Here is a 56,710-nt window from a genome sequence, read left to right on the forward strand (position 1 = left end):
AAGGAAAGTGAAATTTCTACTGACTCGCTAAAGCATGAGTATTTGTAAATAAATGATCTTGTATGATGTCTCATCACAAGTTAAAAATGGCGTCCCCATCTAACAATAAATAATGGAGACCCACCATGAGTTTTGCCCCTTCAGCCCCCTCGGCGGACAACAGCCGCAGGGTGTTTCTCAAGCGAACCCTGGCCGCATCGGCGACGGTCGCGCTACTGGGCAACCTGCCTCGGCTGGCCCAGGCCGAGCCGTTGACCCAACGCTATCCGGATCCACTGATCAAGGTGCTTGATGACAGCTTTCTGGACCTCAGGTTGTTCAATGCCAGCGTGGAAAGGCTCGCCACCGGCTTGCGCTGGGCAGAGGGCCCGGTCTGGGTGGGCGATGGGCGTTACCTGTTGGTCAGTGACATTCCCAATAACCGCATCATGCGCTGGGATGAAGTGACCGACAGCTTGTCGGTGTACCGGGAGAACTCGAACTTCTCCAACGGCATGTGCCGCGACCGTCAGGGCCGGTTATTGGTCTGTGAAGGTTCCACCACATCCAGTGAAGGGCGCCGTATTACCCGCACCGAACACAACGCCAGCATCACCGTGTTGGCAGACAGCTTTGACGGCAAGCCTTTCAATTCGCCCAACGACATCGTGTGCAAGCGCGATGGTTCAATATGGTTCAGCGACCCACCTTTCCAGACCGGCAACAACTATGAGGGGCACAAAGTCACGCCTACCCAGCCCCATGGCGTTTATCGCATCGACGGTGACAATGGCCAGGTCAGCCGTGTGATTGACGACCTCAATGGGCCCAATGGCCTGTGCTTTTCCCCGGATGAAAAGACCCTCTACGTGGTAGAAGGGCGCGCCAAACCCAACCGGATTATCTGGGCGATCAGTGTTAATGACGATGGCACCCTCGGCACACGCCGCAAGCACATCGAAGGCCTGGATTACGCTGCTATCGATGGCATGAAGTGTGACGAGAGTGGCAACCTCTGGTGTGGTTGGGGCGGTAACGGTGACCCCAAGGCCGACCTTGAAAAACTCGATGGCGTACGAGTGTTCAACCCCGAAGGCAAAGCCATCGGCCACATTTCATTGCCCGAGCGTTGCCCCAACCTGTGTTTTGGAGGCCGGGAAGGCAACCGCCTGTTCATGGCCGGCAGCCATTCTATTTATGGACTGTTTGTGAACACTCGGGGAGCCACCTTTACCTGAATTTGCACGAGGCGTATTTTGTGAGGGTATTAACGCTGACCCTCACAAGGTGCGTCTTCCTTCGCATTTGCAACGGGTGATCAGTGCTCAAGTTTGTGCCCGCTCCTTGCGGTAAGCCACGTCGCCCAAGACCTTGTGCAAACGCTCTACGGGCGTTGAGAATCTACTGATCTTCGCTGCATGGCACATCGAGCATGCCGCAAGCGGCACCAGCAACCTTGCAACCTTGGCTATGGCAACATTTCCGGATTCCAGGCCACTTCCCAAAGGTGCATGTCGAGATCCTGAAAGTAACCCGCATACCCACCCCAGAAGGTGTCTTTCGCTGGCTTGACGATAGTGCCACCCGCGGCTTTAACCTCAGCCATGACCAGGTCTACTTCAGCTTTGGACGCTACATTGTGTGCCAGGCAAACGCCTGTAGAAGATGCAACGCTAAGCGGCAACCCGGCGTCGGCAGCAAGGCTGGCCCGCGGCCAGAGGGCCAGTCGAAAACCCTGCTGCATCTCAAAGAAGGCTACAGCGCCATTTTCGAACGCTTCACCGATGATTCCCGCTGTCGGTAAACCGAGACCCTCCTGGTAAAAACGTACCGCTCGGTTGAGGTCATCGACGGCCAAGGTGATCAAACTAACTCTGGGGTTCATTGCATCAGTCCCGGGATTGAAGAGGGGGTATTCAGGTGCTTAGGGTCGCAAGCGGGTGCTGGTTGGGAGTGAACAGCGTGCCGGTCTGAGTTGGTCACCCCTGCCGGTTGGTGCTGTCAGACAGCACCTCCGATCGAGCAGCAGAAGCCTGACGCAGGGCATCACCGGGCGCGCCGTCAAAGCGGGCACGTGCGACATGAATGTCGCCATAGCAACGATCCGCCCAATCGATGAGGCTCGCCATCGGTTCCAGCAGCGATAGGCCCAGCGGGGCCAACCGATATTCAACTCCCGGCGGTTTGGTCGGAAAAACATGGCGGGTGATCAGTCCATCACGCTCCAAATCGCGCAAGGTCTGGGTGAGCATGCGCTTGGAAATATCATGGACAGCGCGGTGAAGCTCGCTGAAGCGGTGCGGTCGCATCGCGAGAGCCATGATCATGAGCATGCTCCATTTGTCGCCGATACGGTCGAGCACGTCTCGAACCGGGCAGTGCACGGATTGGGACTCGCCCAGTGGATATTGGCTGAATCTTTCGATCGCCCTCAATGCGTTGCTCATGCGCAATTCCTCGAAATCTGATGGTTACAAAAAACTGCCTCCTTACGGCACGTGGCAGCGGTCTCTATAGTAGACCTACCCCAAGAAATAAGCCTCACGTTCACGGAGTCTCCATGTTCCCATCTGTTTGCGCCCGGTTTCTCGTCACGGCCTCCGGCATACAGGCGGATCACGCTCGGAGCCGTTTCGCCGTCTGACGATTGAGTGGGGCGATGGCTTGGAATCACTTACTCCAACTAAAGCGTATCGGTAAGAGTTCCTGCGTGTTAGTTGGCCTTTACGTACAAAAACCCTAGAGATCAGGAGAGCGCTCATGTTTTTAGTCATGGGAATTACGGGAAAAGTTGGCGGCGCAACGGCAAAACATCTTTTAGCGCAAGGCAAAGAAGTACGCGCGCTCGTCCGCAATCCTGGAAAGGCGGCGAAATGGGCCGACGAAGGCGTGCAACTAGTAGACGGTGACTGGAGTGATCCGGCAGCCATTGAGATGGCGCTTAGAAATGTCGAAGGCGCGTTTGTCATGTTGCCAGCGCAATGGGCACCTTCGCCTGACTACAAAGAAGCGAAGGCTGTGATTGCCAACTACGTCGGTGCGCTTGCCCAGGCAGCACCGCCTCGGGTGGTAGCACTCTCATCAATGGGTGCGAACAGAACCAGCGGGTTGGGGATGATCACGGCCCTGTCGCTTCTGGAGGAAGGATTTCGCGACTTGAAACTACCGATAGCCTATGTGCGCGCCGGCGGTTTTTTCGAAAACTTCCTCTACGGCCTACAGGTTGCTCAGGGTGGCAGGTTTCCCGTCTATCACAACCCGACAGATCGGAAATCGACCATGGTCGCAACTGATGATATCGGCGCCAAGGTCGCAGCGCTTCTGACCGGGCCGGCATGGTTGAAGCATCGGGTCATCGAGCTTGGTTCGATGGTCAGCGCGGATGAAGTAGCGACACAATTGGGTGAAGTTCTGAAGGTCGACGTCAAAGCTTTTGCCATCCCTCGGGCCGGATGGTCGGCGGCGTTCGAGCAGTTTGGTATTCCGAAGGGCCAGACGGGGCCAGCCGAAGCGATGTTTGACGCCGTCAACTCAGGCTGGATGGACCTCGGGGTGGAGGGTTCGGAGCACGTCCCAGGCGCGACGTCCGCCCTTGATGTCTTCGCGGCGGCCCAGAAGGCCGCTACAGCGTAAATCCGCATCCCCATCACGATTCTGGCAGAGAGTCAGCCTGTCGGTCAGGCAGTCACACCATTCCTCGGCAGCAACTCATCATCTAAGGTAGGACAAATGTCTAAAGTTTCCTGGCGCCAAGTCTTACCCCTAGCTCTTGCCGCTTTCTTCGTTGTGGGTTCACTCAGTAACATCTTCGCCCTGGGATCTATCTACGAGGAATACCTGAAATGGGGGTACCCGCACTGGTTCCATTTCGTGACCGGAGTGCTGGAGCTCACTGCTGCCATTCTTCTTTTCCGGGCGCCGAGTCGCCTGTTAGGTTCGGTTCTGGGCTGCACTGTCATGTTTGCCGCCCTCGCGACCGTCATCATCCACGGCGAATACGGGCAGGCTGTGCCACCACTCGTCGTGGCAACATGGTCACTTGTGGTCGGCTGGATAAGTTGGCGTAAGCAGATGGTATTTGCCGAACCGAGCTGATGCAGGGATAGCAGCCACAAAACAAGCCTCCAAAGGCCACTATCGGGCAACTTGGTGGACATCCTGATCGGCAGCTTCTGGGCCGGTTTCTGCCTGTCACCAAGGGCACCAGTCGACAACGCAAAGCCGACGCTCACCAATGATCGATGGCATAAATCGATGGCCTGCCCGGTGTAAAAAATAGGTATCAGCATCACTTCATATTTTCCCCGAGTCAGTGCATATCTCTTCGCTGGACATTGCCATTCCTGCCTACCAAGTGCAGATAGGGTGGTGAGACGTCCAGTTACGATTGGCCGGGCAGGGTGCCCGTGCACGGCTGGCATCTGCTATCCCCATCAATTAGGCTGGCGCCGGGCAGCGGCCAAGACAGGCGGTTGCAGGTGTTTCAGGAGTAGAAGCGATGCCATTCAAACCTTCACCGTTACTGGCAGGATTACTGCTGGGTTTCGCGGGCGCCGCACAGGCACAACCATCCAGCTCACTTGAGGAGCAGGCGTATAGCCGCGCTGCAGCTGTTGAGCAGAAGTTGATTGAATGGCGTCGCGACATACACCAACACCCGGAACTCGGTGATCAAGAAACGCGCACGGCGGGGCTGGTGGCTGATCACCTGCGCAAACTCGGACTTGAGGTTCGCACCGGCATCGCGCATACCGGTGTGGTCGGCATTTTAGAAGGCGGCAAACCTGGTCCGACCGTGGCCCTGCGAGCAGACATGGATGCACTGCCCGTGAAGGAATCGGAGGGCCTCGCGTTTGCTTCCAAGGCTCGCAGCACCTACCGTGGCAAAGAGGTGGATGTCATGCACGCCTGTGGCCACGATGCCCACACTGCCATGCTGATGGCCACGGCCGAAGTGCTGGCCGGTATGCGTGAAAACCTGCCGGGTAAAGTGATGTTCATTTTCCAGCCCTCGGAAGAGGGATCAAGCCTGGTCATGCCCGGTCAGAATAAGCTCTGGGGCGCGCAGTTGATGTTAGAGGAAGGGCTGTTCAAGACACTTAAGCCCGACGCGATTTTCGCCGTGCACGTCATGCCCGGGCGCTCCGGTGAACTCAGCTGGCGCGCTGGCGCGACCACCGCCAGCAGCGATGATTTGAACATCACAGTCACCGGCAAGCAGGGCCATGGCGGTATGCCCTGGAACACCATCGATCCGGTGGTGACGGCTGCCCAGGTCATTAGCGGGCTGCAGACCGTGGTCAGCCGAAAGACTAACCTGACCCAATCGCCAGCGGTTGTCACCGTGGGCATGATTCAGGGCGGCAGTGCCCCTAACATTGTGCCGCAACAGGTAGAAATGGCAGGCACGATTCGTACCTACGACGAGAACGTCCGTGCGCAGGTTGGTCGCGACATAAAGCTCAGCGCACAGAAAATTGCCGAAAGCGCCGGGGCCAAGGCGGATGTTTCTGTGGTCCCGGCCTACGGCACCACGATAAACGACGAAAAACTCGTGGCACAAATGGCTCCAGTGCTTGGACGGGCGGCCTCAGGCAAAGTGGCGCCTGCCGCGCTGGTCGGAGCCTCGGAGGACTTCTCGTTTTTCGCCCGCCAAGTCCCTGGCCTGTATTTCTTCCTCGGCGTAACGCCGAATGGCCAGGATCCGGCAACCGTCGCGCCTAACCACAACCCGAGTTTTTTTGTCGATGAAAGCGCGCTAGTGACCGGGACCCGTGCCCTCTCAGGGATGACCGTTCAATTTCTGCAGAGCCGAGAGAAGAAGTCATAATCCGTCGCGTCCTCTAAAGGTCGGATTTTGGCCTGGTAGGCGGGTGAACGTACCCCTGCAACTGAACTGAATACCATTGAACCCATGTGTCGCTTCGATGAAATACGGCGTGGACTGGAGCTGAGGTGTGCGCCCAGCCGGGGAGTCCGCAAGGCGTGCCCTGCACCAAGTGCGGTTCAACCGTGAAGCGAAGCAGCTGTTCGATCAGATACTGGCAGGTCCCGCAAAGTAGGGAGACTGTCCGAAAGACTCGATCAGAAGTTCTGTGAGGATTCGTATCTTCCGTGCGGGATGCTGACCTGGCGGGCGTACGACATATGCGCCTGCCGAGGGGGGTGGATACCGAGTCATGATCGGCACAAGCGCCCCCGAAGTCACCTGTTCATAGGTAAGGCAATCTGGCAGGTACGCGATCCCGAGTCCTTCGGTTGCGGCAGCGACCAGAGCTGTGCCGTTGTCGGCCTTGAAGCGGCCCTGCGGACGAACCGTGATGGTCTTGTCGCCATCCATGAATTGCCAGGCTTCGGTGCCCTGCATAAGGGCCTCATGGGCGGCGAGCTCCTCCGGCGACTCGGGTGACCCGTGTGCCTTTACATAGTCCGGACTCGCGACGAGTGACACATAAATCGGGCCGATGCACCTTGCGATCAAGTTTGAGTCCTGAAGATAACCAACCCGTATCGCACAATCGAAACCCTCGGCAATCAGATCAACGAAGCGATCGCTATAGCAGGTCTGAATATGTAGCTGGGGGTGGCGCCGCGCCATTTCCGCGAGCATGGGAGCGAAGTGAGTCGGGCCGAAAGAAAGTGGCACGGCAATGCGCAAACGGCCGCGAAGGGCGCCAGCGGGCAGGATCGTTTCCCTGGCTACGTCAATCTCGGCGCAGACCCTGGCTGCATAGTCGCGGAACGTGGCCCCGGCTTCAGTGAGCGCTGCCCCGCGGGTGGTTCGTGCAAGCAGCTGGATGCCAAGGTCCGCTTCAAGCCTGGTGAGCCTGCGACTGACGATTGATTTCGATACCCCGAGCCGGAGCGCCGCAGGCGAAACTCCCCCTGCATCAGCAACTTCTACGAATGTCTGTAGCTCTTCGATATCCAAGTAGGTGTCCCCATTTAGCAACACAGCTAGTCTCAGAATGGTACTACTGCACCGAGTATGGGAACAGCACAATCCTGCTTCTTGGCAACGTCGTCGCTGGTGCACGTCTCCCGGAAAAACCAACCCCACTAACAATAAATAAGGGATCAGATTTGTTTTTCGTGAATGGGTCTACTTTTTTCGATCGATAAATAAATTTGGTCCCTTTTCCCCCTGAAAATACCCCGCATAGTCGATCCAGAAGGTGTCTTTCGCTGGCTTGAGGATAGTCTTCGACCTCTGTGGTTCCTCCCAGGCCCGTAGTGCCAGTGCCTTTAATCATTTCCATAAAGGTGAAAGGCTTGCCCCAGGCGGACTAATGCGTAAGGCTGGTGACCTTATACGTTTTATTTATAGGCTGACCAGAGACCAAGATGCCAGACACAGCGCTTCCTCACCTGATGCAGATTCGCGCGTTCATCCGCATTGCCGAACACGGCAGCGTGTCGCGAGCCTGCGAAGTCTTGCTGCGTGCGCAGTCGGTGGTGACTCGTGCGATCCGTGACCTTGAGGTAAGCCTTGACATGCCGCTCTTTGAGCGCCACGCCAGCGGCATGCTACTCACGCCCTATGGCAAAGCCATTTTGCCGAGGGCCCGTCGGGTGATGGCAGAGCTGGAGTCGATCCCGGCATTGCTCGGTCATGCGCCTCACGAGCCGCTTTATCTGTTGCAGACACGGCGTCTGCAGATTTTCGTCAAGCTGTGTGAAACCCAGCACATGCAGACCGCTGCCCGATCTTTCAACCTCACTCAGCCAGCCATCAGCGCCGCGTTGAAGGTGCTCGAAAACGGTGCCGGCAAGGTTTTGTTCGAAAGAACCGCAAGAGGCTTGCAGCCCACCCGGGCCAGCAATGAAATCCTCTATCCGGTGCGCCGTGCCTTGAACGAACTGCGCCATATTCGCGCCGATGCGGCACTGATCAAAGGTTCACTGCAAGGATTGGTCACCGTAGGTGCGCTGCCCCTGGGTCGAACGCGCATCCTGCCGGAAGCCTTCGTGCGCCTGCTGGCCGAACATCCCGGCGTGCGTGTGGCCACCAACGAAAGCCCATTCAACCTGCTGGCTTTGGAGTTGCGCGCCGGTGACGTGGACTTCGTGTTCGGTGCATTGCGGGCACAAGACTACGCCAGTGACCTGCACGGGGAAAAATTGCTCACCGAGGAGATGGTGATTCTTGGTGGGCGCGGTCACCCCTGGCTGGACCGGCCCGTCACGCTGGATGACTTGAGCAGTGCCCGTTGGGTGTTGCCGCGTGCCGACACGCCGGCTCGGTTGTTGCTTGAAGCGCATTTCGAGCAATTGGGTCGTAAGCCACCAGAGCCGGTTGTGGAAACCGGCGACATGGCGATCATTCGGGGCTTGCTGATGCGTTCGCACATGCTGGCGATCGTCTCCGAGCATCAACTGGAATACGAAATCGCCTCGGGTGAACTGCAGCGCCTGGATCTGCAGCTACAGGATACTCGCCGGGCAATCGGCCTGATTTACCGCACCAACGGCCTGCATTCCCCCGCCGCCGAAGCCCTCATCGAGAAGATTCGGCAGGTGGCGCAGGAGGTAGGCAGCGCTGACCAGGCTGCTCTGAAAGGCTGTTTGCCCGCCGCCGAATAGATCACTGGTCATGAGTCGGCTTATCTTCGGTGCTGTTTGGCTGGGTAAAGCGTGTCCACCAGTACCTGCCAATCGAAGGGTTCGCTGTAGATCACTCCTCGCTCGACCATGCTTTCCACCAATCCCCGTTGTGTGGCGACAATCGCCTGGCTCATGTTCGGCGTGATACCGACATCGGCGGCGGTCTTGGCGACTTCTTCCATTTCCTCGGCCCGTCTACGGCCGTGTTCAGCCACGCGACTAATCAGATAATGCGGTTGCCGCGCATTCCAGCCCATCTCGGGAAAGCTTTTGTGCAGTGAAGCCAGAACCAGTTCTTCGGCCCCATATTGCCGAGCCGTCGACAGACATTCGGTGGTGAGTGCTTCCAGACCTTTAATCATCACGCTGCGGCACATCTTGATCGCCGACGCGATGCCAATCCTGTCCGCTACCACCTTAACGTTGAAACCCAGCGGTTCAAGCAACTGCACCAATGCAAGCGCTTGAGCGCCGCCCAGCAAAATGGGCGTCTGTAAGCGTTGCGGCGGAACCGGAGCCATCACCGCCGCGTCGATGTAATTTGCCCCGCTGGGCAACAAGGCATCACGGGAAGCCTGCTTGGTGGTGGGTGCGACTGAGTTGATGTCCATGAAAAACTGGCCTGGCAACAGGCAGTCGGCCAGTTCCCAGGCGACCACCTGCGCCGACCCGGCAGTCACTGCCGATATCACCAGTTGCGCGCCCAGTATCGCTTCGGCCGCCGATTCATATACCTCAACCTTGGCGCTGGCAGCCTTGGCCAGGAGGGTGTCGCGCCGCGCCGGATCATCCAGCAGCCGGTCATAGACGCGCACCCTGACGCCTTGGGCGGCCAGGTCCTGGCCAATGATCCCGCCGGCCTCGCCGAAGCCGATCAGTGCAACACAGTTACATGGGTTGTTTGCAGTCATTTGGCTGTTTCCTCCAAGGCTTGGCGCGTTGTGCAGGCCTTCGGTTCAGTGGGGTTCAGATAAGCATCGAAGCGCGCGCGATCGAACAGGTTTTCCCAGCGGCAGATCACAAATACAGCGACGCTGTTGCCAATAACATTGGTGGTCGATGTGGCGATGGCCAGCACTCGATCAATACCAAATAACAGGCCCAGCGCGCCCAGTGGCAATACGCGTACTGACTCAAGAGTCGCCGCCAGCTTGATCACCGCGCCACCTGCCGCGCCCGCGCCGCCCTTGGAGGTCAGGAGCATTACCCCGAGCAGGCTCAACTGCTGCCCAAACGACAGGCTGGTATCCGTGGCCTGGGCGAGAAACCCCAAACCGCAGGCCATGTACAAACAGGCACCATCGATATTGAAGCTATATCCGGCCGGCAGAACGAACCCCACCACGGCTTCATCGCAGCCAGCCTGGGTGAGCTTGGTGACCAGTTTTGGAAACGCCGCCTCGCTGGACGCGGTGCCCATGGCGACAATCGCTTCCTCTTTGATGACGCGCAGAATCTTGATGATCGAAAAGCCGGCCAGCGCCGCTACGCTGCCCAGTATCAGGAAGATGAAAATCAGCACACTGGCGTAATACGTGAGGATATAGCGCAGCAGGTAAAGGAGCGTCTGGGACCCGAAGCCGCCCACCGCCGCCGCCATCGCGCCAAAGGCCCCAATAGGCGAAAGGCGCATGATGTAAGAAAGCAACTTGAACGTCACGGTCTGACCTTCGGTAAGCAGGCGCATGCCCACCCAGTCTGGCTTGGCACACTGAGCCAGCGCCAGGCCGACCAGTACCGAAACAAACAGCACCGGCAGGATGTCGCCCTCGACGAAGGCTGACGCCAGGGTCTTGGGGATGATCGACAGGAAGAAATGCTCAAGGCTGAAGCTGCCACCGGACATCGCCGCATTGACCGTCGCGGCCTGTCCGGCAGCCAATTCATCGCCCATCCGCGCATGCAGCCCGTCACCAGGTCGCACCAGGGACACCACGGTAAAACCCACCACCATCGCCAGGCTGCTGACCACTTCAAAGTAGATCAAGGTTTTAATGCCGATCCGTCCGAGGCGACGGAAATCGCCGATGTGGGCAATACCATGAACCACAGTGAAAAAAATGATGGGCCCCAGCAGCATCTTCAGCAATGCGATGAAGGCGGTGCCCAGAGGCTTCATTTTTATCGCGATGTCAGGGGCCAGTAGCCCGAGCGCTATTGCCAGCGCCATGGCGATGAGTACCTGGATGTATAGTTTTGCGAGTAGTTTCATGCGGTTCTCGGCATTATTTTTATTATCGGTGGCACGAACCTCCACCCCGGGATAATGCGTTCAGCCTGGAGTGCTATATCTTTCCTTCATCCCCACATCAGCCAACCCGACAGGTGTCGGCGCCGAAGCTTCGACAGCGGTCAGATCCACCCCGGTTGCTTCCGGCAGACACAATGCGGCCAGGAAGCCGATCAGATAGGAACCGATGGCAAAGGAACCCATGGCCACAGGCAGGCTTATGTGTATCGAGGCAAAACCAACTGCTGCCGGCATGATCGAACCGAAGCCACGACCAAAACTGGTACAGAACCCTGCGCCGTTGGCCCGGATACGAGTGGGGTAAAGTTCCGAAAACGTCAGGGGCAAACCCGAGGCCAGCCCGCCCTGAAAAGCGCCAAGCAACAGGCCCAATCCCAGGATCACATTCATGCTGATGTCGGCAAACATGTAGACCGAGACCACAAGCGCCTGACACACCAGAAACAACATGAACGCCCGGCCCCGGCCTATTCGGTCACTGATCAGGCCATAGATGAACGGCCCGAGCAGCGAGCCAACGATAGTCACCGCCAGATAACCCGAGGTGGATGCGATAGGCAGGTTCAGCACGGTGCGCATGTAGGTCGGTAGCCAGGTGATCATGATGTACGCGCCACCAAAAATTCCACTCGCCAGCACGGTACTGATAAGGGTGACGCGACGATGCTCGGTGGCAAAAATCGCCTTCAGGTCGATGCTCTTGCCCAGTTTGCGCGTCTGATTGAACGCGGCGGATTCCGGTACCAGGCGCCGGATAAACCAGATCAGCAACGCTGGCAACAAGCCGATCGCGAAAAATGCCCGCCAGGCGATGTCGTCTGGCAAGAAGCTGAACAGCACCGGCATGGTAGCCAACGAGATGGCATAACCTACCGCATACCCGCTCTGTACCGAGGCGGCCACCCGGCCGCGCAACGCGGGCTTGATGGCTTCGCTGATCAGTACTGCACCCACGACTGCTTCACCACCGTAACCGATGCCTTGCAGAAAACGCACCGGCAAAAAACTCCAGAAGCCGGTGCAAAACGCACCCATGCAAGTGAAGATCGCAACCCACAACACCGTGCCCTGCATCACTTTGATGCGGCCATAACGATCCGCCAGCATCCCGGCTCCCCAACCACCCAGGGCGCTGCCAATCAACGATACCGACCCCAGCAACCCGGCGTCGGACTTGCTCAGGCTCAGCGCCGTCAGCAACACTGGCATCATCAGGGCGAAGATGGTCGAATCCATCGAGTCGAGGGTAAATCCACCGAAACACGCCCAGTAGGTGCGTTTCTCGGTGGATGTCAGATCGGAATACCAACCCAGTCGCATCTGCTCATCCTTATTCTTATGGAAGTAAGTCAAGATGTTACCGGGATGGGCCGTGCAACTCGGCTCGAAAGCTTTATCGAGCCCACGCTATTGTTTATATCGGTCGTAAACCGTGGGTTGGGGAAGGTGAAGGACCTTCGGCAATCAAGGTCCAGGCGACTGCTGCGCAGCCGATCGCAGGCTGCGCCAGCGGCTACAGGAGATCGCTTGTGTAGCCGCTGGCGAGGCACGAGGTTGCGATAAAGGCCGCAGGACCTTCAGCAATCTCAAAGCCCCAAACGACTGCTGCGCAGCCGATCGCAGGCTACGCCAGCGGCTACAGGAGATCGTTTGTGTAGCCGCTGCCGAGGCACGAGGTTGCGATAAGGGCCGCAGGACCTTCGGCAATTTCAAACCCCAGGCGACTGCTGCGCAGCCGATCGCAGGCTACGCCAGCGGCGACAGGAGATCGCTTGTGTAGCCGCTGCCGAGGCACGAGGCTGCGATAAGGGCCGAAGGACCTTCGGCAATTTCAAACCCCAGGCGACTGCTGCGCAGCCAATCGCAGGCTACGCCAGCGGCGACAGGAGATCGCTTGTGTAGCCGCTGCCGAGGCACGAGGCTGCGATAAGGGCCGCAGGACCTTCGGCAATTTCATGAGTAAGCATGCCCGTGAACGCCAGTTGGGAGTTATCACGAAAGCAAAAATTCCAGGTTTGCCAAGTGGGTTCGAATTCGTCGTGGTAATGCCCCGGCGGTCACATCGGCTGCTCTACGGTTCGAGCGTGGGGGAGGGCAGGGGCTGCCCGCCAGTTGGCGGGCAGCCGGCAGGTTTCAGGAGACCTTTTGCAGCGGGTCGCTGATGCCCAGGAGATAGAAGCTAATCATGCCGATGATACCGGCCAGGATGATGTAGTACAGCGTTGGCAGTATGGTCTTGCGCAGGGTGATTCCTTCGCGACCCAGCAGGCCGACCGTCGCCGATGCTGCTACCACGTTGTGAATGGCGATCATGTTACCGGCCGCCGCACCCACCGATTGCAACGCTACCATCAACGCGCCGGAGAGGCCCAACAGTTCTGCGGTGTTGAACTGGAACTGCGCCAGCATCAGGTTGGACACGGTGTTGGAGCCGGCAATGAACGCACCCAGTGCTCCCACTGCCGGAGCGAAAAACGGATACACACCGCCGACACTGTCTGCGACCAGGCGCGCCATCGCCACCGGCATCGACACCAACTCCGACGCGTTAACCCCTGAGTTAATCAGGATACGCACCATGGGGATGGTGAAGATCAACACGAAACCCGCGCCCAGCAAGGTTTTGCTCGACTCGCTCACGGCTGCCACCAGCTCGCGGGCGCGCATGCGGTGAAGGAAGAAGGTCATCAGCGAAACCACGCAGAGCAGGCCGCCAGGCAGGTAGAGCACTTCCAGGCTGGCGGACACGCCCGTCTCACCCAGAATGTCTTTCGCGCCGAGGCTCAGCGACAGCAGCCAGGCCTTCAGTGGCGCAATGTTGCGTGACAGCACCAACAGCACGGCCAGCAGCACATAGGGTGCCCAGGCCATGGGTACGGAAATCGCCTTCTTGCCGGCCATATCGTCGAGTTTCATCTCGATCTTGCCCATCCACTCGACTGGCCACTCGCTGGCCGGGGCAAAATCCCAGGTGGTCTTAGGCAGCAGGAAGCCGGCTTTGGCAGCAGGGATCACAATGCTCAGGCCCACCAAGGCACCAATCATCGAGGGGAATTCCGGGCCGAGGAACACGCCGGCGGCCGCGTAAGGAATGACAAAGGCGAGCCCGGTGAAGATCGCAAACGGCGCCATTACCAGACCTTCGCGCCAGGATTGGTTCTTGCCGAAGAAGCGGGTCATGATGCTGATCATGATCAGCGGCATGAGAATCCCACAGAGGGCATGGATGATCGCCACCCGTGAGAAGATCAGATGGAAAAACACGTCCCAGTGGCTGCCGACTGCGGCCAGTTGCGCACCGATACCGGTCTGGTCAAGGCCACCTGCGACTCCGACCACCATGGGTGCGCCGACGGCACCAAAAGAGACCGGCGTGGACTGCACCAGCATGCCGAGTACAACCGCGGCCATGGCCGGGAAGCCCAAGGCAACCATTAGCGGAGCGACCACCGCGGCAGGTGTGCCGAAGCCGGAAGCGCCCTCGATGAAGCAGCCGAACAGCCAGGCTACGATCAGCGCCTGGACCCGACGGTCAGGACTGATATTGGCAAAGCCGCGGCGAATAGAGCTGATGCCGCCGGAATGCTTAAGCGTGTTGAGCAGCAGAATAGCCCCGAAGATGATCCACAGGATCGCCGCCGTGAGGATGAGGCCCTGCAGCGTGGAGGCCAGGACCCGATTGAACGTCATGCCCCAGGCCGCGAGGCCGATCAGTGCCGTAAGCACGAAGACCACCGGCATGGCGTATTTGGCTGGCCAGCGAAAGCCGATCAGTAACACGCCCGCCAGTACCAGCGGCACGAATGCCAAGATGGACAGCAGTGTTTGACTCATGGTTTGGTTCCTTTTTATTGTTGTGAACCACAGTTTTCCGGGGTGTCCGGTGCCACGTATCGAGAGCACATGTGCTCCGCGAGTCGCGTCGACAGGGATCACCCATCGCCGCGCTCATGCTCGAGAGTCCCTGGGCCTTGCTCAGGCCCGCTGCTTGAAACGTAAACGCCAGGCGTGCAGCAACGGCTCGGTATAGCCGCTGGGTTGCTCGCGGCCCTTGAACACCAAGTCGCAGGCGGCCTGGAACGCCATCGAGGCGGCATAATCGCGAGCCATCGCTCGGTACAACGGATCGCCCGCGTTTTGCTGGTCGACTACCTTGGCCATACGCTCAAGGCTCGCGCGCACCTGAGCCTCGCTGACCACCTTGTGGTGCAGCCAGTTAGCGATGTGTTGGCTGGAGATACGCAGGGTTGCGCGGTCTTCCATCAGGCCGACGTTGTGGATATCCGGCACTTTGGAGCAACCGACGCCTTGCTCGACCCAGCGCACCACATAACCGAGGATGCCCTGGCAGTTATTGTCCAGTTCTTCCTGGACCTGGCTGGCGCTCCAGTTCGGCTCGGCAGCCACCGGCACGCTGAGCAGGTCATTGAGCAGGTTGTCGCGCTGGCTGTTCAGGTCGATGGCTTCCAACTCGCGTTGCACCGCCTGCACATCCACCTGGTGGTAATGCAAGGCATGCAACGTGGCGGCGGTTGGCGAGGGTACCCAGGCCGTGTTGGCGCCGGCCTTGGGGTGAGCGATCTTCTGCTCGAGCATGGAGGCCATCAGGTCTGGCATGGCCCACATGCCCTTACCGATCTGCGCCCGGCCACGCAGGCCGCAGCTCAGGCCAACCAGCACGTTGTTGCGTTCATAGGCCTGGATCCAGGCGCTGCTCTTCATGTCGCCCTTGCGCAGCATGGCGCCGGCCTCCATGGCGCTGTGCATCTCATCACCGGTACGGTCGAGAAAGCCGGTGTTGATAAAGGCCACCCGCGCACCCGCGCTGGCAATGCACGCCTTGAGGTTGATACTGGTACGGCGCTCCTCGTCCATGATGCCCATCTTCAGGGTGTGAGGTGGCAGTTGCAGCAGGTCCTCGATGCGCGTGAACAGCAGATCGGCAAATGCCACTTCAGCCGGGCCGTGCATTTTCGGCTTGACGATATAGACGCTGGCGGTACGCGAGTTACCGTGGCGCTGGAGGTCATGCAGGGCGATCAGGCTGGTCAGCACGCCGTCGAGAATGCCTTCGGGGATTTCGCGGCCTTCGCTGTCGAGGATCGCCGGGTTGCCCATCAGATGGCCGACGTTACGCACAAACAGCAGCGAGCGGCCATGCAACTTCAACTCGCCACCGGCGGCAGCGGTGTACTCGCGGTCCGGGTTGAGACGGCGCACGATTTGCTTGCCGCCTTTTTCCAGCGCTTCACTGAGATCTCCCTTCATCAGGCCGAGCCAGTTACGATAGATCAGCACCTTATCGCCAGCATCGACCGCCGCAACGGAGTCTTCGCAGTCGAGAATGGTCGACAGCGCGGACTCAACCAGCAGGTCCTTGACCCCTGCAGTATCGGTGGCGCCAATCTGGCTGCTGGCATCGATCTGGATTTCCACATGCAGGCCGTTGTTCTTCAGCAGCACGGCTGTTGGCGCGCTGGCCTGGCCCTGGTAGCCGACAAACTTGCCGGCCTGGGCCAGGCCGGTTTGGGTGCCGTTGGCCAGGGTCACCTGGAGCTGACCTTCACTCACCCGGTAATTGACCGAGCCGGCATGCGAGCCACTGACCAGCGGCGCTGCCTGGTCGAGGAGGGCACGGGCGAAGGTGATGACCTTGTCGCCCCGCACTGGGTTGTAGCCTGGGCCCTTCTGTGCACCGCCTTCTTCAGGGATGGCATCGGTGCCGTACAACGCATCGTACAAAGAGCCCCAGCGCGCGTTGGCCGCGTTCAGCGCGTAGCGCGCATTCATCATCGGCACCACCAGTTGTGGACCGGCCTGGCGGGTGATCTCGCTGTCGACGTTGGCGGTGCTGGCCTGCACGCTGTCTGGCTGCGGTAACAGGTAGCCAATGGACTCGAGGAAGTCGCGGTAGGCCGGCATGTCGCTAACCGGGCCTGGATGCTCGCGGTGCCAGGTGTCCAGCTTTGCTTGCAGGGCATCACGTTCGGCCAGCAGTGCACGATTGTGCGGTGCCAGGTCATGCACCAGAGCGTCGAAACCGGCCCAGAACGCCTCGCGCTGAATACCGCTGCCGGGCAGCACTTCCTCGTCGACGAAACGTTGCAGGTTGGTAGCCACTTGCAGGCGCTGGCAGTTCACGCGGTCAGTCATTTTCACTCTCCAAAAAACACTACAGGTGCGGCGCTGGGCGCAAGCGCGGATCACGGCGGAACCGCCTCGTTATTGGAATCAGCTCAGTGCGGCGACGCCGGCTTTGGCCACTTGTGCGTCTTGATCGGCCTTGACCCCGGAAACGCCCACTGCGCCGATCACCTGGCCATCAACAATCACCGGCACCCCCCCTTCCAACGAGGTCAGCAGCGGAGCGGACAGGAACGCGCTACGCCCGCCATTGACCATGTCTTCATAGCCTTTGGTTTCGCGACGCCCGATGGCGGCGCTGCGTGCCTTCTCGCTGGCAATGTAGGCCGCGATCGGTGCGCAGCCGTCGAGGCGCTCCAGGGCCAGCGGGTGACCGCCGTCGTCGACCACGCTGATGGTCACAGCCCAGTGGTTTTTCTCGGCTTCGCTGCGGGCTGCGGCGAGCATTTTGCTGACGTCGGTCTGGCTCAATACGGCTTTGCTAAGCATGGTGTTCTCCGGTTAGTTCAGGGCTTCTTCGACGAGTTCGATCCAGTGCCGCACAGGGGTGCGACCGGCGCCGTTGAGGTGTGTTTGGCAGCCGATGTTGGCGGTGACAATCACCTGCGGCTTACCGCTTTCCAGGGCATTGAGTTTGTTGTCTCGCAGCTGCTTGGACAGCTCCGGCTGGGTTAACGAATAGGTCCCGGCCGAGCCGCAACACAGGTGGCTGTCGGGCACAGCAGTCAAGCCAAAACCGAGGCGCGCGAGCACGCTCTCTACTGCGCCCCCGAGCTTCTGTGCATGCTGCAGAGTGCAGGGGCAATGGAAAGCCAAGCGTTTGTCGGCGTGCACGCCGAGCTGCTCCAGAGGTTCGGCGTTGAACACCTCAACCAGGTCTTTGGCCAGCGTACTGACGCGCCTGGCCTTCTCGGCATAGGCTGGGTCCTGCGCCAGCAGGTGGCCGTAATCCTTGACGAAGGCGCCGCAACCGCTGGCAGTCTGCACGATGGCCTCGGCGCCCTGTTCGATGGCGGGCCACCAGGCATCAATGTTCTGTCGCGCACGCTGCAAGCCTTGCTCTTGGGCGTTGAGGTGGTAGTCCACCGCACCGCAACAACCGGCTTCATGGATCGGGGTGACGCTGATCCCGAGGCGGTCGAGCACCCGTGCCGTGGCGGCGTTGGTGTTGGGTGCCAGGCCAGGCTGCACGCAGCCCTCAAGCATCAGCACACGGCGTGCATGATGTGGTTCGGGGCGTGGCTTGGCGGCACTTGCAGTGCGCGGTAATTTGGTCTTGAGGCTGGCTGGCAACAGCGGGCGGAAAACCTGGCCGATTTGGGCCAATCCTTTGAACAGACTCGCGTGCGGCACCACCGCCCGCAGGCTTTCACGCAATACGCGTTGAGCCAGCGGGCGCGGCACGGCGGCGTCGACGACAGCGCGGCCGATATCCAATAAATTGTGGTACTGCACGCCCGACGGGCAGGTGGTTTCACAGTTACGGCAGCTCAGGCAACGGTCCAGGTGCAGTTGGGTCTTGGCCGTGACTTCGTTACCTTCCAGCACTTGCTTGATCAGGTAAATACGCCCGCGCGGGCCGTCCAACTCGTCGCCAATGAGTTGGTAGGTCGGGCAGGTAGCGTTGCAGAAGCCGCAATGCACACAGCTGCGCAAGATGCGTTCGGCTTCCTCGGCGCGCGGCAGTTGCTTGGCCTGTTCGCTCAGGTTGGTCTGCACGGCTACACCTCACAATACATACGGCCAGGGTTGAAAATGCCCTGGGGGTCGAGCTGGGTTTTCAGCTGTCGGTGGTAGCGCAGCAACGGCGCGGCCAGCGGATGGAACGGGCTGTCGCAGTGGCCGGCAGTGAAGCAGGTGGCGTGGCCTGCGGCTTCGGCGGCGACCTGGCGGATCAGCGCGACATCGGCATCGGACTTCAGCCAGCGCTGGGCGCCACCCCAATCGATCAGTTGTACGCCGGGCAGCGCCAGCACGCCGGTGTTGGTCGGCACCGACAACCGCCATAGTGGTCGCGGGTCCGCGAAGAAACCCAGGCGCTGCTCACGCAGGTCAGCCCAGTACGTGCTCTCAAGCAGCTCACCACCGAGGCGCTCGCGGGCCGCCGCCACCGAGCCTTCACCGCCTTCCAAGCGCAGGTGCAAAGACTGGCCATCATGGCTGGCGGCGCTCAGCGGAATGGGCTGCTGGCCCCACTCGGCGAGTTTGCGCAGGGCCAAGGCGGCGTCCATCTCCAGGCGCAGACTGAGGCACTGGCGCGGCTTGGGCAGCACTTTGAGCGATACCTCGGTAATCACCCCCAGGCAGCCAAAACTACCGGCCAACAGGCGCGACAGGTCGTAGCCGGCAACGTTCTTCATCACCTCGCCACCAAAACGCAGGTGCTTGCCCGTACCCGTGATCAAGCGAGTGCCCAGGACCAGGTCACGAACCGCGCCAGACCAGGGCCGGCGCGGGCCCGACAGGCCAGCAGCAACCATTCCGCCGAGGGTCGCGGCGCCACCGGATTGTGCAGGTTCACAGGTGAGCATCTGCCCGGCCGCGTCCAGCGCCGCCTCTAACTCCGAGAGCGGCGTGCCGGCGCGGGCGGTGATCACCAGCTCGGTCGGGTCGTAGCTGACGATGCCGCGATGAGTACGGGTATCGAGCACTTCGCCTTCGACCTTGCGGCCCAGAAAAGTCTTGCTGTTGCCACCTTGAATGCGCAATGCAGTTGAACTGTTGAGGGCGTGATTGACTTGTTCCAGCAGTGCCGCACTGGCGTCGCAGTCATGCTGCATAAGCATTAGAAACGCTCCAGTTCAGGAAAAGGCAGCTTGCCGTGGTGCACATGCATGGCACCGAATTCGGCGCAGCGGTGCAGGGTCGGAATGTTCTTGCCAGGGTTGAGCAAGCCCCTCGGATCGAAGGCTGCTTTCACTGCGTGGAACAGGGTCAGCTCGTCGCTGTTGAACTGAGCACACATTTGATTGATCTTTTCGCGACCCACGCCGTGTTCGCCAGTGATGCTGCCGCCAACCTTGACGCAAAGTTCGAGGATCTTGCCGCCCAGCGACTCGGCACGTTCCAGCTCTCCGGGCTGGTTGGCATCAAACAAAATCAGGGGGTGCATGTTGCCGTCACCGGCATGGAACACGTTGGCCACACGCAAGCCGAACTCCTCGGACAACTCACTGATGCCCCTGAGCACACCGGGCAGTGCGCGACGCGGGATGGTGCCATCCATGCAGTAGTAGTCCGGCGAGATACGCCCTACGGCCGGGAAGGCGTTCTTGCGTCCAGCCCAAAACTTGACGCGCTCAACCTCATCGCGGGCCATGCGCACTTCGGTGGCACCGGCCTTGCCCAGCACCGCGCTGACACGCTCGCACTCGTCATGCACGTCAGCTTCCACACCGTCCAGCTCGCACAGCAGGATGGCCTCGGCGTCCACCGGGTAGCCAGCGTGAATAAAGTCTTCGGCGGCGCGAATGGCCAGGTTGTCCATCATCTCCAGGCCGCCCGGGATGATGCCGGCCGCAATGATTTCACCGACCGCCCGCCCGGCTTTCTCCACCGAGTCAAAGCTGGCCAGCAACACCTTGGCCACCTGCGGTTTGGGCAGCAGCTTGACCGTGACTTCGGTAATGATCCCAAGCATGCCTTCGGAACCAGTGAACAAGGCGAGCAGGTCGAAGCCGGGTGAGTCCAGGGCATCGCTGCCCAGCGTCATGCGCTCGCCTTCAACAGTAAGGATTTCTACCTTAAGCAGGTTGTGCACGGTCAGGCCATATTTCAGGCAGTGCACGCCACCGGCATTCTCGGCGACATTACCGCCGATCGAACAGGCGATCTGCGAGGACGGGTCCGGTGCGTAATACAGGTCATAAGGGGCGGCCGCCTGAGAGATGGCCAGGTTGCGAACCCCAGGTTGGACTCGGGCAAAACGCCCCTCTGGATTGACCTCAAGGATGTGCTTGAAACGCGCCATCACCAGCAAAATGCCCTGGACCAGCGGCAACGCACCGCCTGACAAGCCGGTCCCGGCCCCACGTGCTACCACTGGCACACTGCGTTGATAACAGAGCTTGAGCAGCCGCTCGACTTGCTCAATGCGCTCAGGCAATACCACCAGCATCGGTGTGGTGGTGTAGGCGCTAAGCCCGTCGCACTCGTAGGGTTTGAGGTCTTCCTGGGTGTGCAGCACTTCCATGTCAGCAAGCTGCTCACGCAACTCAGCCAGCAGGGCTGCCTTATCGACCTTGGGCAGCGGCCCATCAACGCGCTCGTCGTACAGAATACTCATGGCAGGCTTTCTCGCTGACGTTGTTGTTTTGTGCAGCACCGGTAGCGAGCCGGTCCGCTTGTTATGGGTTATATGTAGAGCTTTGGACGACTGCCGTCTATCGACTTGCAAACTGGTATGACCAGTTTGTTTTGGCCGGTACTCAGTCAGTATCTGACAAGAGCCTTACAAATAAAGGAGTTGGTAGCTATATTGAGAGGGCCATGACCCACCAGTTAAAACTGGTACTACCAGTTACCCGAGGCGCTTAGCATGCTCGAAAAGACACTCGGCGTTCGCCGCCAGGTCAGTGATGTAGTTGCCGAACGGATTGAGCAATTGATCGTCGATGGCGTGCTCAAGGTCGGCCAGGCACTGCCTTCGGAGCGCCGCCTGTGCGAGAAGCTGGGGATATCCCGCTCGGCCCTGCGCGAAGGGCTGAAGGTGCTACGTGGGCGCGGTATTATCGAGACCACTCAGGGTCGCGACTCGCGGGTTGCCACGCTGAACGGGACCCGCGATGCCAGCCCGCTGATGCACCTGTTCAATTCGCAGCCCCGTACCCTCTTTGACCTGCTGGAGGTGCGCGCGCTGCTGGAAGCCGAATCCGCACGCTTGGCCGCCTTGCGCGGAACCGATGCCGACTTCGTCCTGCTGACGCGACGCTACGAAGAAATGCTCGCCGCCCACAGCCAGGCAGTGCCTGTTGAGCCACGCGAGCATGCCCGTCTTGACCACGCCTTCCACCTGGCGGTCTGCGAGGCCTCGCACAATCCTGTGTTGCTGCATACCCTGCAGTCGTTGACCGATTTGATGCTTAGCACGGTGTTCGCCTCGGTCAACAATCTCTACCATCGGCCCCTGCAAAAACGCCAGATCGACCGCCAGCACACACGGCTCTATCACGCGGTCATCGAACGCCTGCCAGAACAAGCTCAGCGCGCTGCGCGCGAACACATTCACAGCATTCGCGACAACCTCAAGGAGATCGAACAGGAGGAGCAACGCCTGGTGCGCGCGACCATGCGCCTTGAGGGCTGGGTGTAGGCGTTTGCGCACCGGTCTGCAGCCGCGCTATCTACCCTTCACGGTGCATGCGTGTATCGATTGACGTCAGGATGATACGAACAGCCATAACCACTCCTGTGAGAACGGCAGCAAGACCTGACGCTTCTAACAATGTTGGCAGCCGGCCGTGAAACAATAAACCGAGCAGGGTGGCGAACAGCGACTCAAGGGCGATCAGTTGCCCGCAAAGTACCATGGGAAGGCGACGGGACGCTGCGTTCCATGCCCAGGCCCCTACGAATGAAGACATCAGCGCAATAACGAAGCTCCAGAGGTACAAATGCCCTGCAAGGGAAACACTGAGGCCAAGAGTGGGCAGCGTGAGAAGGTCGAGCGCTTGTACAACCGGTAGCAAGCACAAGGTGCCTATTCCGGCACCCGTCATCATGAGGCCAGTCCAGATACCTGACGCATTGAGCGGGAGTTTCCCCAGGGCATTCTGGTTCAGCAAACTGAACACCAGCCACAAGGCAACGGCACTGATCGAAAAAACCAACCCTGCCAGCCATGAACTGCCGCCTGTGGTGGGTTGCTGGAGACTGCTGATGTTTGACAGTAAAAGCCCACCAGTCAAAAAAGTCAGCGGTATGCTCAGTCTGCGCCATTGAATGGTTTTTTTTGTAGCGTTGCTGAGTAGCGCCAGCAAGACCGGCACCATGCCAATAAACGCTGGCGTCAGTACTGGCCCGCCAAAAAACACACCTGCGGCAATGCAGGTGCTGTACCCAAGGTATCCAATGACACCCAGGCTTGCGGCGAGGAGCTGCTGGTTGCGACGCAGGAGCCGAAGGTGAGATCGGTAGAGCACCACTACTCCCGCACCCAGCGTGCCGGCCATCAGGAACCGAACGATCAGCAAATCGTAGAGGGAGTAGGCGCCGGTGACGTAGGGTGCCACGAAGTTCAGGGCCCAGCTCAGTGTCGCGACTACGGCAAGGGCCACTCCTGCGATGATGTTTGAGTGAAGAGTGGGCATCAGGGATATCCGCGAGGTATTCAGCCCATGTTGCACAGCGTCAGAGGTATGCTACAAACGAGTTCTCGGTCTTGGATACATAACCGCTGATTATGAATATGCTAGGGAAGACATTGCCGCCGCTTGCCAGTTTGCTGCCCTTTGAAGCGGCTGCTCGACTGGAAAGCTTTTCCAGGGCCGCTGATGAATTGCACATCACGCAAGCCGCGATCAGCCGCCAGATCCGCGGGCTTGAAGATAACCTTGGATTGAAGCTTTTTTGTCGCCGCAACCGCGCAGTCTTCCTGACACAGGAGGGCCGCGAGCTAGGACGCGTGGTAAGCAGCGCATTGCAAAGTATCAGCGACAGCGCCGCCACGCTTCGTCAATCACCTCGCAAGAACCGTGTGGTTTTACTGTGTCAGTTATGCGAAGCGTTCTATTGGCTAATGCCGCGCCTTTCGACGTTCCATCAGCAACACCCGGAAATCGAGATCCAAGTCGCGACATCCACCCGGCCATTGACTGAGTTTAATGAGCATTTTGATGTGGCCTTACAAAGCACTGGGCGTCCCAGCGGTTTGCATGTCCTGGCGTTCACCGCCACTGATGAGGTGTTTCCAGTGTGCAGCCCCGATTACCTGGCTGGGTCACCGTTACTTAGTCTCAGTGATCTTCGTCTCCACACGCTCTTGCACCATTACGCCACGCCACCTCACTTGATGGAGTGGGACAGCTGGCTGCAGGCGTGTGGGCAGACATTGGATGGTTATCCTGAGGGCCCTGTGTTTGATAGTTACCCCTTGATGCTCCAGGCCGCCGTTGAAGGGTACGGGATTGCATTGGGGTGGCGCCGAACCGCCGGGAGGCTTATTGAAAACGGTGCGCTGGTGAGACCTTGCGCGGAAAGTGTCCCCTTATCTGATGCGATATCAGTATTTAGACAGCAGGGCGGGGACGATCGGATGGAGGTGCGCTTGCTGGTTGAGTGGCTTAAAGAGGAATTGCGCAGTGAAGGCTGATAGGTCGACTCACCTTGGCAAGTGCCCCCGCAGACCCTGCAGGACGGTATGCCGGGGGCGCTTGGTCAGTCTCGCTCTGGCACTTGCGCGATAGAAGGCTTCCCGTCGGTGATGGGCTTGCCCGGCGCACGGTTGGTCTTGCGATAGGTCAGTAGCACAATCCCCGCAACGACGATTACCCCGCCAAACACCTGCCCGGCGCTGAGCATCTGATCCAGCACGATCCAGCCCATCAACAACGTCGCCAGCGGCTCAATGTTCATGACTGGCGCATTACGCGGCATGTCCAGGCGTGGTACTGAAATAAATAGCACGATAAACCCCGTCCCATAGAGCACCACCAACGTGGCGAGTGCCAGCCAGCCAGTGCTGGTTGCCGGTAGATTCAGGCCTCCCGGAAGGGCGCCGGTCAGGCCTGCGAGGTTGATGCTGCTGAAGACGATGAAGATCGTCAGCAAGCTGCGGACCGAACCGCGTACCTGGGATAATTTGTGGTCGGTGATCCATAGCGCGCCGGCGAATACCGTGGCGGCACAGAAGGCCAGGGCGACGCCCAGCAGCCATTGCGGACCGATGCTGGTGTTGGATGACAGGCGTCCTGGCACGTCCAGCACAAACACCAGCCCAACCAGAATCAGCCCCATCAGCATGGCGGTGCGCAGGGTCGGCCGCGGCCCGCCCAATGCCCAGGTGAGCAGCGCCAGCAGGATGGGGAAAACGTTGGCCACCAGCAACGCCAGCGCTACCGGCACCCGAGCGACCGCGGAATACAGGCATAGGCTTTGGGTGGCGATCAGCAACCCCAGCAGCAACTGCCAACGCCATGCGCCCTGTGGCAGGCGCAGGTTCTGGCGTTGCCACAGCACCAGCGCGGCCAGCACCAACAAGGTGCCTCCCGAGCGCATCAGAATCGCCAGCAACACTCCGGCGCCATCATCGAACGCCACGCGAGCGGCGACATGGTTGCCAGCGAAGGCGCAGCCCATGCACAGCAGAATCAACACGGCGAAGTGGCGAGGGAATGGAGGAAGGGAGGCTGGTGTGGCGGTCGGGCGAGTCATGGCAGGGTCTCAGACAGTGGGTGCCACCGTCAGGAATGAAATTATGTTTTTGTTATGTTGTCGTACGACATGAGTAGGATTTGTATCGTGTTTGACTTAAAGGGGCAAGCGCTTGTTTTTCCATGAATGGCTTTTTTTGTTTATTTTTAAGGGGGTTGTTGCATGCGGTGGCTAGTGATAGGCCGGGCGCAGATTTTGCTATCAAGAAGTTTATTCGCAAGAGATCGTATGACTTGCTTGTTTTTGAAGAACGATTAGAGCCTCATCAGGGATCGGCCTCTGTAGCCGCTGTCGAGGCACGAGGCTGCGATAAGGGCCGCAGGACCTTCAGCAATTTCAGGACCCACACGACTGCTGTGCAGCCGATCGCAGGGTTTTTCGGCCGGTTCATCACTAATGCGACGAGACATAGATAGAAGGCGTGGACGGCGCAGGCAATGCATAGGTCGCCTTCATCCATTCGATCTCTGCCTGGGGCGTTCGGCCAAAGAAACGCTTGAACTCGCGGCTGAATTGCGAGGCGCTTTCATAGCCTACGTTGAACGCTGCCGTCGAAGCCGTCATGGCGTTGCGCAGCATCAATAATCGAGCCTGGTGCAAGCGCGTCGACTTCAAGTACTGCATTGGAGAGGAGTCCGTCACGTTACGAAAGTGCAGGTGAAAGTTGGGCACGCTCATGCTTGCTTCGTGGGCAAGTGACTCGACATCCAAACGCTGCTGGTAGCAACTATGGATCTTGCGGATCGCGCGCGTCACCTTGGCGAAATGTCCCTGGCGATTGAGCGCTGCGCGCATCGAGCCACCTTGCTCACCGGCCAGGATGCGGTAATAGATTTCCCGCACCAGCGACGGCCCGAGTATTTGCGCTTCGCCCGCATTGCTCATCGTTTCGAGAAAACGCAGTGTCGAGGCGCGCAGCAAATCGTCCATCGGCGAGGCATACATGCCCTTGGGCCGGGCATCACTCGGCCCGAGCGTTTCATCCATTTGCAGCATCAACTCGCTGGCCAGTTGCATGTCGAGGCGCATGTAGACCGCCAGCATGGGCCGCGCCTCGCTGGCGTCGGTCTCCATGGTGAAAGGAACGGGGACGGACACCACCAGGTAGTGCTGGGCGTCGTAAACGTAGACCTCATCACCCAGGTAGCCACGCTTGCGCCCTTGGCACAGGATCACGATACCCGGGTCATACAGCACCGGCGTGCGCGTCAGTGGCCGGTTCGAACGCAAAAAACGGATGTCCTCCAGTGCGCTGAGGTTGTAGCCCTCCAGCGGTGCGAGTTTTTCCATCAAATGCACCATGCGCGAGGTGCGTGGATCGGCCTGAGTCATTGACGTCCCTTTTGCTTGCCGCTCAACCGTCGGTTGAGCGGGTCAACGCTTCCCACTGATCAATCTCACTGGCCGCGCGGTTCAGTTTGTCACGTACCAGGCTCAGGGCATCACTGCCCAATAACAAGTGGGCCGGTGGTGTCGGGCTGGCAATAACCTGCAGCATCGCCTGCGCTGCCTTCTGCGGGTTGCCAAGCTGTTTGCCGTTCTTCTCTTCGCGCGCCTTGCGCACGGGGTCGAAGCTGGCGTCATAGTCGGCGATGCTGCGTGGGGTGCGCTGCATCGAACGACCGGCCCAGTCAGTGCGAAACGAGCCAGGGGCCACGGCGGTCACGAAGATGTTGAAAGGCCGCAGTTCTTGGCTCAGCGTATCGGAAATACCTTCGAGAGCAAACTTGCTCGCGCAGTAGTACGCGATACCCGGCATCGTGATGGTGCCCCCCATGGAGGTAATATTGAGGATGTGACCGGCACGGCGCTTGCGAAAATAAGGCACGAAAGCTTTGGTCACCGCTACCGCACCGAACACATTGACCTCCAATTGGTGACGCATCTGTGCCAGCGGCGACTCTTCGAAGATGCCCTCATGGCCGTAGCCTGCGTTGTTGACCAACACATCGACCGGGCCGTGGCTGGCTTCAATAGCCGCTACTACGCTATCGATCCGGGTGAAGTCAGTGACATCCAGAATCACTCCATGGGCCCGATCCGCGCTGAGCGCCTGAAAGGCCTGCAAGGCGGCTTCACTGCGCACGGTGCCGATGACACGATGGCCAGCGGCAAGCGCTTCTTGCGCCAGTGCATTGCCCAAGCCACTGCTCACTCCTGTGATGAATAAGGTTTTTCTGCTGTTCATGGCGAGTTCCAATAAGTGGGTACGCGGCCATGTTATCTATCGAAAAATCGCTCACCTATGCCGGTTTGTCTTCGAGCATTGCCTATTCCTATCAGGACCAATAGTTAAAGGCCCGTCTCCCCTGGCACGGTGTGCCGAGATCAACGTCGCCCGGTCCGAGTGCTCACATCCACCCATACGGCCAGTACCAGAATGCTGCCTTTGACAATCATCTGCCAGTAGCTGTCGACGTCGAGCATGGACATGCCGTTGTCCAGGCTGGTGATGACCAGTGCGCCGAGGAGGGCGCCGTAAACCGTACCGGAGCCACCGCGCATGGAGGTACCGCCGATGAAGCAGGCGGCGATGGCGTCGAGTTCGCCCATGCTTCCGGCCGAGGGCGAGCCTGCGGCCAGGCGCGCGGTGTTGACCACGCCGGCGAGGGCGCACATCACACCCATGATGCCGAAGATCCACAGCTTCACCGCCTGCACGTTGATGCCGGACAGCCGCGTGGCTTCCATGTTGCTGCCCACGGAGTATATCCGTCGTCCAAACACGGTCTGGCTGGTCACGTAGCTGAACACGCCGAGCAGGACCAGCAGAAGCAGCACCGGAACCGGGATGCCATCGTAGCTGTTGAGGGTATAGACGAACCCGGCCAGCACTGCGCCGATCAATACCACGCGCAATGCGTCACGACCCAATGAGTGTGCCGCCAGGCCATGAAGTGCACGATTGCGGCGCTGCTTCCAGGTCAGGAACAGTGTCAAGGCGAACAGCAGTACGCCAAGCCCTGTCCCAACCGTGTGCGGCAAATAACCCTGGCCGACGTAGACCAACTCCGTTGATACCGGGGCAATGGTGGTGCCGCCGGTAACCCCCAACAAAATGCCGCGAAATGCCAGCATGCCGCCCAGGCCGACAATGAACGAGGGGATGCGCAGGTAGGCCGTCATGTAGCCGTTGCCCAAACCAATCAACAAGCCGCACAAGGCCACCAGGCTCAGGTTCGCCAGCAGCGGGATGTGATAGACCACGTCGAGAATCGCCGCCAGGCCACCCAGCAGGCCAAGCAATGAACCCACCGACAAATCGATCTCGCCGCTGATGATCACCAGCACCATGCCGCAGGCGAGAATCCCGGTGATGGACATCTGCCGCAGCAGGTTGGAGAGGTTGCGCGGGGTCAGGAACCCGCCGTCGGTTTGCCAACTGAAGAACAGCCAGATCATCGCCACGGCGATCACCAGCGCGAGCATTTTGTAGCGGCTGAAGAATTGTTTGACCTGATTCATCTACGCGGTCTTCCGATCATTATGGTTATGGCCATCGGGATGGCTGAGCGCGGCGGCGAGCACCTGTTCCTGGGTGAGTCCCTGGTTGACGAAGTCGCCGCACAACTGGCCTTCGCCAATCACCAGTACGCGGTCGGAAACCCCCAGCACTTCGGCCAGCTCCGAGGACACCATGATGATCGATACACCTTCGGCCGCCAGCGCCCCCATCAGCTTGTAGATCTCGTACTTGGCGCCGACATCTACACCGCGGGTGGGCTCATCGAGAATCAGCACCCGGGGTTGGGTCAGCAGCATCTTAGCCAGCACGGCTTTTTGCTGATTACCGCCGGAGAGGCTGGTGATCGGCAGGAACGGGCTCGCGGTCTTGAGGTGCATGCGCGAGATCTCCCGGTCGATGCTGCCCAGTTCGGCTTCGGCGTCGATGCGGGTCATCTTCGAGTAGTTGTCCAGCACCGCCAGGGTGATGTTCTGGCCGACCCCAAGGTCTGGGATGATGCCCTGGCGCTTGCGGTCTTCAGGAACCATGCACAGGCCGGCACGGATCGACTTGAGGGGCGTGCGTGTGTCGATCGGTTGGCCGTCCAGCCACACTTCACCTTCGTAGCGGCCGGGGTAGGCGCCGAACAGCGCCGATACCAGCTCCGTGCGACCGGCGCCAACCAGCCCCGCGATGCCAAGGATTTCCCCTCGCTTGAGGACGAACGAAATATCGTCGACCCGTTTGCGCTTGGGGTTGTCGACGTCATAGCAGGTGATGTGGCGCGCTTCGAAAATCACCTCGCCGATGTCGTGGGGTTCGGTGGGGTAGAGGTTGCTCATTTCCCGGCCGACCATTTGAGTGATGATCTTTGGAATGTCCATGTCCGCCATGGCAGTCGTGGCGATGTGTTTGCCATCGCGGATCACTGAAATGGTGTCGCACACGGCGGCCACTTCATCGAGCTTGTGGGAGATATACACGCAGGCAACGCCCTTGGCCTTGAGGTCGCGAATGATGTCCAGCAGCACCTCGATTTCCGAGCGGGTCAGGGCCGAGGAGGGCTCATCGAGGATCAGCAGGCGCGCTTGCTTGTTCAGCGCCTTGGCGATTTCCACCAGTTGCTGGTAGCCACCGCCGTACTGTGAAACCGGTAGCGATACGTTCATGTCCGGCACTTTGAGTTCACGCATCAGGGTTTCGGCGCGGTGGATCATCGCCGGGTAATTCATGCGCCCGCCGGGCAACGTCAACTCGTGGCCCATGAAGATGTTTTCGGCCACCGACAGGTCGGGGACCAGGGTCAATTCCTGGTGAATGATCACGATCCCGGCGGCTTCGGTTTCGCTGATCGAATGCGCCTTGAGCGGCTGGCCGTCCCAGAGCACTTCACCGTCCCAGGTGCCGTAGGGATAGACCGCCGACAGGACTTTCATCAGCGTGGATTTACCCGCGCCGTTCTCGCCGCACAGGCCGACGCATTCGCCAGGCTTGACCTTGATGTCGATACCATTCAGGGCTTTGACACCACCGAAGGTTTTGACGATACCGTTCATTTGCAGCAGGTAGTCGGGCATGGCAGGCGCTCACAACAGGCTGGACGGGCCACCCCCCTGTAGGAGCGAGCTTGCTCGCGAAGAACTCATAGACTACGCGTTTATCCAGGATGCACGCGTTATCGTTGAGGTTCTTCGCGAGCAAGCTCGCTCCTACAGGGGTGGACACGGAGATTTATCGAAGGATTACTTCCCGGCCATCTGTTCCTTGGTATAAAACCCGTCCTTTTCCAGCAGGTCGATGTTGTCCTTGGTCAGTGGGGTCGGGGTGAGCAGGATGGTGTCGACTTTTTTGCTGCCATTGTCGTATTGCGAGCTGTAGGTGGGTTTCTCGTTACGCGCCAGTTGCACCGAGAGCTTGGCGGCTTCGGTAGCGATCAGTTTCAGTGGTTTGTAGACGGTCATGGTCTGGGTGCCATCGATCACCCGCTTGACCGCCGCCAGGTCTGCATCCTGACCCGAGACCGGCACTTTGCCGGCCATTTTCTGCGCGGCCAGCGCCTGGATGGCACCGCCTGCGGTGGCGTCGTTGGAGGCAACGATGCCATCGATCTTGTTGTCGTTCCGGGTCAGGGCATTTTCAACGATGCTCAGGGCTTCGGTGGGGTTCCATTCCTTCACCCACTGCTGGCCGACAATCTTGATATCACCCTTGTCGATGGCCGGTTGCAGCACTTTCATCTGACCTTCGCGCAGGACCTTGGCGTTGTTGTCCGTGGGGGCGCCACCGAGCAAAAAGTAGTTGCCCTTGGGCGCCGCTTGTAGCACGCCAGTTGCCTGCATCTCGCCGACCTTTTCGTTATCGAAGGAAATGTAGGCGTCGATATCGGCGTTCAGGATCAGTCGGTCATAAGACACCACCTTGATCCCGGCCTTCTTGGCTTCGGCGACGGCGTTGGTCAGTACGGTGGCATTGAATGGCACGATGACGATCACATCGACACCACGGGAGATGAGGTTTTCGATCTGCGAAATTTGCTTCTGCTCGTTGGCGTCGGCTGACTGTACGTAGACTTTGGCGTCCAGCTTTTCCGCCGCCGCAACGAAGTAATCACGGTCGCGTGACCAGCGTTCCAGGCGCAGGTCATCGATGGAAAAACCGATTTTCGGGTGGGCGGAATCGGCCATGACCGGAAGCGCCAGCAGGGCCAGGGCACTGGCGAGTAGCGTGCGTTTTAGTGTGTTCATGGTGGTGCGTCCTTTTATTGTTGTTTGAGAGACACTGCCTGACGATGAGCATGATGCCGGTAGAACTGTAGAGGGTCCCAAGGCGCCGCGCGCATGGATTTGTCGCGAGAATGTCACCGCGCCGCCGAGGCTTGCCTACTGTCAGGAGAAGATAAACCGGTTGACCACACCCTCGAGCATTTCCTGTCTCCCGCTGACGGCCAGGGGGTTCAACTCGTTGGCGAAGGCATGCTCGGCCAGGGATCCGAGGCTGAACTCACCCGCCAACACTGCCTGGCCGAACGGCTGCTGCCATCCGGCGTAGCGTTGATCCTTGAACTGCTGCAGTCGATCGGTCTGCACCATTAATGCTGCGCGCTCCAGGGCCAGGGCGAGGACGTCCATTGCAGCGACATGGCCGTGAAACAGATCGACGTCGTCCAGGCTCTGGCGGCGCACCTTGGAGTCGAAGTTGAAGCCGCCGTTGTTGAACCCCCCGGCCTTGAGGATTTCATAGGTGGCCAGGGTCATCTCCTCGACGCTATTGGGGAACTGGTCGGTGTCCCAGCCGTTCTGCGGATCGCCGCGGTTGGCGTCGATGCTGCCGAAGATCCCCAACGATACGGCCGTAGCGATCTCGTGATGAAAGCTGTGCCCGGCCAGGGTTGCATGATTGGCCTCGATGTTGACCTTGATTTCGTTCTCCAGGCCGAACTGATGCAGGAAGCCGAAGACCGTGGCGCTGTCGTAATCGTATTGGTGTTTGGTTGGCTCCTGGGGCTTGGGTTCGATCAGCAGGTCGCCTTTGAAACCGATCTTGTGCTTGTGCTCGACCACCATGCCCATGAAGCGGCCCAGTTGTTCGCGTTCGCGCTTCAGGTCGGTATTGAGTAGGGTTTCGTAGCCTTCACGACCGCCCCACAGTACGTAGTTGGCGCCCTTGAGGCGTTGGGTGGCGTTCATGGCGCTGAACACTTGGGCGGCGGCATACGCAAACACTTCCGGGTCCGGGTTGCTGGCGGCTCCTGCGGCAAAGCGTGGGTTGCTGAAGCAGTTGGCGGTGCCCCACAGCAGCTTGATCCCGGTCTGCTCCTGATGACGTTCCAGGTGGTCGATCATCTGCGCGAAGTGGTTGCGGTACTCCTTCAGCGAGTTGCCTTCCGGGGCCACATCCGTGTCGTGGAAACTGTAGTAGTCGATGCCCAGTTTGGAGAAGAACTCGAAGGCTGCTTCGGCCTTGCCAATGGCCAGCTCCATCGGGTCCCCGGCGAGTTGCCACGGGCGCTTGAAGGTACCGACTCCGAACATGTCAGCCCCTGGCCAGACGAAGGTGTGCCAATAGCAGGCAGCCATGCGCAGGTGCTCGCGCATCGGTTTGCCAAGAATGAGCTTATTGGCGTCGTAGTGGCGGAAGGCGAGGGGCGAGTCGCTGGCGGGGCCTTCGTAGAGAATCTTGTCGACAGCGGGGAAGTACGGCATTGACGATTTCCTTGTTGTTCTTGGCGGTGTCCCGATACTAGCAACGGCCCTGAGGCTGTTGATTATGAAAATCACCAACGCGCAGTTCGTTTTTGAGTATTGAGATCTGTCGCTACGGCGCCTAGTCTGTGCTCATCGGCCCAGGGTAAAAAATAATGAAAACCGTACCCCCCGTTCACCGCATTGCGCTGCTGTTCAACGGCAGCAAGATCTACGACCGCGGCATCATCAGCGGTATCGGCAACTACCTGAGCAGCACCCGCGCGTCCTGGGACTTGTTCCTTGAGGAGGATTTCCTCTGTCGCTTGAAAGGGATCGAGCGCTGGCAGGGCGATGGGATCATTGCCGACTTCGACGACCCGTTGATCGGCGAGGCGCTGGCCGGGATCAAGTTGCCAGTCGTGGCGGTGGGTGGGTCTTATCAGGATGAGCGCGCCTATCCCAAAGGCATTCCCTATGTCGCCACCGACAATGACGCCTTGATGAAGTTGGCGTACGAACACCTGATCGAGGCCGGGTTGACGCGCTTTGCCTGCTTCAGCCTGCCTGAGGCACAGGCCAATCGCTGGGCGCAGGAGCGGGAAAAAGCTTTTCGCCGCCTGCTGCAGCGCGATGGCTTGCACGCTGAGGTCTACCGCGGCATGGGCACCAGTGCACCGCTTTGGGACAGCGCTGTCGAACAGCAGATCGCCTGGCTGCAAAGCCTGCCCAAACCCATCGGCATCATCGCCGTCAGCGACGCGCGTGCCCGGCAGTTGCTGCAAGCCTGCCTGACCGCCGGGATTGCCGTGCCGGAGCAGGTGGCGTTGATTGGCATCGACAACGACCCACTGACCCGCACCCTGACGCGGGTACCCCTCAGTTCGGTGATTCAAGGCACCGAAACCATGGGTCGGACTGCCGCGCGCCTGCTCCATCAAATGCTGCATGGTATGCCGTCCACAGGCACGCAGTTGTTGATCCCCCCTGATGCGATCAACGTGCAAGCTTCAAGCCTGCATCAACCATTGGGCAACCCCTACGTCATGCAGGCGCTGCTCTTCATTCGCCAATACGCCTGTCAGGGCATCAAGACTGCGCAAGTAGCGGGATACGTAGGCGTGTCGCGCTCATCGCTGGAGTCGCACTTTCGCAAGGCGCGGGGTTGCAGCGTGCACGACGAGATCTTGCGCTTCAAACTGGCAGCGGCCGCCAGCGGACTGGAAAACACTGACTCGGCAATTGCCGACATCGCCCAGAATTGCGGATTCAAATCGGCGCAATACCTGCACACGGTGTTCCGTCGTGAGTTCGGCTGTACACCACGGGAATACCAGCAGGGCGCCAACGCCGCGATCCATTGAGCGCAATACTCAAGGCCGGGCCTGCCCAGCCTGTCTTCTAGATCCAGATATCATTCGGCGCCGTGCGTTCACCGCCTTCATTGCCGGTATTGAGCACTCCACGTGGCTCGATCATCATCAGCTTCGCCTCGGGCTCTGCGAATGTTTTGTGCTCGACACCCTTTGGGACAACGTACAGCTCGCCGGGTCTGACCGTCACACTGCCATGGGCAAGGTCAATGCGCAGTTCCCCTTCAAGCACCAAAAACGCCTCGTCGGTGTCCGCATGGGAATGCCAGATGAAGTCGCCTTCGATGCGCACGACCTTGAACTGGTAGTCGTTCATTTCAGCAACCACCCGGGGGCTCCACTGCTGGTCCAGACTCGAGGCTTTATGCATCAGGTTGATCGCTTGCAGGCTGATTTCGTGGGGCTGGCTCATGATGAGTCCTCGGTGAGATAGGCGCGTTAAGCATAGCGAAGGCCAGTGAATGGCTCTTGTACGATCATGCACGATTGCCACGAGCGGGCAAGCGTTCGAAACAGCTCGTCTGTTTGCGTCCCTCATCCTGCATTCCTTGCAGGAATGCAGGGCATAAAATTAATGAATTTTTCTTATCGCAGGGTGAGGCGTAGCTTGGTTTGAGGACATGGAGAACGACCTTGAAATCATCCTCTCTCAACGTAGCTGAAAAGTTTGATACCTCACGGGCCAATGAGTATGGGCGACAGAGCCGTATCGCATTAGCCGGGTATGATGCCTGCCAGGATCTTGCTGCGTGCATGCTGGCGGCAAGCCTCGGCAATACATGCTCGGCGAAGGTGCTTGTCGTCGGCGCTGGTGGCACGGCGCAGGAGATTATTGCGATGGCAACGCTTGCGCCGAGTTGGCGTTTCACTGCCGTAGATCCATCCGAGCCGATGCTGGAGGCCGCGACGCAGCAGTTAGAGGCAAGCAACCTGCTTGAAAAAACGAGCATGCATCATGGGTATGTTGAAGACCTGGCCGCAGATGAGTCATACGACGCAGCCACCTTGATCGGTGTACTTCATCATCTCGATGGGGATGATGCCAAGCGACAAGTCCTACGATCCATCCGGGCTCATCTAAAGCCGGGCGCGCCGCTGATTGTCGCGGGGAATCAATATGCTTATGCCAGTCAACCGTTATTACTTGCCGCCTGGGGGCAACGGTGGCGGCAGCATGGTGCCAGCCCGGATGAAGTAAAGGTCAAGCTTGGGAAAATCCTCCAAGGCGCTGACCCTCCACATTCCGAGGTGGCGGTTCAAAAGCTGCTGCATGACGCCGGATTCGGGGATGCTACGCGTTTCTTCAGCAGCCTTTTCTGGAGTGCTTGGTTGACATGCAAAACGGCCTGAGCATGGATGGGGGCATTCATAATGCTGCCGACTTGACAGCTGAAAGGCTCTACAAGCCGATTGTCGGGGTAGATAAACAACAACCTTCAGGCTAGGAAATCAGGAGCGATTTACCTCTCATGGTTTCCCGTGTCATTGTTGACGACCTTCGCGAGCAAGAACTAGGCGTCCCCCTCGCTCCTACAGGGGAGGGTGTGGCTTAACGACTGTTCGATCTGCAACTTTTTGTCTCCAGGGAGGAGAGCATGAAACGACCCTATATCGCCCTCGCCACGTTGCTGGGTTTTTCCCTGTACACGGCGTACACGTTGGTGCTGGCGGAGCAAAGCCTCATTGCCTTCGGCCTCGAACTCATGTCGCGCCCGGACACTGCCCAGGTGGTCATCGACCTGTATGTGCTTGCGGCCATGGCCTGTGTGTGGATGTACCGGGATGCACGTGGGCGCGGCAGGTCGTTTGCTTCCATTGTCCCTTATTTGCTGATAACGGCGATATTCGTGTCGATAGGCCCGCTGCTGTATATCGTGATCAATGGGTTCGCCCGCTCTCACCCAAGGTAGGTGATCAGGTCGATACACACCTACACCTTCTTGCTTCAGGAGGGCTGGCCGGGCAGGGCGGATCAGCAACGCCGGATCCGCCGTGAGATTACGGACCTAGCGGTTACGCGTCACCCTCCACACGGTGTTTGCGAGGTCGTCCGCGATAATCAGGGCGCCACGTGGATCGACGGTCACACCGACAGGCCGGCCGCGGGTTTTACCATCGGCACCACGAAAACCCGTGGCGAAATCAACGGGTTCACCCACGGGGCGACCGTTGCTGAACGGCACGAAGATCACTTTGTAGCCCACCGGCTTATCACGGTTCCAACTGCCATGTTCGCCGACGAACACCCCTTCGGTGTACTGGCCGCCCATGGCCGGTATGGAAAAGTCGACGCCGAGCGCCGCGACGTGTGACCCCAGGCTGTAATCCGGCTTGATCGCGGCAGCCACCTTGTCCGGGTTCTGCGGTTGCGCGCGTGGGTCGACGTTCTGGCCCCAATAGCTATAGGGCCAGCCGTAAAACCCACCTTCGCGCACCGAGGTCAGGTAGTCCGGGACCAGATCCGGCCCCAGTTCGTCGCGTTCGTTGACCACCGTCCACAGCTGGCCTGATTCAGGTTCAATCGTCAACGCCGTCGGGTTGCGCAGGCCGGTTGCATAAGGTTTGTGGGCACCGGTCGCGGCGTCGACCTGCCACACCATGGCCCGATCGATTTCAACCTCCATGCCGCGCTCGGTGATATTGCTGTTGGAACCGATACCGACATACAGCAAGCGCCCATCGGCGCTGATGGCCAGCGACTTGGTCCAGTGATGATTGATCTCGGCAGGCAGGTCGGTGACCTTGGTCGGCTGGCCGCTGGCTTTGGTCTGGCCCTCTTCATAATCGAAGCGCACCAATGCATCCTGGTTGGCCACATACAGCTTGCCGTCGGCGAAGGCCAAGCCGTAAGGCGCGTTGAGGTTTTCGGCAAATACGGTCTTCAACTCGTAGGTGCCGTCGCCGTCAGCATCTCGCAGCAGCGTCAGGCGATTGCCGCCTTTGACCTTGGTGTTGCCTTGCGCCTTGATAACGCTTGCAATCACATCTTTGGGTTTGAGCTTCGCGGCACTGCCCCCACGGCCTTCCGCCACGAGGATATCGCCATTGGGCAGGACGAGGGTCTGGCGCGGAATTTTCAGATCGGTCGCAATCGCCGTGACGCTGTAACCCTGGGGAACCGTGGGCTTTTGATCGCCCCACGCCACGGGTTCGGCAATCTTCATGCTAGGCAGCAGGCTACTCTGGGGGGCCGGCATTTTCGGGTCTGGGCCGTGGGCCTGGGTACTGTCCGCTTCGCCACCGCATGCACTCAAAAACAGCGCCATGCTTAAAACAGTCAATGCGCTCGATGGTCTCATTGGGCACCTCCCGAACGCAGATTGGTAAGCCCTGTCCACGTCGCGACACAGCTCAACAAGGTCACGATGACTGACAGAATCAGGCCCAAGGGCATGGAGGCCAAGGCGTCTTTCGCATGCTCGAAGGCGTTTATGAGTCCGAGTGCCCAGGTGGCTAGCAATAGCAGGAAGTACATCACGGGTCGCCCTGTCTTGTGGTCTGCCCGGAGCAGATTGACGAGCGCGAATAACAACGCCAACCCGCAAAAAACCAGCCCGCCGGCAATCAGCCAGGAGGCGAAGTTGCTCCACTGAATCTGGTAAGTATTGAAGTAGGCAATATCACTGAGCAAGGCGCCGAGAAACAGCGGTACGGTTCCGGCAAGCAAGGTCGCGTGAAGCGGGCCTGGTGTGCTTCGGTAGGCGAGGGGTGCGGTAATGGACACGGTGGCTCCTTATCGTTCAGCGCCTCAGGGCGGTGGTCACTGCGTTGAATCCTGGGGGAGTCTAGTTGAAAAGTCAGGGTAAGCGAGACCTCGACAAGACTGTCGTCCTTACGACGCCTGATCATTTTGTAATGCTCGATTGGCTGCACCGGTGGTGTGATCGAAGAGCTGCAGCGTCACTTGGTTTGAATTGATCTTCCCTGGGTTTAAGTATTGTATGGGCTACTCTTTGCTCACTCGCCCAAGGATTTGATCGTGGCCAATACGTTAAGCCCCCAGTCCGTCATCACCTTCTGGAAGCACGCCGGCCCAGCGCGTTGGTTCAAGAAGGACGAGGCATTCGATACCGAGTTTCGCGACACTTTCCATGCTGCCCACTTCCAGGCGGCCAGGGGGGAGCTGGAACATTGGATGGACAGCCCGCAAGGGGCACTGGCCTTGCTTCTGTTGCTTGACCAGTACCCACGCAACGCCTTTCGCGGCACTGCCCACATGTTCGCCACTGATCCACTGGCGCGGTTGTACGCAGGCAGGATGATCGATGCCGGGATGGACAAGCAGATCGAAGCCTCTCTAAAACCGTTCTGCTATTTACCGCTGGAGCACTCGGAAAACGTTGAGGACCAGCAACGCTCCCTGGCTTTGAACCAGGCGCTCGACGCTAACACTTACAGATGGGCTAAAGAACATGCCGACATCATTGAGCGGTTTGGACGCTTTCCCCATCGCAACGGAGTTTTAGCGAGGACGACGACCGCTGAGGAGCGTGTTTTTTTGGAAGAGGGGGGCTTTTCGGGCTAAGCCTCTGAATCGAGCTCCAACCAGGAGTGCCCTCATCAGAATTCCAATGCCGTTCAGTTAAGCGAATATCGACCCCTGTAGGAGCGAGGGGTGAAAGCCTGGTTCTTGCTCGTGAAAAACTTCAACGATAACGTGCGCATCCTGGATAAACGCGTCGCCTATGAGTTCTTCGCGAGCAAGCTCGCTCCTACAAAAAAGCACCTCTGGAGATCGCGCCGTGAATAACCGCCCGTTACGCCTGTACGTTGATGCTCAATTCACCAGCCCCTATGCGATGTCGGTCTTTGTGGCCTTGCGCGAAAAGAACCTTGAGTTTGAAGTGCTCACGCTGGATCTGGAGGCGTGTGAGCACAACGCTGAAGGCTTTGCTCATCTGTCGTTGACCCAGAGGGTGCCCACGCTGGTGGACGGTGACTTTGCCTTGTCGGAGTCCTCGGCGATTAGCGAATACCTGGAAGAGCTGTACCCCCAGGCTCCGGTGTACCCAACAGACCCACGGCAGCGGGCGAGGGCGCGGCAAGTCCAGGCCTGGTTGCGCAGTGACTTGTTGGCGATTCGCCAGGAACGTTCCACCCTGGTGGTGTTTTACGGCGTCAAGTCGGCGCCGTTGTCAGACGAGGCGCAGGCGGCGGCGCGCAAATTGATCGGCGTCGCGCAAGCCTTGCTGGCCGACAATCGCGAGCACCTGTTTGACCAGTGGTCGATCGTTGATGTCGACCTGGCCTTGATGCTCAACCGGCTGATCCTCAACGGTGACAGTGTGCCTGCCGCGTTGGTGATCTATGCACAGCGCCAATGGCAGCGGCCATCGGTACAGGAATGGGTCAATCGGCAGCGGCCCGCGCAGTAGTCAGCCATGCCTGCACAACCCGGCGATCCAGGTCCTCCCAGTCGGCCATACCCAATACCCGGGTTGTGTTCAGTCCGCGCAAATAACCCCGCAATTGCTGGGCGCTGGCAGATACCTGGTGAGAATCTGCGGCCTGCTCCTGCAGCACGTTTTCATACTCAACCAGATAGTCGGCGACCCGTTCGCGAAACTCCGGCAACACAGCTTCACGGATTCGGTCGAAGGTTTTCTGGTGGTGCTTCATGGAGTGTTCCTTATAGGTTTTTATAGGGGCCGTCAGCCCGACGCTATTCGCTCAACCGCTAGTTTTGTTTTGGTTCTCGGCTGAAGGTATCGACGGCTTGCGCCAGGCCTTTTGCCGCCAGCGCTACCAACTCACCGCCTTTTTCCGGGGTCGCCAAGGCCGGGTCCGAACCCATGCGACCGTCCGGGAAGCGCGCACGAAAGTCTTTGGCTTCGCGGATCGGGCCGGTGTTGGCGATTTGCGGCGAGTAGTCTGCCGACTTGATCGCGTCGGGATAAGCCCATTGGGTGACGGCGATCTCCGACGGCGTGGCATGGCTGCCATGGCCCGTGGGGAACTGCCGGTGTGCCAGTTCGCCAACACCTTCCAGGTCCCACCAATTGACCAACTTCAGTGCGAACCCCGCCGGGCGCCGGGCAAAGCTGGCTTCGGCGTAGAGCTCGGAAAATGCCGCTTCAATCGAAGCGATATTGCCCCCATGGCCATTGAGAAACAGGATTTTCTCGAAGCCATGGCCCGCCAGTGAGCGCACCCAATCACCAATGGCCGCAATAAAGGTCGAGGGGCGCAGGGAAATCGTCCCGGCAAAACCGAGGTGGTGCTGCGCCATGCCGATATTGAAGGTCGGGCCGATCAGGATATCGGCATTTTTCTGCGCCACATGGGCGATGATTTCCGGGCACATCCAATCGGTGCCCAGCAAACCGGTGGGGCCGTGTTGCTCGTTGGAACCGATGGGAATCACCACGGTGCGGCTGCGCTGCAGGAACTGCTCGATCTCGATCCACGTTGACTGATGTAAAAGCATGTGAGGTTCTCTCTTGTCAGGCTCGGCTGACAAGATACTACCTCAACCGGCACTGGCCATCTGCTGTGGCTTGCAGTTGAGATAAGCCGAGGACTTCAGCCAGCGTTGGTCGGGGTACCAGGAGAACATGAACTGGCCACCCTTGAGTTTGTCCACCACTTGGCGCGCCACTTGTGGCCGTACGGCAGGGCAGCCCTGGCTACGGCCGATCCGCCCTTCGCGCTTGCTCCACAACGGGCTTACGTAATCGGCGGCGTGGATCACAATGGCCCGGTCCCGGGCCCGGTCATTGAAACCTGGCTCCAGGCCGTCCATGCGCAACGAATAGCCATGGGCGCCTTCATAGCTTTCCTGGGTACGGAACAACCCCAGGCTGGACTGATAGCTGCCCTCAAGGTTGGAGAATTGGGTGGCGAAGTTTTCCCCGGAATTTTGCCCGTGGGCCACCAGGTCGCGCAGGACCAGGCTTTTTTTACTCAGGTCGAAGATCCACAGGCGACGAGCGGTCGAGGGCATTGAATAGTCGATCACGGCCAGGCGTTCGGAGCGTTCAAGGCCGTTGCCGACGGCGCACTGCATGGCGCTCAAGGCTCTTTTCAGAACAACGGGATTGAGTTCTGGAGCCGTACGGGCCAGGCTGCTATACAGAGTAGGAGGGTTGTTGCTGGCGAGCGTGTGATTACAGAGCGCGAGCAGGGGGATGGCGATCAAGCCGAGGCGGGCGTAAAAATTCAGCATGTACAGAGCATCTCCCCGATGGAATGGAGCAAATTCATTGTTCAAAAAACACGCATGTTACTTGAGCATTTGCCTGCTCGTTGCACCATTGGTCGCCATGGCCGAAGACCCGGTCATAGAGCCGCCATCTCCAGTACAGCTGGCACTTGCGCAATTGTCGAGTGTTTGCCCAGGTTTGGCGGGGCAGGTGGATGCCCCGGGTGAGCGGCGATTGCAGCTTTTTTACCAGCAGCAGGGCAATGTTGCGCTTTGGGCTGGCAACGAGCGCCGATCAGCCTTGCAAGCCCAGCTGCAGCTATTGGCCGATGACGGCCTGGACCCGGCTCACTACCCTCTGCCTGTGGACGCGACCACCGGCAACGTGCTTTGCACCGATATCGGCATCAGCCAGCACTATCTGCAAGCGTTGCAGGACTTGCACTACGGTCGCTTGCAACAAGCCCGTTTCGAACCCCTCTGGCACTCCCAGCCGCCGACGCGAGACCCGGACGCCGAGGTGGTGGCGATAGCGGCGGTGGGGCTGCAGGACATGGCCAAGGCATTCGATCAAGCCCGCCCGGATGCGCAGCTGTATCGTAGCCTGCGCAAGGCCTATGCCGCCCTGCGCTTGCAGCCGCTGGCTCATTGGGAGGCGCTCGCCAGTGGTCCGTTGCTGCGCCCAGGCATGGAGGACTCACGCGTGCCGGAACTGGCGCGGCGACTGTTCAATGGCGGCTATCTGGCCAGCGCGCCTGCCGGCACCAGTAAGAAATACCGTGTAGAACTGGTCAACGCGGTCAAGGCCTTCCAGCAGGGCCATTCCTTGCAAGCCGATGGTGTGATCGGCCCAGGCACCTTGGCAGAGTTCAATGTCAGCCCTGCAGTGCGTCGCGAGCAACTGCGTGTCAACCTCGAACGCTTCCGCTGGCTGGCCCAGGACCTGGAGCCCGAAGGTGTACTGGTCAACGTGGCGGCTGCCCAACTGAGCTTTTACCAGGGAGGTGTGCCGGTATGGCAGACGCGCCTGCAAGTGGGGCGAGCCGAGCGCCAGACGCCGTTATTGAAGTCTGTGATCACGCGGCTGACGTTAAATCCAACCTGGACCATACCGCCGACTATCCTGCGCGAGGATAAACTGCCGGCCATTCGCTTGAACCCTGAATACCTGCGCCAGCAGAACCTGCAAGTGCTGGACAGCAAAGGTAACCCGCTGGCCCCTGAGCAAGTCGACTGGTCCCGCCCTGGCAATATTCTCCTGCGCCAGGGGGCTGGCCCGAGAAATCCTCTCGGCAGGATCGTGCTGCGTTTCCCTAACCCATACTCGGTTTACCTGCATGACACGCCCAGCCAGCAATTGTTTTCCAAGGGCCCGCGGGCGTTCAGTTCGGGTTGCGTGAGGGTTGAAGAGCCGCTGCATCTGCGCGATTTACTGGTGGGCCCGGCAGAGCGCGCGCGTACCGATGAGTTGATAGCGACTGGCGCGACCCACGAGTTCAGGCTGGCCACGCCGGTGCCGGTATTGCTGGGGTACTGGACAGTGCAGGTGGATAGCCAGGGGGCGCTGTTGTATGCGCCGGATATTTACGGGCGCGATCCTGCTTTGTTCAAGGCGTTGGGAAGTGTGCTTTGAGGTGCGTCGGGTAAAAAAGCCTTGGCAATCATTGCCACGGCTTCAGTCGGTGACACTTGCGCCGTGTCGATGCTAAACGGTGCATCCGCCCACGGTTCATACGTATGGGCCATGACTGACTGCCAAGTGGGTGGGACCAGGCCGGGGATGTCGCCAGTGCGAGTCTCTACTCTTCGACGGTGTTGCGCCTTATCGGAGCAAGTCACCTCGATATTGACCAAAGGTACACCTGCGTGCCTGGCCACTTTGCTCCAGTCGTCACGGCTTTCAAACACCGGATTGACGCAATCAACGATGACCCGGTGGCCCAGTCCCAGATTGCTCAATGCCAGCGCATTGGCAATCCTGTAGCCACTGGTTCCCACTTCCTGCACAAGAGCCCCGGCATCCCGGATCGCTTGCTCAATGCTGTCGATGCGCAGATACACGGCGTTTATCCGGCGGGCCAGCGCCGAGGCGATGGTCGTTTTGCCGGTGCCGGGGAGGCCGCTGAAAACAATAAGCATGGTGGATCCTTAGGGTCAGTGGGGGCAGGCAAGAAGCCAGGGTGTTCCCGTCAGAGGCCCGCGTACGGTTCTGGAGCATTGATGGCCTGCGGCAGTGCCACTCGGGAAATGGGTGAAGCTATGCTTGCAAGGTCCCTTCAGTCAAAGAGCCAACGGCCATGATTCAGTGCAAACGCGCCTATGCAACCGCCAGCCCGGATGACGGCAGGCGCATTCTGGTGGACCGCCTGTGGCCGCGGGGTTGCCGCAAAGATACGTTGGTACTGGACGAGTGGCTGCCTGAAGTAGCGCCTTCCACCGAACTGCGCAAGGCCTTCAAGTCCGGGGCGTTGAGCTTTGTGCAATTTGAAAGCGCTTACCGCAAGGAACTGACGGCGCGGCCTTCCTCCTGGTGGAAACTGCTGGATATCGCTCAAGCCGGCACCCTTACGCTGATCTACTCCGCCAAGGACCCGTTGGCAAATAACGCCGTGGTCCTCGCCCACTGGTTGGAAGAAGAGCTGGATCGTCGGGCCGACGCGAGTTCTCCCGTCTGCTACATGACGGACTTTCCACAAGGTTAGGCCGGTTTGTAAGCGATCCAGCCTTTGAAACTGAACCCGGCATAAAACAGCTCGACCGATTCGAACCCTGCCGCCCGCAGCAGCGCTTCGTCATCTTCGGGCGACAGCACCGGTAGTTGGGCGCTGATGGCTGTAATCGCCCGCTCAGCGTCTGAGACGGGCACGCCTGAGTCCACGGCATAGGCAGCATAACGTTTCAACCAACGGGCTTTTTCCCCAGGCGACTGGGGGAAACTGTGGTGAGCCACAATCAGCGGTGCGCCTGGTACCAGGCGGCACCATAGCGCCTTCAGGGTCTTCAGGCGCTCTTCGGCCGGGATGAAATGCAAGGTCAGCAGGCAGGTCGCCGCACCAAACGGGCCTGGCGGCGCGGTGTCGATATAGCCTTCATGCAGCTCGACTCTTGAGGCCTGCGCGCCCAAGGTGGCCTGCGCCAGCTTCAGCATCTCGGCGGACGGATCAACCCCGACGAACCGCCACCCAGGCGCGTGCTCGGCAAACCTCTTCAACTCCAGGCCACCGCCCGCGCCAAGCACCAGCACGTTGCCCGTAGCCGGTAGGCTTTCCTGCAGCAGCAGTGTTGTCATGCGTTGCAGGGAATCAAAACCAGGCACCAATCTCACGGGGCCTTCGGCGTAGCGGGCGACAGCGTCAGGGTCTGAAAACCAGGTCATTACGAGCGCCCCTCAGTATCCAGAGCCTGGATATCCATCACCATCTCATGCCAGGCCATACCGCCATGGTCCGACGCAGATGGCTGAACGTAGCCATAGCCCATCCGCTTGTACAACTCGACATGATGGTCCTTGCACATCAGGTGGATGGTTTTCTTGCCCATGCCCTGCATGCGCTGAACAAACGCTTCCATCAATTGTGTTGAGTAACCCTTGCCCTGGTGATCGGGATCAACCACCACCGACATGATCACCACGTTGGGCGCATCCGGCGAATGGCCCACCAACTCTTTGAACGACTCATCGGACATGACGACTTCCTGGGCGCAACCGCTGTTGATGAAGCCGATAACCTCGCCGTCGACTTCCAGGATCAGGAAGCCTTGCGGGTATAGGGCGATACGCGTGGCGATCTTTTCCAGGGTGGCGGCTTCATCGCCTTCGTAGGCACTGGTTTCGATATGGTAGCAGCGGGTGGCGTCTGCGGGGACCGCGTTGCGAAAGTGTAGGGTGGGCATTGAGATGACCGGCTTAAAAGGAACGAGTACACGATCCTAGCGGGTTTTGCGCGATTGAAAAGGGGCACGTGGCCGCACATTTATCCAGGTCTGGTAGTACGGCCGGCAAGCCTAACTCGGTAAGGCGTGACGTTTACTTAAACCCCACCCACCAATTTCCCTCCATCCATCCGTCGTTTATACGCACTGTCACGACTGGCCAACCAGAAATACAGCGGCGAAGTCACCAGTAACCCCACCACCCAGGACAGGTCCGCGCCATTGATGTGTTCGGAAATAGGCCCGACATACAGTGGCGTGTTCATAAACGGAACCTGCACCACAATCCCGATCGTATACGCCAGCAATGCCTGCGGGTTGTAGCGTCCGTAAATCCCGCCATCGACCCGGAAGATCGAGGCAATGTCGTACTTGCCCTTATGGATGGCATAGAAGTCGATCAAGTTGATTGCCGTCCATGGCACCAGGACTACCAGCAGCACCAATACCATATCGACGAAGTGGCCGATAAAGTCCTGCGAGGCAAATACCGCCGCAATCGAACACGCTGCCAGGACAATGATCGAGATCACCGCGCGGCTCTTGGCTGTCGGGATCCAGCGGTAGGCAAAGGTCTGCACCAGGGTGATGATCGACAGCACTGCGCCGTAGAGGTTGAGGGCGTTGTGGCTGATCACGCTGAGCAGGAACAGCACCAGCATCAGCGGTCCTATGGCCCCGGTGGCGAGTTTGACGGCGTCCATGGTGTCCATGCCCACCGGGGTGGCGAGGACGGCGACGGCGCCGAAGATGAAGGACAGGCTGGAACCCAGGGCCGAGCCGAGGTAGGTAGTCCAGAAGGTCGAGGCGACAGGCACGTCGGCCGGCAGATAGCGTGAGTAATCCGAGACGTAGGGTGCAAAGGCGATTTGCCACAGCGCTGCCAGGGACACAGTCGCCAGCCATCCGGAGATATTGAAGCTGCCGCGTGTGAGGAAGTCGGTGGTCTGCACGTGGGTGAAGATATAGCCGAAACCCAGCACGATGCCCGCGCCCAGTACCCAGGTGCCGATACGGTTGAGCACGTGGATGAAGCGGTAGCCGATGATGCCGATGATCCCCGAGCCAATGGCGCCAATGACAATGCCTACGGGGACCGGGACGCTGTCGACTACGCCGTGCAGGGATTTGCCGGCGAGGACGATGTTGGAGGCGAAGAAACCGATATACATGACGCCAGCGATCACCACCACCAACAGCGCGCCAAGGGAGCCGAACTGAGCACGGCTCTGGATCATTTGCGGGATACCCATTTGCGGACCCTGGGCTGAGTGCAGGGCCATGAGTACGCCGCCGATCAGGTGGCCGACGAGGATGGCCACGATGCCCCAGATCAGGTTCAGGTGGAACAGTTGCACCCCCAGTGCGCCGGTGACGATGGGCAACGGTGCGATGTTGCCGCCGAACCAGAGGGTGAACAGGTCTCTTACCTTTCCGTGGCGATCTTCCGGGGGCACGTAGCCGATCGTGTGTTTTTCGATAAGCGGTGCGCAGGATGTTGCAGTGCTGACCATGACGAACTCCAAGGCAAGGTGAGTACGTGGACGTACTTCGCTGTGCGCCGCGTGGGCGACGCTTTTGTTGTTGGAGTGATCATGTGCAATGGTTACTGGCAGGTAAATTAGTAAGTTTGTTGCTTCAGACCTTAAAAAAAATATCTCGAGGTGTTTTTTGCTCCGGTATGTTGCATGTCAATAAAACCACCAAAAAAGCCGCTTTTTCTTGCACTTGTTTGGGGCCAAATTCACGTTTTTTCGAGGTGCCCATGGCTGCCTACAACTTGCGTCAGCTCAAGTATTTTGTAACCACCGCCGAGTGCGGCAGCGTCGCACAGGCGTCGCGCAAGCTGTACATCGCGCAACCTTCGGTGTCGACGGCCATCAAGCACCTGGAAGAGAGTTTCGGCGTGCAGCTGTTCATCCGCCATCACGCTCAAGGCGTGTCGCTGACGCCCAGTGGCGCTCGGTTTTATCGCAAGGCCTTGGAACTGCTGCGGGTGGCCCACGAGTTCGAGCAGAACGCCCTGGCGGACAATGACGTGGTGGCGGGGCAGATCGATATCGGTTGTTTCGAGACGGTGGCGCCGTTGTACTTACCGCGCCTGATCGCCGGCTTCAAGGCGCGCTGGCCAGGGGTCGAGATACGGATGCGCGACGGCGAGCAGCAGGAGTTGGTCCAGGCACTGACCGCCGGCAGTATTGATGTGGCGATGCTGTTTGAGCATGACTTGGGCGGTGCTATCGAGACGGTACCGCTGATGCCGCCGCAGCAGCCGTATGCCTTGTTGCCGGCGGATCATCGATTTGCCCGACAGGCCAAGGTGTCATTGGCGGACCTGGTGCTGGAACCGATGATTTTGTTGGACGTGCTGCCCAGCCGAACTTACTTCGTGAGCATTTTCGAGGAGCGCGGGCTGACGCCGAATATCGCATTCAGTTCGCCGTCCATCGAGATGGTGCGAGGCATGGTGGGGCGCGGGTTTGGCTTTTCGATTCTGGTGACCAAACCATTTTGCGAATACACCTATGATGGGCAGAAACTGGTGTGCGTGCCGTTGGCAGAGACGGTGACCGGCTCAGGTCTCTCTGCGGTGTGGTTGCGGCGGGCACCGTTGACCAAACCGGTGCAGTTGTTTGTGGATTATTGCCGAGAGGAGTTGGCGCGTTTGTTGGGCTAGTACCGCTTGCAGGTACTCGCTTGGTTGGCGGCCCCGGGCGTGTTTACTGCGCAGAGGACATGAGCTTGAAAAAAGGCTCCTCTTTCAATGAGGCGCTTTGACTGGGCGAACCCTCTCGGTCGCTTCTGAACTCATTACGATAAGACGCATAGTGCCACTGCGGCGCTGAGACATCGGAGGCGGGTTTGTTGTCGCTCTGACCAATGCCTGCTGCCTGCAACTCTTGCTCGATGGTGGTGATCAAGGCCTGTGTTTTTCCCATGTATTCGGGGCTGTAGGTGCCATCTGCACGGTCCGGTTTGGGATAGAGGGTAAATTGGGCGCCTAACGAGATTCGGGTGTCTCGGGGATCAACACGGCTTGTATCGGTAGCTTTCCAGCTATTGAGCGGGCTTTCTTCTGCGTTAATCAGCCTGCTGATGATTTCGAATGCCTTGGGCATATCCTTTGGATTCACGCTAATGTGAAATTTATCGCCAACAGACTTCTCTTCTTCCACGGGCGGGTTGCGTTTCAAGCTGATAAACGGAAATTTTTTATTGTTAATAGCGTTGTTTTTGACGCTCCAGCCGCCATGGATTTCGCCTGAGGCCTGCTGGGCGACCTCATAGGTCGGAGCCCCATAATTCGGGGTGAAGCGTGCGTTAGCATAGGGCGCAATGTCCTCTTGTCTCATGGCTCTCAGTCCACCCGTATCGAACGGGTTCTTTCCACTGGAAAATGCCTCTTTCATGCTCGAGCTGATGTAGGGTGAATGAGTGTTTTCTACTCTCATACTGAAGACCTGTTTTGGAAAAAATGAAGCAGTCAGGGGACCACTTAGTGCCTGGACTCATCGTTCATGTCTGAAAAGTCGGCTTTTGTGTGGTTCCGCAAGCTGAACAGGTTCCAAAATCCAGCGTGGGACTCAGAGGCAAATCGACATCTGCATCCGCCGCAGCATCTCATCACACCCATCCAACTGCGCCACGCTGACAAACTCATCCGGCTTATGCCCCTGGTCCATGCTGCCAGGCCCGCACACCACAGTGGGAATCCCAACCGCATCAAACAGCCCACCCTCGGTACCAAAGGCCACAGTGCCGAACTCCCTAGAGCCGGAAAACGCCGCGATCAGCTCCGCCGCCTGGCTGCGCTCATCCGTAACCAAGCCGGGGTATGCCGACAATTCGCTGAAGCGAATCGCACTTTGTTTACTGGTAGCGAGCATACGCGGTAATACCTGCTGTTCGGTGTAGGACTTCAGCTCTTGTGCCACCATGGCCGGATCCTGGGAGGGCAGGGCGCGGACTTCAAAGTCGAAACGGCAATCGGCGGGGACGATATTCAACGCCTTGCCGCCGCTGATTACCCCGGTTTGCACGGTGGTGTACGGTGGATCAAACCGCGCATCCTGATGCTCCTTGAGGCGCTGGCCAATCCGCCCCAGCTCACCGATCAACTCGGCGGCGTATTCAATGGCATTTACGCCATACGGCGCATAGGCCGAATGACAGGCCTCGCCATGCACATCACAACGCATTGCCAGCTTGCCCTTATGGCCCAGCACCGGCTTCAATTCGGTGGGCTCGCCGATGATGCACAGCATTGGTTTCACCGGCCGTTGTTGCAGCACCTTGAGCAGCGAACGCACCCCGAGGCAGCCCACTTCTTCGTCGTAGGACAGCGCAATATGCACCGGCATCCGCAACGACGCGGCCACCAGGGACGGCACCAGGGCGAGCACGCAGGCGATGTAGCCTTTCATGTCTGCCGTGCCGCGACCGTAAAGCTTGCCGTCGCGCTCGGTCAGCTCAAACGCCGGCACGGTCCATGGCTGGCCATCCACCGGCACTACGTCGGTGTGCCCCGACAGCACGATGCCCGGCCGATCTGCCGGACCGATAGTGGCGAACAGATTGGCCTTGCTGTGCTCGTCGTTGTAGACCAGTTCGCTGACCACGCCGAAGCCCTGGAGGTAGTCACGGACAAACTCGATCAGTCGCAGGTTGGATTCGCGACTGGTGGTATCAAATTCCACCAGCGTCTTGAGTAAATCGCGACTGGTGCTCATCGCTCGTCTCCGGCCACACCGTAGCCGGGAGACTTGTCGGGCGCCAGGGCGCGGTCGATGTAGTCCTGGACTTGCGGCCGGTAGGCTTCCCACAGCGTTTGCAGTTGGCCAATCGGGTCGTGGTCGGCCCAATCCACCCGCAGGTTGATGATCGGCCAGGTCAGTTCACCCACCACCACCAGCGCGGCTGAATGTACAGGCCCGGCTTCGCCCCCCGCGGCGATGGCGGCATGCATGGCGGCCAGCAGGCGGTCGGCCAGTTGGCCTTCGCTATTTTCAAAAGCCATGACCATGGCAGCGATCACCGAGTGGTCTGCCAGCATGTTGCCGGCGGCGATGCACTGTTCGCCCGCCACCGCGTTGTGGGTTCCCAGGGTTTCACTGCCGCTGAACTGCACGGTGCGCCCCAGATGATCAATCGCCGTCAGTTGTCGGTACTGGCTGTAGCCGTTGCGGGTCAGGACCTTGTCCACTGCATCAGAGGGTGAAAGGCCTTGCTCCAACTGGTCGAGTACTTGCGGCCCAAGGGCGGGCAGCGTGATGTTCTGGGTCGCGACGGCACCCACACCGGGCCGCAGCCAGGGGCAGCGAGCACCTACGGCGATACTGGATGAGCTGATGGCGATACCAAGTTGACCCGTTTCCGGGCAACGGCCGACAATTGAAAAGGTCATGTCTTGCCTCCTGTTATTACTCGGGGATGACGGCAATCACATCAATTTCCATCAACCACTGCGGCTGGCCCAAGGCCGACACTACCAAGCCGGTGGAGATCGGGAACACGCCCTTGAGCCACTTGCCGACTTCCTGGTACACCGGTTCGCGGTAGCGCGGGTCGATCAGGTAAGTGGTGGTCTTGACGATGTGGCTCAGGTCGCTGCCGGCTTCTTCCAGCAGTTGCTTGACGTTGCGCATGGCTTGTTCGGCCTGGGCCTGTGGGTCACCTAAGCCGACCAGTTTGCCGTCAAAGTCGGTACCCACCTGGCCACGAACGTAGACCGTGTTGCCGGCGCGAACGGCCTGGCACAGGTCGTTGTCCAGGCTCTGGTTCGGGTAGGTTTGCTGGGTGTTGAACATGCGAATACGCGTGTGAGTAGGCATCGGGGGACTCCAGGAAAATCAGGCGCTGACTGTGGATGTGCGGGCGACAGGGGTGGCTTCGCGGTAATCAAGGTATTTACGCTGGGTGGCGATGTGGTCGGCCACGTGCTTGGCGTCGTGCCAGACGCCCCAGATAAACGACGAGCCGCGCCGGGATTGCCAGGGCAAACCGAGGAAGTAGATCCCGGCTTCGCTGGACACGCCGCGCTGGTGTTGCGGCTTGCCGTTGGCGTCGAAGGCATCGACGTTCAGCCAGCGGTAATCCACGGCAAAACCGGTGGCCCAGATGATCGAGGTGACGCCGGCCTTGGCCAGGTCCAGTTCAAGGATCGGGTTTGTCACGCAGTCCGGGTCGGGGAATACGCGACGGGCTTGTGGCTCCAGGGGCAGGTCCAGGCCATTGCGCTCGATATAGGCGTCTGCCGCATCCAGCAGGGCGAGGTAGTTTTCATCGCCACGGGCCAGGTTCTCCACCAGGTTTGGCTGAAAGCTGGCCACGGTACCGTTGAAGGCCTGGGTCAGGCCTACCAGGGTCATGCCTTGTTGGGTCAGCTCACGAAAATCAATGGTCTTGCCGCCCTGTGCGCCGCTGACGGCAATGGTTACGTGCTCGCGGCCGGGCTTCATCGCCGCTTGGTCCCACTCACCCAACACCCCCAGCCACCAGCAGAAATCACGGTTGCGATAAGCGCGTGGAGGGCGGTCGTGGGCGCCGACCGACAGGTACACCTGTTTGCCGCTGCGCTGTAATTCATCAGCGATCTGCACCCCGGAAGAGCCGGCACCGACCACCAGTACGGCGCCTTCAGGCAGTTGCCCTGGGTTGCGGTAATCCGCTGAATGGATCTGGTGAAGTGGTACATCCTTGGGGGCAATCGCCGGAATCACTGGCTTCTGGAACGGCCCGGTCGCGGCCACCACGCGGTTGGCTTCGATTACGCCTTCGCTGGTGTGTACGGTGAAGCCTGGGCGAGCGACATTGCGTTCAACACGGGTTACGTCCACACCCGTGCGAATCGGCGCATTGAACTTGCGGGCGTAGGCTTCAAAATAATCCGCCACCCGTTCTTTGGGCGCAAAGCCGTCGGGGCAGACGTCATCAAATTCCAGGCCGGGAAAGCGGTCGTGCCAGGCCGGCCCATTGGCCACCAGCGAATCCCAACGCCCGGTGCGCCAGCGCTCGGCGATGCGGCTGCGCTCCAGCACCAGGTGCGGCACGCCCAGCTTGCTCAGGTGTTCACTCATGGCCACGCCAGCCTGGCCGGCACCCACCACCAGCGTGTCTATTTTTATTGTTTCAACAGTCATGTCTCTATCCTTCTGAACAACGATTGGATTCAGCTCGGGCATGACTTCAAGGCTATGGGGCGCGGGGGTATTAATAAAATATTATTAAGCTGGGAAGTGAGCATAAATAACTGATGCAGAGCGGCTCGGGGGTGTTGCCGACTTACTGGAGGTCGCGATGTATTCAAGGACGCCTGGGAGTATCCAATTGCCCAGCGTTATCGTTCACGATTTTCGCGAGCAAGCCCGCTCCTACATCAGGATTCGCTTCGTCATGACATAGAGGTAATTAGTTTTCTCAGCCCTTTCGATAAACCCCAGCCAACCCCCGCGCCAATTCAATAAAGTTCTGCAACGGCGCCGAAGGATTAAACGTACGCCGCACCAGCGTAATCGGCGCCAGCAACCTTGGCCGCGCATCGTGGATCCGGCAGTACGCTACGCTCTCGCGGTGCACGTCGCGCATGGACGCGGGCACCACCGAGATGCCTTCTCCCGCCGCCACCAGGCTGACGTTGGTCAGCATGCGTTCCACTTCAAAGGCGATTTTCGGTTCAAAGCCGGCGTTCTGGCAGGCCTTGATCAGGTTAGCGTACATGCCCGGCGCGCCGGGGCGACGGACGAGGATGAAGCGTTCGTCCTTGAGGGTGTTCATGCGGATCAAAGGGTCAGGCCCTTTGAGTAAGCGATGGCCGATGGGCAAGGTGAGCAGCATTTCTTCGTTGAGCAGGCGGTGGAAGGTCAGGCTTTGATGGTTGCTGACCGGGGCCCGGAGGATGCCGATGTCGATGTGTTTTTCCAACGCCTGTTCGGTGATTTCCCGTGCGCTGCCTTCCTTGACCGATAACTCGACGCTCGGATAATGCTCGCGGTAAGCGCGGATGATGCGCGGGATCAACGGGTGGGCGGCGGCGGAGCTGGTGAAGCCGATGACCAGGGTGCCTTCGATGCCTTGGGCGACGCGCGAGGCCTTGAGGGAGCCTTGTTCGACCCGGGCCAGGATGATCCGCGCTTCGTCGAGAAACACCAGCCCGCCGGCGGTGAGGTCGACGCCCTTGGGATGGCGCTTGAACAACTCGAACCCCAGTTCGTGCTCCAGCGCGCGAATCTGTTGGCTGAGGGGCGGCTGCTGCATGTTTAAGCGGGCGGCGGCGCGGGTGAAATGTCGCTCTTCGGCCACCATGATGAAATAACGTAAATGGCGAAGTTCCATGGTGGTATATCCCCTGGCAAAACTTTATTATCGGCGGGCTGGATGCGTCTGGGTGATCAATATGCCGAAAGTTATGGGGCACGACAATAACAATAAATAAAAACACTGAGGAGTACTCATGCCCCAATACGCCAAGAAAGGAAGCTTGCCTCTTTTGATTGCCATTGCGTTGGGCATGACGTTAGGTTTGGTCTGCCCGGAAATGGGGATGGACATGAAGTTGTTCAGTGACGGCTTCATCAAGTTGGTCAGTTTGCTGATGCCGTTTCTATTATTCGCATTGGTCTGTACCGGTGTCGCCGGTATTCGGCGCGAACAAAGACATAGCCGGGTTGTAGGCCGGATCGTGTTGTATTTTCAACTGATGTCCCTGTGTGCGCTGATGGCTGGGTTGGTCGCAGGGCTGCTGTTCAATCTTGATCATGCACAAGTGTCGTCGCCGGGGTTCGCTGGGCAGACACCGACATCAGCGCTGCAAACTCGCGTGCATGAGCTTTCCTGGATGCCGGTTTTATCCAACGCCTATGGGGTTTTTACCCAAAGCCTGGTATTGCAGGTCATGGTGTTGGCGGTGATAGGCGGGTTGCTGCTGGGCCGTGGCGGCCGGCTCGGCAACAAATGCCTGGCCTGGATGGAGTCGTCGTTGGAGGTACTCTTTGTACTGTTACGCATTCTTTTGAAGTTTGCACCACTGGCGGCGTTTGGTGCGATGGCTTTTGTGATAGGTAAATATGGAATGGGGTCTGTTTTGCCCCTGCTAAAGTTTATTGTTGTTATTTATCTGATTTGTGCATTGTTTGTTGTTGTGGTATTTGCCACCGTCACTCGGCTGGTCGGAATTCGGTTGTCGCGCCTGATTGTTTATTTGAAGGAAGAGTTGTTGTTGGTGGTCTTTACTGGGTCGTCTGTGGCGGCACTTCCCGGGTTTGTCGGCAAACTTGAAGCGCTGGGGTGTGATCGCCAGTTAGTGCGCTTGGTGCTGACCACCGGTTATACCTTCAATTTAACTGGCAGCAATCTTTACCTGACCACCGCGATCATGTTTCTGGCGCATTTGGGCGGTGTGAGTATGGGCACGCCGGAGTTACTGGCGGTGCTGCTGATTTGCTTGTTTACCTCGCTGGGGTCCACCAGCGTGGCGGGTTCGGCACTGTTTACCCTGATTGCCACCTTGAACATCCTGCAATGGATTCCGATTGAAGGGGTGGGTTTGCTGCTGGGGGTGGAGCGGCTGATGAAGTGTCGATCGTTGACCAATGTGCTGGGCAACTGTGTGGCGTGCCTGGCAATTTGCAGCTGGCAGAAGTCCCTTGATCGTAAGGTCTGCAGGAGCGAGGGGGTCACCTAGTGCTTGCTCGCGGTGCTCTCGGGTGCATCGCGATGCAATCGAGCGTCGACCCACTGCTCCTGTGAGATTGTCAGCCTTTGCTATTCGCCAGTTTGTCGAAGGCCTTATCCAGTTTGTCTTGGGCGTCCTTCAGCTTGTCGCTGCGTTCTGTCAGCCATTTCTGATCAGCTTCCAGGGATTTGTGCGCTTCAGCCAACATCCGCTTGACCTCTTCCGGCTGTGGCCCACCTGTGCCTTTGCGGGTCTTGACCATAGTGGTCGGCGACAGCGCCGCCCGGAATCCTGCCTCATCCAATGGCAAGGTATTGGGCGTCCACTGGTACTTGTCCGCCGCTTGGCGATACAGTTTCTGTGCATCGGCATACGGGAAGGTTTTCGGCGTGGTGCCATTGCTGCGAGCTTCGGTGACGATCAGCGAGGCAAAGCTGTGACCTATCCGGAACGGCACTTTGAACTGGCGCTCCAGGGTGTCCGCCAGCTCCATCGAGGTGGTCCATTCCGACTCCAGCTCTTCCAGCGCCCGTTGTGGGTTGATTTGCAGCGCGTCGAGCACTGCATCCATGCCCTTGAACATCTTGCCGGTGGAGTCGAACAGCCCGAGGGAGTCAAAGGCGAACTTGTAGTCGGTCATGCCGGTGGTGACGTTATGGGCGCGCAAAGTCACGGTCTGGGCCAGCCCGACCACATCCGATGCCGACTCGCGAGTACGCATCAACAACCCAGGATTACGTTTCTGTGGCATCGCGCTGCTGGTGTAGGTGGACTTTTCGTCCAGCAACAGCCAAGGACGGATCTGATGGTACTGGGTATGGATATCACCAATCATAGCGCCAATGCGAATCGCCGAGGATGAGGCCAGGTTTGCTGCCTCAATCGGGATGTCGTAGGTGGATACCTGGCTTGAATCCAAAGAGTTTTCCCGTACGCCATCAAAACCCAGCAAGTCGGCCAGGCGTTCACGGTTGAGCGGGTATGCGGAGTTCGCCAGCACCGCCGTGCCCATGGGGCTGAGGTTGAGACGATTGTAGAGCTCGCGAATGCGCTGACCATCTCGCTCAAATGCCGCCTCGTAGGCCAGCAGGTAATGGGCGTAGCTGATGGGCATGGCCTGCACGCCGTTGGTATAAGCCGGAACCAGGGTGTCGATGTTCTTCTGCGCCAGGGCCAGGATGCGTTGGCGGGTAGTGTTCAATGCGTCGCTGTAGGCCAGTACCTGAGTGCGCAGCTTGGCCAGGCGGAAGGTCGCGAGCATGTCCTGGCGGCTTCGGCCAGAGTGGATCAGCGAGGCTTCGGGACCAATCTTGTTGGTCATGATTTTTTCCAGTTGCAGCACATCGCTGGGGCGTTTGCCGCCGGGCTGGTCGGCCTGGTCAATGGCATAGCGCACGCCGCCGGCGATCTTTTGGCCCATCTGCGGTGTGACGATGCCTTCTTCGGTGAGCATCACGATCGAGGCCTTGTTGATGCGGTTCAACCAGGCGAATTGGGTTTGTGTGGGATCACCCTTGGCCTTGCGGGTTGACTGCGAGGTGTCCACTGAAGCACCGACTTTCGCCGCTTGGGCCGCGCACTGTTCGGTGGTGTTGCAGGGCAACTCGCCAGTGTCGGCA

The 56,710-nt window shown here is 59.2% G+C and carries 54 protein-coding genes (1 of these 54 cut by a window edge); 17 read left to right on the forward strand and 37 right to left on the reverse strand.

Annotated elements, in window-relative coordinates; translation table 11 throughout:
- The first annotated feature begins 125 nt into the window (after positions 1-125).
- A complete protein-coding gene (locus GIR22_RS21500; protein WP_154745284.1) occupies positions 126-1,217 on the forward strand; it encodes an SMP-30/gluconolactonase/LRE family protein in 1,092 nt (363 codons plus the stop codon).
- A gap of 230 nt (positions 1,218-1,447) precedes the next feature.
- Here GIR22_RS21500 and GIR22_RS21505 read toward each other — a convergent pair whose 3' ends face one another.
- On the reverse strand, positions 1,448-1,864 hold the full coding sequence (locus tag GIR22_RS21505) for a VOC family protein (protein WP_154745285.1): 417 nt from the start codon (positions 1,862-1,864) through the stop codon (positions 1,448-1,450).
- Between the two features lie 94 nt (positions 1,865-1,958).
- Complete coding sequence (locus GIR22_RS21510) at positions 1,959-2,426, reverse strand: winged helix-turn-helix transcriptional regulator (RefSeq protein ID WP_154745286.1); 468 nt, start codon at positions 2,424-2,426, stop codon at positions 1,959-1,961.
- Positions 2,427-2,739: 313 nt separating this feature from the next.
- On the opposite strand from GIR22_RS21510, the gene GIR22_RS21515 reads away from it, so the two are divergent.
- The 3 genes from GIR22_RS21515 (at position 2,740) to GIR22_RS21525 (ending at position 5,809) form a co-directional block, all read left to right on the forward strand.
- The gene (locus GIR22_RS21515; RefSeq protein ID WP_154745287.1) at positions 2,740-3,612 is read left to right on the forward strand and encodes an NmrA family NAD(P)-binding protein; all 873 of its coding nucleotides are present in this window, start codon (positions 2,740-2,742) and stop codon (positions 3,610-3,612) included.
- Between the two features lie 96 nt (positions 3,613-3,708).
- Complete coding sequence (locus GIR22_RS21520; RefSeq protein ID WP_154745288.1) at positions 3,709-4,074, forward strand: DoxX family protein; 366 nt, start codon at positions 3,709-3,711, stop codon at positions 4,072-4,074.
- A gap of 403 nt (positions 4,075-4,477) precedes the next feature.
- Positions 4,478-5,809 (forward strand): amidohydrolase, encoded by a 1,332-nt coding sequence (locus tag GIR22_RS21525; RefSeq protein WP_246208460.1) that lies wholly within the window; start codon positions 4,478-4,480, stop codon positions 5,807-5,809.
- 204 nt (positions 5,810-6,013) lie between these two features.
- On the opposite strand, the gene GIR22_RS21530 is transcribed toward GIR22_RS21525, so the two are convergent.
- Positions 6,014-6,910, reverse strand: a complete 897-nt coding sequence (locus GIR22_RS21530) for a LysR family transcriptional regulator (RefSeq protein ID WP_154745289.1) — start codon at positions 6,908-6,910, stop codon at positions 6,014-6,016.
- 413 nt (positions 6,911-7,323) lie between these two features.
- Between GIR22_RS21530 and GIR22_RS21535 the strand changes: the two genes are divergently transcribed.
- Positions 7,324-8,562, forward strand: coding sequence for a LysR family transcriptional regulator (locus tag GIR22_RS21535; protein WP_154745290.1), 1,239 nt, complete (start codon positions 7,324-7,326; stop codon positions 8,560-8,562).
- 20 nt (positions 8,563-8,582) lie between these two features.
- Here GIR22_RS21535 and GIR22_RS21540 read toward each other — a convergent pair whose 3' ends face one another.
- From GIR22_RS21540 to glcD, 9 genes are all read right to left on the reverse strand, one after another.
- Positions 8,583-9,494: an NAD(P)-dependent oxidoreductase gene (locus tag GIR22_RS21540; RefSeq protein WP_154745291.1), complete on the reverse strand. Its 912-nt coding sequence runs from the start codon at positions 9,492-9,494 to the stop codon at positions 8,583-8,585.
- Positions 9,491-10,795, reverse strand: coding sequence for a cation:dicarboxylate symporter family transporter (locus GIR22_RS21545; protein WP_154745292.1), 1,305 nt, complete (start codon positions 10,793-10,795; stop codon positions 9,491-9,493). The genes GIR22_RS21540 and GIR22_RS21545 overlap by 4 nt, the downstream gene beginning before the upstream one ends.
- A gap of 60 nt (positions 10,796-10,855) precedes the next feature.
- Positions 10,856-12,154: an MFS transporter gene (locus tag GIR22_RS21550; protein WP_154745293.1), complete on the reverse strand. Its 1,299-nt coding sequence runs from the start codon at positions 12,152-12,154 to the stop codon at positions 10,856-10,858.
- 813 nt (positions 12,155-12,967) lie between these two features.
- The gene (locus GIR22_RS21555) at positions 12,968-14,668 is read right to left on the reverse strand and encodes an L-lactate permease (RefSeq protein ID WP_154745294.1); all 1,701 of its coding nucleotides are present in this window, start codon (positions 14,666-14,668) and stop codon (positions 12,968-12,970) included.
- 141 nt (positions 14,669-14,809) lie between these two features.
- On the reverse strand, positions 14,810-16,987 hold the full coding sequence (locus GIR22_RS21560) for a malate synthase G (protein ID WP_154745295.1): 2,178 nt from the start codon (positions 16,985-16,987) through the stop codon (positions 14,810-14,812).
- 78 nt (positions 16,988-17,065) lie between these two features.
- Positions 17,066-17,467 carry a heme-binding protein gene (locus GIR22_RS21565; RefSeq protein WP_154745296.1) on the reverse strand — a complete coding sequence of 134 codons (402 nt, stop codon included), beginning with the start codon at positions 17,465-17,467 and terminating at the stop codon, positions 17,066-17,068.
- A 12-nt stretch (positions 17,468-17,479) separates the two neighbouring features.
- Entirely contained in the window at positions 17,480-18,697 is a 1,218-nt protein-coding gene (gene glcF / locus GIR22_RS21570; RefSeq protein ID WP_178122397.1) for a glycolate oxidase subunit GlcF, read from the reverse strand.
- A 2-nt stretch (positions 18,698-18,699) separates the two neighbouring features.
- Positions 18,700-19,758: a glycolate oxidase subunit GlcE gene (glcE, locus tag GIR22_RS21575; protein ID WP_154745340.1), complete on the reverse strand. Its 1,059-nt coding sequence runs from the start codon at positions 19,756-19,758 to the stop codon at positions 18,700-18,702.
- A gap of 5 nt (positions 19,759-19,763) precedes the next feature.
- Positions 19,764-21,263, reverse strand: a complete 1,500-nt coding sequence (glcD, locus tag GIR22_RS21580; RefSeq protein WP_154745297.1) for a glycolate oxidase subunit GlcD — start codon at positions 21,261-21,263, stop codon at positions 19,764-19,766.
- Between the two features lie 252 nt (positions 21,264-21,515).
- Here glcD and glcC point away from each other — a divergent pair, with 252 nt between their 5' ends.
- Entirely contained in the window at positions 21,516-22,289 is a 774-nt protein-coding gene (gene glcC / locus GIR22_RS21585; RefSeq protein ID WP_154745298.1) for a transcriptional regulator GlcC, read from the forward strand.
- A 31-nt stretch (positions 22,290-22,320) separates the two neighbouring features.
- On the opposite strand, the gene GIR22_RS21590 is transcribed toward glcC, so the two are convergent.
- Positions 22,321-23,286: a DMT family transporter gene (locus GIR22_RS21590; RefSeq protein WP_154745299.1), complete on the reverse strand. Its 966-nt coding sequence runs from the start codon at positions 23,284-23,286 to the stop codon at positions 22,321-22,323.
- Between the two features lie 92 nt (positions 23,287-23,378).
- Between GIR22_RS21590 and GIR22_RS21595 the strand changes: the two genes are divergently transcribed.
- Positions 23,379-24,287, forward strand: coding sequence for a LysR substrate-binding domain-containing protein (locus GIR22_RS21595; RefSeq protein WP_154745300.1), 909 nt, complete (start codon positions 23,379-23,381; stop codon positions 24,285-24,287).
- Between the two features lie 65 nt (positions 24,288-24,352).
- Here GIR22_RS21595 and GIR22_RS21600 read toward each other — a convergent pair whose 3' ends face one another.
- The 7 genes from GIR22_RS21600 to xylA all read right to left on the reverse strand — a co-directional run bounded on the left by GIR22_RS21600 (position 24,353) and on the right by xylA (position 32,995).
- The gene (locus tag GIR22_RS21600) at positions 24,353-25,348 is read right to left on the reverse strand and encodes an EamA family transporter (protein WP_154745301.1); all 996 of its coding nucleotides are present in this window, start codon (positions 25,346-25,348) and stop codon (positions 24,353-24,355) included.
- A 393-nt stretch (positions 25,349-25,741) separates the two neighbouring features.
- On the reverse strand, positions 25,742-26,680 hold the full coding sequence (locus GIR22_RS21605; RefSeq protein ID WP_154745302.1) for an AraC family transcriptional regulator: 939 nt from the start codon (positions 26,678-26,680) through the stop codon (positions 25,742-25,744).
- Between the two features lie 22 nt (positions 26,681-26,702).
- Entirely contained in the window at positions 26,703-27,536 is an 834-nt protein-coding gene (locus tag GIR22_RS21610; protein WP_154745303.1) for an oxidoreductase, read from the reverse strand.
- Positions 27,537-27,676: 140 nt separating this feature from the next.
- Complete coding sequence (locus tag GIR22_RS21615) at positions 27,677-28,813, reverse strand: sugar ABC transporter permease (RefSeq protein WP_154745304.1); 1,137 nt, start codon at positions 28,811-28,813, stop codon at positions 27,677-27,679.
- Complete coding sequence (gene xylG, locus GIR22_RS21620; RefSeq protein WP_154745305.1) at positions 28,814-30,370, reverse strand: D-xylose ABC transporter ATP-binding protein; 1,557 nt, start codon at positions 30,368-30,370, stop codon at positions 28,814-28,816.
- Between the two features lie 165 nt (positions 30,371-30,535).
- Entirely contained in the window at positions 30,536-31,537 is a 1,002-nt protein-coding gene (gene xylF, locus GIR22_RS21625; protein WP_154745306.1) for a D-xylose ABC transporter substrate-binding protein, read from the reverse strand.
- Positions 31,538-31,678: 141 nt separating this feature from the next.
- Positions 31,679-32,995, reverse strand: coding sequence for a xylose isomerase (gene xylA, locus GIR22_RS21630; RefSeq protein ID WP_154745307.1), 1,317 nt, complete (start codon positions 32,993-32,995; stop codon positions 31,679-31,681).
- Between the two features lie 155 nt (positions 32,996-33,150).
- On the opposite strand from xylA, the gene GIR22_RS21635 reads away from it, so the two are divergent.
- Positions 33,151-34,338, forward strand: a complete 1,188-nt coding sequence (locus GIR22_RS21635) for a XylR family transcriptional regulator (RefSeq protein ID WP_154745308.1) — start codon at positions 33,151-33,153, stop codon at positions 34,336-34,338.
- A gap of 37 nt (positions 34,339-34,375) precedes the next feature.
- Here the strand turns inward: GIR22_RS21635 and GIR22_RS21640 are convergent, their stop codons facing one another.
- Complete coding sequence (locus tag GIR22_RS21640) at positions 34,376-34,759, reverse strand: cupin domain-containing protein (RefSeq protein ID WP_154745309.1); 384 nt, start codon at positions 34,757-34,759, stop codon at positions 34,376-34,378.
- A 221-nt stretch (positions 34,760-34,980) separates the two neighbouring features.
- Between GIR22_RS21640 and GIR22_RS21645 the strand changes: the two genes are divergently transcribed.
- Both GIR22_RS21645 and GIR22_RS21650 read left to right on the forward strand, forming a co-directional pair.
- Entirely contained in the window at positions 34,981-35,697 is a 717-nt protein-coding gene (locus GIR22_RS21645; RefSeq protein WP_154745310.1) for a class I SAM-dependent methyltransferase, read from the forward strand.
- 245 nt (positions 35,698-35,942) lie between these two features.
- Entirely contained in the window at positions 35,943-36,257 is a 315-nt protein-coding gene (locus GIR22_RS21650) for a DUF2834 domain-containing protein (RefSeq protein WP_154745311.1), read from the forward strand.
- Between the two features lie 96 nt (positions 36,258-36,353).
- On the opposite strand, the gene GIR22_RS21655 is transcribed toward GIR22_RS21650, so the two are convergent.
- On the reverse strand, positions 36,354-37,646 hold the full coding sequence (locus GIR22_RS21655) for a PQQ-dependent sugar dehydrogenase (RefSeq protein WP_154745312.1): 1,293 nt from the start codon (positions 37,644-37,646) through the stop codon (positions 36,354-36,356).
- Complete coding sequence (locus GIR22_RS21660) at positions 37,643-38,071, reverse strand: DUF2231 domain-containing protein (protein WP_178122398.1); 429 nt, start codon at positions 38,069-38,071, stop codon at positions 37,643-37,645. Before GIR22_RS21660 ends, GIR22_RS21655 begins: the two co-directional genes overlap by 4 nt.
- A 255-nt stretch (positions 38,072-38,326) precedes the next feature.
- On the opposite strand from GIR22_RS21660, the gene GIR22_RS21665 reads away from it, so the two are divergent.
- The 3 genes from GIR22_RS21665 to yfcF all read left to right on the forward strand — a co-directional run bounded on the left by GIR22_RS21665 (position 38,327) and on the right by yfcF (position 39,722).
- Entirely contained in the window at positions 38,327-38,872 is a 546-nt protein-coding gene (locus GIR22_RS21665; protein ID WP_178122399.1) for a DUF924 family protein, read from the forward strand.
- Positions 38,873-38,962: 90 nt separating this feature from the next.
- A complete protein-coding gene (locus GIR22_RS26620; RefSeq protein ID WP_281349898.1) occupies positions 38,963-39,097 on the forward strand; it encodes a hypothetical protein in 135 nt (44 codons plus the stop codon).
- Positions 39,090-39,722 carry a glutathione transferase gene (gene yfcF, locus GIR22_RS21670; RefSeq protein WP_178122400.1) on the forward strand — a complete coding sequence of 211 codons (633 nt, stop codon included), beginning with the start codon at positions 39,090-39,092 and terminating at the stop codon, positions 39,720-39,722. Before GIR22_RS26620 ends, yfcF begins: the two co-directional genes overlap by 8 nt.
- Here yfcF and GIR22_RS21675 read toward each other — a convergent pair.
- Genes GIR22_RS21675 through GIR22_RS21685 form a run of 3 tightly spaced genes read right to left on the reverse strand, consistent with a single transcriptional unit; the run spans position 39,697 to position 41,512 of the window.
- On the reverse strand, positions 39,697-39,966 hold the full coding sequence (locus GIR22_RS21675; RefSeq protein WP_154745315.1) for a hypothetical protein: 270 nt from the start codon (positions 39,964-39,966) through the stop codon (positions 39,697-39,699). The two genes, yfcF and GIR22_RS21675, sit on opposite strands and share 26 nt — an antisense overlap.
- Positions 39,967-40,024: 58 nt before the next feature.
- Positions 40,025-40,774, reverse strand: coding sequence for a creatininase family protein (locus GIR22_RS21680; protein ID WP_154745316.1), 750 nt, complete (start codon positions 40,772-40,774; stop codon positions 40,025-40,027).
- Between the two features lie 42 nt (positions 40,775-40,816).
- Positions 40,817-41,512, reverse strand: a complete 696-nt coding sequence (locus GIR22_RS21685) for a murein L,D-transpeptidase catalytic domain family protein (protein WP_154745317.1) — start codon at positions 41,510-41,512, stop codon at positions 40,817-40,819.
- A 37-nt stretch (positions 41,513-41,549) separates the two neighbouring features.
- Here GIR22_RS21685 and GIR22_RS21690 point away from each other — a divergent pair, with 37 nt between their 5' ends.
- Positions 41,550-43,121 carry a L,D-transpeptidase family protein gene (locus GIR22_RS21690; RefSeq protein ID WP_154745318.1) on the forward strand — a complete coding sequence of 524 codons (1,572 nt, stop codon included), beginning with the start codon at positions 41,550-41,552 and terminating at the stop codon, positions 43,119-43,121.
- On the opposite strand, the gene GIR22_RS21695 is transcribed toward GIR22_RS21690, so the two are convergent.
- The gene (locus GIR22_RS21695) at positions 43,073-43,627 is read right to left on the reverse strand and encodes a P-loop nucleotide/nucleoside kinase family protein (RefSeq protein WP_154745319.1); all 555 of its coding nucleotides are present in this window, start codon (positions 43,625-43,627) and stop codon (positions 43,073-43,075) included. The two genes, GIR22_RS21690 and GIR22_RS21695, sit on opposite strands and share 49 nt — an antisense overlap.
- Positions 43,628-43,785: 158 nt before the next feature.
- Here GIR22_RS21695 and GIR22_RS21700 point away from each other — a divergent pair, with 158 nt between their 5' ends.
- A complete protein-coding gene (locus GIR22_RS21700; RefSeq protein WP_154745320.1) occupies positions 43,786-44,190 on the forward strand; it encodes a DUF488 domain-containing protein in 405 nt (134 codons plus the stop codon).
- Here the strand turns inward: GIR22_RS21700 and GIR22_RS21705 are convergent.
- From GIR22_RS21705 to GIR22_RS21715, 3 genes are all read right to left on the reverse strand, one after another.
- Positions 44,187-44,864, reverse strand: a complete 678-nt coding sequence (locus tag GIR22_RS21705; RefSeq protein ID WP_154745321.1) for a class I SAM-dependent methyltransferase — start codon at positions 44,862-44,864, stop codon at positions 44,187-44,189. The genes GIR22_RS21700 and GIR22_RS21705 overlap by 4 nt on opposite strands.
- On the reverse strand, positions 44,864-45,382 hold the full coding sequence (locus GIR22_RS21710) for a GNAT family N-acetyltransferase (protein WP_154745322.1): 519 nt from the start codon (positions 45,380-45,382) through the stop codon (positions 44,864-44,866). Before GIR22_RS21710 ends, GIR22_RS21705 begins: the two co-directional genes overlap by 1 nt.
- A gap of 137 nt (positions 45,383-45,519) precedes the next feature.
- On the reverse strand, positions 45,520-46,935 hold the full coding sequence (locus tag GIR22_RS21715; protein ID WP_154745323.1) for a purine-cytosine permease family protein: 1,416 nt from the start codon (positions 46,933-46,935) through the stop codon (positions 45,520-45,522).
- Between the two features lie 251 nt (positions 46,936-47,186).
- Between GIR22_RS21715 and GIR22_RS21720 the strand changes: the two genes are divergently transcribed.
- The gene (locus tag GIR22_RS21720) at positions 47,187-48,098 is read left to right on the forward strand and encodes a LysR family transcriptional regulator (protein ID WP_154745324.1); all 912 of its coding nucleotides are present in this window, start codon (positions 47,187-47,189) and stop codon (positions 48,096-48,098) included.
- Positions 48,099-48,141: 43 nt separating this feature from the next.
- Here GIR22_RS21720 and ospF read toward each other — a convergent pair whose 3' ends face one another.
- From ospF to GIR22_RS21750, 6 genes are all read right to left on the reverse strand, one after another.
- Positions 48,142-48,873, reverse strand: a complete 732-nt coding sequence (gene ospF / locus GIR22_RS21725) for a type III secretion system effector phosphothreonine lyase (protein ID WP_246208461.1) — start codon at positions 48,871-48,873, stop codon at positions 48,142-48,144.
- Between the two features lie 132 nt (positions 48,874-49,005).
- On the reverse strand, positions 49,006-50,151 hold the full coding sequence (gene argE, locus GIR22_RS21730) for an acetylornithine deacetylase (RefSeq protein ID WP_154745325.1): 1,146 nt from the start codon (positions 50,149-50,151) through the stop codon (positions 49,006-49,008).
- Positions 50,148-50,825, reverse strand: a complete 678-nt coding sequence (locus GIR22_RS21735) for a DUF1028 domain-containing protein (RefSeq protein ID WP_154745326.1) — start codon at positions 50,823-50,825, stop codon at positions 50,148-50,150. The genes argE and GIR22_RS21735 overlap by 4 nt, the downstream gene beginning before the upstream one ends.
- Positions 50,826-50,841: 16 nt before the next feature.
- Positions 50,842-51,252 carry a RidA family protein gene (locus tag GIR22_RS21740; RefSeq protein ID WP_154745327.1) on the reverse strand — a complete coding sequence of 137 codons (411 nt, stop codon included), beginning with the start codon at positions 51,250-51,252 and terminating at the stop codon, positions 50,842-50,844.
- Positions 51,253-51,270: 18 nt separating this feature from the next.
- Positions 51,271-52,602, reverse strand: coding sequence for a flavin-containing monooxygenase (locus GIR22_RS21745; protein WP_178122401.1), 1,332 nt, complete (start codon positions 52,600-52,602; stop codon positions 51,271-51,273).
- A 235-nt stretch (positions 52,603-52,837) separates the two neighbouring features.
- Positions 52,838-53,752 (reverse strand): LysR substrate-binding domain-containing protein, encoded by a 915-nt coding sequence (locus tag GIR22_RS21750; protein WP_154745329.1) that lies wholly within the window; start codon positions 53,750-53,752, stop codon positions 52,838-52,840.
- 118 nt (positions 53,753-53,870) lie between these two features.
- On the opposite strand from GIR22_RS21750, the gene GIR22_RS21755 reads away from it, so the two are divergent.
- Positions 53,871-55,100, forward strand: a complete 1,230-nt coding sequence (locus GIR22_RS21755) for a cation:dicarboxylate symporter family transporter (protein WP_154745330.1) — start codon at positions 53,871-53,873, stop codon at positions 55,098-55,100.
- 70 nt (positions 55,101-55,170) lie between these two features.
- Here the strand turns inward: GIR22_RS21755 and GIR22_RS21760 are convergent, their stop codons facing one another.
- Positions 55,171-56,710: the 3' portion of an argininosuccinate lyase gene (locus GIR22_RS21760; protein ID WP_154745331.1), read on the reverse strand. Its footprint extends 71 nt past the window's final position; the window shows 1,540 of its 1,611 coding nt (coding positions 72-1,611); the start codon falls outside the window, past its right edge — the gene reads right to left on this strand; the stop codon is at positions 55,171-55,173.

This window comes from Pseudomonas karstica (assembly GCF_009707515.1).
GTDB classification, from domain to species: Bacteria; Pseudomonadota; Gammaproteobacteria; order Pseudomonadales; family Pseudomonadaceae; genus Aquipseudomonas; species Aquipseudomonas karstica.

Bases quoted from the DNA above. Each gene is read 5' to 3' on its own strand.
- GIR22_RS21675 (WP_154745315.1), bottom strand. From the start codon at position 39,966: ATGAAGCACCACCAGAAAACCTTCGACCGAATCCGTGAAGCTGTGTTG.
- glcD (WP_154745297.1), bottom strand. From the start codon at position 21,263: ATGAGTATTCTGTACGACGAGCGCGTTGATGGGCCGCTGCCCAAGGTC.
- GIR22_RS21565 (WP_154745296.1), bottom strand. From the start codon at position 17,467: ATGCTTAGCAAAGCCGTATTGAGCCAGACCGACGTCAGCAAAATGCTC.
- GIR22_RS21735 (WP_154745326.1), bottom strand. From the start codon at position 50,825: ATGACCTTTTCAATTGTCGGCCGTTGCCCGGAAACGGGTCAACTTGGT.
- GIR22_RS21635 (WP_154745308.1), top strand. From the start codon at position 33,151: ATGAAAACCGTACCCCCCGTTCACCGCATTGCGCTGCTGTTCAACGGC.
- GIR22_RS21515 (WP_154745287.1), top strand. From the start codon at position 2,740: ATGTTTTTAGTCATGGGAATTACGGGAAAAGTTGGCGGCGCAACGGCA.
- GIR22_RS21535 (WP_154745290.1), top strand. From the start codon at position 7,324: ATGCCAGACACAGCGCTTCCTCACCTGATGCAGATTCGCGCGTTCATC.
- GIR22_RS21650 (WP_154745311.1), top strand. From the start codon at position 35,943: ATGAAACGACCCTATATCGCCCTCGCCACGTTGCTGGGTTTTTCCCTG.
- GIR22_RS21750 (WP_154745329.1), bottom strand. From the start codon at position 53,752: ATGGAACTTCGCCATTTACGTTATTTCATCATGGTGGCCGAAGAGCGA.
- GIR22_RS21755 (WP_154745330.1), top strand. From the start codon at position 53,871: ATGCCCCAATACGCCAAGAAAGGAAGCTTGCCTCTTTTGATTGCCATT.
- GIR22_RS21555 (WP_154745294.1), bottom strand. From the start codon at position 14,668: ATGAGTCAAACACTGCTGTCCATCTTGGCATTCGTGCCGCTGGTACTG.
- GIR22_RS21680 (WP_154745316.1), bottom strand. From the start codon at position 40,774: ATGCTTTTACATCAGTCAACGTGGATCGAGATCGAGCAGTTCCTGCAG.
- GIR22_RS21640 (WP_154745309.1), bottom strand. From the start codon at position 34,759: ATGAGCCAGCCCCACGAAATCAGCCTGCAAGCGATCAACCTGATGCAT.
- GIR22_RS21560 (WP_154745295.1), bottom strand. From the start codon at position 16,987: ATGACTGACCGCGTGAACTGCCAGCGCCTGCAAGTGGCTACCAACCTG.
- GIR22_RS21655 (WP_154745312.1), bottom strand. From the start codon at position 37,646: ATGAGACCATCGAGCGCATTGACTGTTTTAAGCATGGCGCTGTTTTTG.
- ospF (WP_246208461.1), bottom strand. From the start codon at position 48,873: ATGAGAGTAGAAAACACTCATTCACCCTACATCAGCTCGAGCATGAAA.
- GIR22_RS21600 (WP_154745301.1), bottom strand. From the start codon at position 25,348: ATGACTCGCCCGACCGCCACACCAGCCTCCCTTCCTCCATTCCCTCGC.
- GIR22_RS21510 (WP_154745286.1), bottom strand. From the start codon at position 2,426: ATGAGCAACGCATTGAGGGCGATCGAAAGATTCAGCCAATATCCACTG.
- glcC (WP_154745298.1), top strand. From the start codon at position 21,516: ATGCTCGAAAAGACACTCGGCGTTCGCCGCCAGGTCAGTGATGTAGTT.
- glcE (WP_154745340.1), bottom strand. From the start codon at position 19,758: ATGCAGCATGACTGCGACGCCAGTGCGGCACTGCTGGAACAAGTCAAT.
- xylG (WP_154745305.1), bottom strand. From the start codon at position 30,370: ATGCCCGACTACCTGCTGCAAATGAACGGTATCGTCAAAACCTTCGGT.
- GIR22_RS21595 (WP_154745300.1), top strand. From the start codon at position 23,379: ATGAATATGCTAGGGAAGACATTGCCGCCGCTTGCCAGTTTGCTGCCC.
- GIR22_RS21715 (WP_154745323.1), bottom strand. From the start codon at position 46,935: ATGGTCAGCACTGCAACATCCTGCGCACCGCTTATCGAAAAACACACG.
- argE (WP_154745325.1), bottom strand. From the start codon at position 50,151: ATGAGCACCAGTCGCGATTTACTCAAGACGCTGGTGGAATTTGATACC.
- GIR22_RS21745 (WP_178122401.1), bottom strand. From the start codon at position 52,602: ATGCCCGAGCTGAATCCAATCGTTGTTCAGAAGGATAGAGACATGACT.
- GIR22_RS21545 (WP_154745292.1), bottom strand. From the start codon at position 10,795: ATGAAACTACTCGCAAAACTATACATCCAGGTACTCATCGCCATGGCG.
- GIR22_RS21695 (WP_154745319.1), bottom strand. From the start codon at position 43,627: ATGCTTATTGTTTTCAGCGGCCTCCCCGGCACCGGCAAAACGACCATC.
- GIR22_RS21550 (WP_154745293.1), bottom strand. From the start codon at position 12,154: ATGCGACTGGGTTGGTATTCCGATCTGACATCCACCGAGAAACGCACC.
- GIR22_RS21710 (WP_154745322.1), bottom strand. From the start codon at position 45,382: ATGCCCACCCTACACTTTCGCAACGCGGTCCCCGCAGACGCCACCCGC.
- GIR22_RS21605 (WP_154745302.1), bottom strand. From the start codon at position 26,680: ATGACTCAGGCCGATCCACGCACCTCGCGCATGGTGCATTTGATGGAA.
- xylF (WP_154745306.1), bottom strand. From the start codon at position 31,537: ATGAACACACTAAAACGCACGCTACTCGCCAGTGCCCTGGCCCTGCTG.
- GIR22_RS21610 (WP_154745303.1), bottom strand. From the start codon at position 27,536: ATGAACAGCAGAAAAACCTTATTCATCACAGGAGTGAGCAGTGGCTTG.
- GIR22_RS21520 (WP_154745288.1), top strand. From the start codon at position 3,709: ATGTCTAAAGTTTCCTGGCGCCAAGTCTTACCCCTAGCTCTTGCCGCT.
- GIR22_RS21685 (WP_154745317.1), bottom strand. From the start codon at position 41,512: ATGCTGAATTTTTACGCCCGCCTCGGCTTGATCGCCATCCCCCTGCTC.
- GIR22_RS21740 (WP_154745327.1), bottom strand. From the start codon at position 51,252: ATGCCTACTCACACGCGTATTCGCATGTTCAACACCCAGCAAACCTAC.
- GIR22_RS21705 (WP_154745321.1), bottom strand. From the start codon at position 44,864: ATGACCTGGTTTTCAGACCCTGACGCTGTCGCCCGCTACGCCGAAGGC.
- GIR22_RS21720 (WP_154745324.1), top strand. From the start codon at position 47,187: ATGGCTGCCTACAACTTGCGTCAGCTCAAGTATTTTGTAACCACCGCC.
- GIR22_RS21525 (WP_246208460.1), top strand. From the start codon at position 4,478: ATGCCATTCAAACCTTCACCGTTACTGGCAGGATTACTGCTGGGTTTC.
- GIR22_RS21505 (WP_154745285.1), bottom strand. From the start codon at position 1,864: ATGAACCCCAGAGTTAGTTTGATCACCTTGGCCGTCGATGACCTCAAC.
- xylA (WP_154745307.1), bottom strand. From the start codon at position 32,995: ATGCCGTACTTCCCCGCTGTCGACAAGATTCTCTACGAAGGCCCCGCC.
- GIR22_RS21500 (WP_154745284.1), top strand. From the start codon at position 126: ATGAGTTTTGCCCCTTCAGCCCCCTCGGCGGACAACAGCCGCAGGGTG.
- GIR22_RS21700 (WP_154745320.1), top strand. From the start codon at position 43,786: ATGATTCAGTGCAAACGCGCCTATGCAACCGCCAGCCCGGATGACGGC.
- GIR22_RS21615 (WP_154745304.1), bottom strand. From the start codon at position 28,813: ATGAATCAGGTCAAACAATTCTTCAGCCGCTACAAAATGCTCGCGCTG.
- GIR22_RS21540 (WP_154745291.1), bottom strand. From the start codon at position 9,494: ATGACTGCAAACAACCCATGTAACTGTGTTGCACTGATCGGCTTCGGC.
- GIR22_RS21590 (WP_154745299.1), bottom strand. From the start codon at position 23,286: ATGCCCACTCTTCACTCAAACATCATCGCAGGAGTGGCCCTTGCCGTA.